The following is a 50,573-nucleotide window of genomic DNA, read 5'->3' as shown; positions in this document are numbered from 1 at the left end:
AATTTTAAAACAAGAATTTATCCCTATTAGAGAAGGAATAACAATTTCAAAAATGAAGAAAATAGTTTCTGAAAGCGTTAATATTTATAACAATTTCAGGCCGCATCACGCATGCTTTATGAATACACCCAAATTTATGCATAGGCAAAGCAAAATTAAAATCAGAACTTATGGACAAAAAAATAGCAGCCAGAATGAACTAGCTGCTACCTAAAATTGTAACTTTATTTATTATTAATCCTGTATCAAAATTTCAGGACTAGTCATTTTAATTTTATACAGAGAAACTCTCTCCACAACCGCAGGTACGACTTGCATTTGGATTTACAAAATTGAAACCCTTTCCGTTCAAACCATCGGTAAAATCTAATTCAGTTCCGGCCAGGTAGAGGAAAGATTTCATATCTAAAGCAATTTTAATTCCTTTATCTTCAAAAAACTGATCCCCTTTTTGTTCCTCGTTATCGAAATCTAAATTGTATGATAAACCAGAGCAACCGCCACCTTTTACTGAAACACGTAAAAAGTAATCAGAACCCATTTCCGAATCCTGCATTAAGTGCTCAATTTTGTCTTTTGCTTTATCTGTTATCGTAATCATAGTAATAAAGATTTGTGATTTGAGAGATGAGATTTGAGAAGTATTTGCGCCTAAGTTAGGTGCCTCACATCTCAAATCTATTGTCTCATATCTAGTCTAGTGGTGTGATTTTTCCAGCGCAATCGCTTCTAAACCATTTTTAACACGGTAATCGTTAATGGCAGATTTAATTGCATCTTCTGCCAATACTGAGCAGTGGATTTTTACTGGTGGTAAAGCCAATTCTTCCACAATGTCCATGTTATCAATAGCCAATGCCTCATCAATTGTTTTTCCTTTTAACCATTCTGTTGCTAAAGATGAAGAAGCAATAGCCGAACCGCAACCGAATGTTTTAAATTTAGCATCGGTAATGACGTTGTCTTCTCCAACCTCAATTTGCAAGCGCATTACGTCGCCACACTCAGGTGCACCAACTAACCCGGTGCCTACAAATTTACTGTCTTTATTTAGAGTACCTACATTACGCGGGTTATTGTAATGATCAATTACTTTTTCTGAATATGCCATGATTTTATTTTTTTAATCTCCTTACGGAGCAATTTTTTAATTAGTTTTCAATGATCAGTTTTCAATTGCCAGTTCGCGTTCTCCAAACTGTTAACTGCCAACTCCAAACTGACTTAGTGTTCTGCCCACTCAATTTTGCTCAAATCGATTCCTTCCTTGAACATTTCCCAAAGTGGAGAAAGTTCTCTCAGGTGATTAACCGCTTTTTGAGTTACTTCAATGGCCTGGTCTATCTCTTCTTCAGTAGTAAACCTTCCTAAACCGTAACGGATAGAAGAATGTGCCAGATCATCAGATAAACCTAAGCTTTTCAACACATATGATGGTTCTAAAGATGCTGAAGTACAAGCTGATCCTGAAGATACTGCCAAATCACTCATCGCCATCATTAAACCTTCACCCTCAACATATTTGAAAGAAATATTAGCTACATGTGGCAAACGGTGTTGTGTGTTACCATTAACATAGCTTTCTTCCATTTGGCTTAAAGTTGATTCTAATTTATCGCGTAAAGCTGATAAACGGATGGCCTCGCTTTCCATTTCTAACCGGCAAAGTTCACAAGCTTTACCTAAACCTACAATACCCGGAACGTTTAAGGTACCTGAACGCATACCGCGCTCGTGGCCACCGCCATCCATTTGTGCAGTAACTTTAACCCTTGGGTTTTTACGGCGAACATAAAGTGCACCAACACCTTTCGGACCGTACATTTTGTGTGCAGAGAAAGCCATTAAATCAATGCCATCAGCATTTACATCAACCGGAATTTTACCGACTGCCTGTGTAGCATCAGTCATAAATAGAGCGCCATGTTTGTGGGCAATGGCTGCAATTTCTTTAACGGGCTGAATTACACCAATTTCATTGTTGCCATACATAATTGAAACTAAAATCGTTTCAGGAGTCATGGCCGCTTCCAGTTCAGCCAGATCAATTAAACCGTCTTCTTTAACACCTAAATAAGTAACGCGTGCGCCATTTTTTTCTAAGTGTTTACAGGTATCTAAAACTGCTTTATGTTCAGTAACCGCAGTAATTATGTGGTTACCTTTTTCTTTATACATTTCAAATACACCTTTAATCGCCAGGTTATCGGCTTCAGTAGCACCTGATGTAAAAATAATTTCTTTTTCAGTACAGCCGATTAATTTGGCTACCTCCTCGCGGGCATAATCTACGCCCTCTTCAGCCACCCATCCAAAAGCATGGTTACGGCTTGCGGCGTTTCCAAATTTTTCAGTAAAGTAAGGTAGCATGGCTTCCAGCACACGTGGATCTAACGGTGTTGTAGCATTATTATCTAAATATATCGGCTGTTTCATCTCTATTCTGTTAATTATAATACAAAGATACGAAAAAACTTATTTAACAATTATAAATAATAGCTATGAGCTTATAGAGAAAAGCTGCATTTTTACATTAACATAACCTTATACCCTATGAAAAAGATAGAACACATCGGTATCGCGGTAAAAGACCTTAACCGTTCCATAGCCATATACGAGAAACTGCTCAATACCGATTGTTATAAAACCGAACAGGTGGCATCCGAACTGGTCAATACCGCTTTCTTTAAAACTGGCGAGAATAAAGTAGAGTTGCTTCAAGCTACTGCACCAGATAGCGCTATCGCTAAATTTATCGAGAAAAAGGGGGAGGGAATTCATCATATCGCTTTCCTGGTTGATGATATCCTGGCAGAAATGGAAAGACTGCATAAAGAAGGTTTTGTGTTGCTCAATGATTCTCCAAAAAAGGGTGCAGACAATAAAATGGTTTGTTTTGTTCATCCAAAAGATACCAATGGTGTGTTGATTGAAATTTGCCAGGAAATTAAGTGGATTTAATTCGTGCGTCACCCTGAATTTATTTCAGGGTCTTTTGAAAACGAACGGTCTCTTGTTCCGTAGCATCTAAAGTCCTGCTAACCGTAATAGTCCCGCCGAAACCTGTGAAACAAGCAAGCACACCACAAGTATAAGGCGAAATAGTGTTTAAATCAAGAGTTGACGCTTTTACCAAATTTATTTAATTTTCGACTGTGCTTCTTCGGGCAGTGTAAATTGCCTAAGCCCAATATGAACAACTTCTATGCTAACAAACTTTAATCTTGGAATCCTGCAATCTTAAAATCCTGTTCCATGTCACTCATTAACATCATCAGCAAAGATTTCGATATTGAAAATAATCTTTCCGAAAGTCAGTTGCGCGCTGCAATGGTTGATGCTTTTGCTTATCTCATTGATAACGATTTTCCTAAACTGATCCAGATTTTATATAAAGCCGATGTAGACCAGTATAAATTAAAGGAGCTGTTGGAGACAGTGGAAGGTTCAAGTTCAGCTGAAGTAATTGCTGATGCCTATATCGCGCGGCAGATGGCCAAAATAGAAACCTGGAAAAAATATAGTCCTAAGAAAGATTAGGTGGCTTCTTCCTGTACAGGATTAAAGCGGTTATACATATCCATATCAAAAAACGAAACTGAGTTGATCTTATCTGCTTTCAGCACGAGATCGGTTTTCAGTTCATCGGTATTTGCTACAGAGCCATCCTCAATATAGCTGGCATAAACGGTTAAATACTGCGTGGTGAAAACCAGTTCCTTGTCATCAGTTCTGCGGTAACCACTAAATGCAGGGGTAATGCGTATATAACTGGTGGTAAAGGGTTTTGGTAATTCTTTTACCCATCCGATGTAGAATTTCCCGCTGTCCATAGTGAACTGTAAAAGATGGGCATCGAAAAAAGATGAACTTAATAGTAATTCAAATTCGTTTCCTGAAGTAGCTATCGCCCTTTTTATGGCTTTAAGGCGATTAATGAAGAGATTAGCAATTTCTGTTGCCGCAACCGCAACAAACAACGAGAGGCTGGTCGTGCCGAAATAAGGAGTGTGTATCGGAAGTGATTTGCTAAGGTATTCAATCATTTCCGGCCAGATGGCAATGAAGATTGCCCTTAATATAAAACATGCACCAAGCAGTAAAATACCTGCAAAGGCGGCATTCAGTAATATTCGCTGGCTTTCCAGCCGGTATTGTACATACCGCAGGTATCTGAACCGGATTAATATATAGTAGCCGCCTACCAGAGGGAATAAAAGTAGGTTAAATGGCATTTATAAGGTTATTTTTTGCTTTTATCCTTTTCTATTTTTTTAAAGATATTTGATTGCATCAACGCGCTTACCATCTCAATTACCCTTGGCTGTGCAAAAAAATCAGGACTTTTAATATAGAGCTTCCCGCTGCTGTTGGCATGGATAATGCCATCTAATTCGCCGTGTTTTCTCATATATCAAACTTACATAAAATTTTAAACATCTGGAAAACAATATTCAGCTTAAAAAGTTTAGTTTTGCTAAACCGGGCCATCGGTATGTTTTCACACTTCCGCAAGCAGAAGAAAGATATAATTTAAAATTCTTTATTTAGGCTTGTAAATCAAAAATAAAATTAGGATATTTGCATCCTCTAAAATAGAGGTAGAAAGACTAATAGGAAATGTCATAAGCGTTGTTGCCAGCAAATTGCAAGAATGTTCTTGATGCTTTCACACAAATAACTAAAAATAATATTCAAATGAAAAAAGATTTGCACCCAACAAGCTACAGACCAGTTGTTTTTAAAGATATGTCTAACGAATATGCTTTCTTAACAAAATCTTGTGTAGATACTAAAGAAACAATTAAATGGGAAGATGGCAACGAGTATCCGCTTTATAAATTAGAGATTTCTCACACTTCACACCCTTTTTATACTGGTAAAATGAAATTGGTTGATACAGCAGGACGTATCGATAAATTTAAAAACCGTTACGCTAAGAAATAATTCTAGCAACAAAAAGCATTTTTTGAAGTCCCTTTGCCAAAAGCATCGGGACTTTTTTTATTTTTGCTGCTTATGACAATCAATCTATTTGATGATGCTTCCTGGATGTTCTTACGTCCACTTACGTTTACCAGGCCTGTGGCCGATTTACGCATTGGTATTTTAACCATTGCTGAGAAATGGGCAAAACATTTAAAAGCTGATTTTGGCTTTCACACCCAGGATTACCTTTCTGTAAAATTTGCACCAAAGCCTAATGCCGATTTATGTATAAATGGTTCTGTTTGTCCTGACGAAGCCTTGCTTGATGCTATATCCGGCCTTAAAGCGGGAGAAGCACTTTATCAAAACGATGTTGTTATAGCCTACATTGCTGATCAGCACGCTCTTGAAAGGATTAAGTCGCTCAAGCAAATTGAATACTCCGGAGACTTTACACGTATCGTTTATCCGGAGCATATTTTTGGAAATAACCCATCAGAGATCAGAAAAGATTTTAAATTATTAACCGAAGGACGCAGCTCTGCAAAACTAAGTAGTACCAACCAGTTACTGGGCGATGATATTTTCCTGGAGGAAGGTGCAAAAGCAGAGTGCAGCGTGTTTAATACTACTTATGGACCAATTTACATCGGTAAAAATGCCGAGGTTTGGGAAGGCTCTTTAATCAGGGGATCTTTTGCACTTTGTGAAAATTCATCCATAAAAATGGGTGCGAAGATCTATTCGGGTACCACAATTGGTCCCAATAGCCGTGCAGGTGGCGAAATTAACAACGCCGTAATCTGGGGTAACTCCGCAAAGGGCCACGAAGGATATCTGGGTAATTCGGTAATGGGCGAGTGGTGTAATATCGGCGCAGATACCAATAATTCGAATTTAAAAAATAATTATGCACAGGTAAAACTTTATGATTACGAAACTCGGAAAATGCGCAACACCAGCCTCCAATTTTGTGGACTGATCATGGCCGACCACGCTAAAGCAGGTATTAATACCATGTTCAATACCGGTAGTGTGGTAGGGGTTGGAGCCAATGTTTTCGGAGGTGGTTTTCCGCCAAATCACATACCCGATTTTAGCTGGGGCGGTGCGGCTGGTTTCGACATTTATAAGCTGCATAAAATGTTCGAAACTACCGAAAAGGTATTTGCAAGAAAAAATATGGCTTTTGATGAAGTAGAAAAGGACATTATTACTAAAGTATTTGAATTAACAGAATCGTATAGAAGGGTTTAATAATGAGGCATTATAAAGCTAATATTAAAAAAAGAATCTATGCATCTATTTTAGATTATGGGCTTTTTGGGGCTTGCTTTATGGTATACCTGATTTTTTTCGGAGAATATGTTGAAGAAAGGGCTTATACAATATCAGGAGGTGGTATTTTGCCCATTTTGCTTTTTTGGCTACTCTATTTTGTGATAGCTGAAGGCGTGTATGGCGCTACATTAGGGCATCAATCTTTTAATTTAAAAGTTGTAACCTTGCATGGCGAAAAAATTGGAATTACCCAGGCACTTAAGCGACGCTTTTTTGATCCTATTGATTTTTTTTGCTTCGGCCTTGTCGCATTTCTCCTTGTTAGAAATTCAGAAAAAAATCAACGGGTAGGTGATGCATATGCAAAAACGCTTGTAATTGATACAACAGACCCTGGCCAGAATTTGGGACCAATAAGACCCTTTAATTAAAATATAAAACTAATACAAAATGAGAAAAAAGATTGTTGCCGGTAACTGGAAAATGAACCTGGATTATAACGAAGGCGTTTCGTTGTTCAGCGAAATCGTAAATATGGTTAAAGATGAGCGAAAAGGCGATCAACTGGCCATCATTTGTTCGCCATTTATTCATTTAAACAGCCTGGCAAAATTGGGTGGTAACGATGTTAAAATTGGTGCTCAAAATATCAGCGATAAGGAAAGTGGAGCCTATACGGGTGAAACTTCGGCCAAAATGGTGAAATCTGTAGGTGCAGAATATGTGATTTTGGGTCACTCAGAACGCAGACAATATTTTGCTGAAAGCGATGCTTTACTGGCAGAAAAAACTAAAATTGCTTTAGCCAACGGCTTAACGCCGATTTTCTGCATTGGCGAAACTTTGGATGAGCGTAACAACGGTAGTTATTATGAAGTATTGAAAAAGCAACTGGTAGAGGGGCTTTTTAGTTTAACCGAAGAAGATTTTAAAAAAATCGTGATCGCTTACGAACCTGTTTGGGCTATTGGAACGGGGTTGACTGCATCACCAGAACAGGCACAGGATATCCACGCTTTTATCCGCAGTGAGATTGAAGCGAATTATGGTTTTAATATAGCCGATGATACCACTATCTTATATGGTGGCAGTTGTAATCCGGGTAATGCCGCGAGCTTATTTGCGCAAAAAGATATTGATGGTGGCCTGATTGGTGGCGCATCGTTAAAATCACGCGATTTTACAGATATTATTAAAGCATTAAATAGCTAGATGCAATACATAAAAGCAATATTTACTTTCAAAAGTATCGAAGATTATCAACAGGATCTGCTTATCAGCGATCTTGCTGACCTGGGCTTCGATACTTTTGAAGATAGTGAGGCTGGTTTTACGGCTTTCGTTATTAAAGATAATTTTAACGAGCAGGAATTAAAAGATCTATTGGGCAATTACAGTGAGGAATTTGCAGCAGAATACACTTTAGAAGATGTTGCCGACGAAAACTGGAATGCAGAATGGGAGAAGAATTTTAGCCCGCTGATTATTGATGATGTGTGTTACGTGAGAGCGACGTTTCATGAGCCACAACCTTCATACCCTTACGAAATCGTAATTGATCCTAAAATGGCTTTCGGCACCGGCCATCATCAAACTACCACCATGATGATGCAGTATATCCTGGCTGCAGATTTGAAGGATAAATACATTCTGGATATGGGGTGCGGAACCGGAATTTTAGCTATTCTGGCTGCAAAATTAGGGGCTAAAAGTTTAATGGCCATCGATTACGATGATATCTGTTATGATAGTACGGTAGAAAATGCTGCGCTTAATGATGTAAATAATTTACAGGCACTTTGTGGTAGTAAAGAAGTCATTCCGGATGATGAATATGATGTTATTTTTGCCAACATTAACAGGAATATATTATTAGATCAAATCCACCGTTATGCTGAGGTTTTAAAACCTGAAGGCAAAATTTTCTTCAGTGGCTTTTATCTGGATCCTGATTTGGCAATGATTACTGCCGAATGTGCTAAGTATGGCATTAAATACGTTGATCATAAACAAAACGGTGATTGGGTAGCGGCACAGTTTGAGAAGAAGGTTGAAGGGTAGAAGGTAGAAGGTAGAAGGTGGAAGGGGGAAGGGGGAAGACTGAGCGGTTAAGGTATTTAAGTGCTTGTTCTTCATTTTGTATCTTACATCTTTTGTCTCATATCTCATTTTTTGTCTAACATCTCATATCTAGCGTCTCAAATCTCACATTTAGCATCTCAGATCTAAAACAAAAAATATGCGTATACATTTTATAGCAATTGGTGGGAGTGCCATGCACAACCTGGCCATTGCCCTACATAAAAAAGGTTATCAGATTTCAGGTTCAGACGATGTGATTTACGAACCTGCAAAATCGCGTTTGGATAAATATGGTTTACTGCCAGCTGAAATGGGATGGAATGAAAATCGCATTTCCAACGAGCTGGATGCTGTAATATTGGGTATGCACGCCCGTATTGATAATCCGGAATTATTGAAGGCACAGGAATTGGGTGTTAAAATCTATTCTTATCCTGAATATATTTACGAGCAGAGCAAGAATAAACTGCGTGTAGTAATTGGTGGCAGTCATGGTAAAACAACCATCACTAGTATGATTTTACACGTACTAAATTACTATAAACGTGATTTTGATTATCTGGTCGGCGCGCAGCTTGCCGGTTTCGAAACCATGGTTAAAGTAACGGAAGAAGCTCCGGTAATGATTATTGAAGGCGATGAATACTTATCTTCTCCGATCGATAGACGACCAAAATTTCACCTGTATAAAGCAAATGTTGCGGTAATCAGCGGAATTGCCTGGGATCACATTAATGTTTTTCCAACCTATGCCGATTATACGTTGCAGTTTGAAAAGTTTATTGATTCAATAGAAACAAAGGGTACGTTGGTTTACTGTAAGGCAGATGCAGATTTGAATGAGATTGTGTCAAAATCAAAAGCTGATGTGACCAGGATCGGTTATGCTATCCCTGAACATGAAATCAGGAACGGAGTCACTTATCTGCTCCCGGAAGAGACGGCATTGAAGATTTTTGGTGATCATAACCTCATGAACCTGAATGCCGCCAAATTGGTATGTAAACAATTAGCTATCAGTGAAAACGATTTTGATACGGCCATTGCATCATTTACCGGGGCTGCTAAACGTTTAGAGGTCATTTCAGCTGATGTATCAACCAATGTTTATAAAGACTTTGCACATTCACCATCAAAACTGAAAGCGACTATTGATGCTGTTAAAGCCCAATTTAACAGCCGTAAATTAGTAGCTTGTATAGAATTGCATACTTTTAGCAGTTTAAACAAAGATTTCCTGAAAGAATATAAAGGTGCGATGGATAAAGCCGATGAGGCCATTGTATTTATTGACATTAAATCTTTCGAACAAAAGCGAATGGAGCCTTTTTCTGAAGACGATGTGCAAAAGGCCTTCGCCAATCCAAAATTGAAGTTTTTTAATGACGCATCAAAGCTTAAAGATTATTTGTTGAGGTTAAATTACAAAGATGCCAATTTATTAATGATGAGCTCTGGCAATTATGCAGGTTTCGATTTGCCGGAACTTGCGGCCGCTATAAAGAAGTGAGATTCTAGACATGAGATTTGAGAGGGATATTTTCTCAAATCTCACTTCTCAAATCCCATATCTAATTAAATTATGAAAAGTATCGGAGATCACATCAAACAAATTAGATTGTTACTGGGGCTAAGCCAGGCCGATGCGGCTAAAAAATTGAACATTTCCACTCCTGCTTTTTGTAAAATCGAAACGGGCCAGACCGATCTCAATATCTCGCGTTTACTCCAGATTTCGAAAATATTCAAAGTTCCGGTAATACAATTGATTACCGGGCAATCAGCATCATCAGAATCCGACTCCTCAAAAGAACTCATTGCGCTTAAAAAAGAACTAATCGAAAAAGAAGAGGAAATTAATAAACTCCGCAAAAAGGTGATTGATTTATACGATAAGCTTGGGATTTAAATATTGCTTAATTGCCATAATGATGTTCGGCACAATAGAATATAGTCCTCTTTTGCAATGAGGATTAGAGAATATGCATTTATAATTCGAATAAAATGGCTTAATGCTAACGGCGATACAATCGCCATTCTCTATCATCCACGTTACAAACGCGGACGATGAAATGAATGAGTGTCAATTATAAAAAAGGCTCGTGGAGACACGAACCTTGTCAGGTATCGAATCTGTAAGGTTAAAATATCTTCCGCATTGTTAAGTGCTTTTTGCCAAATGTTGCGCCTGTAGCTTTATGGATGGCAATCATCTGTTCGTTAAAATCGCCTACCCAACTCAATTCAAGCTCTTTGTACTGGTTTTTAGGTAATACATATTCGCCTAAACGGATAAAAAGTACCGATTCTAAGCCGTGTTTCTGGAATTTAGGTTTAGTGCCCATTACAATTGCCCTCATGCGCGTAACGCCCACCCAACGGCGGTAAGCAAACTTTAATTTTTCAATTAAACCCAGTTTCCCGTTAAAACCTTTGATCATTTGGTTTGCATCAGGAATCAACACGACAAATGATGCCGGTTCGCCGTTGAAGTAAGCAAACTGAATCAGGTGTTCATCCATAATGGGTTCCATACTTTTAAAACTCTCCTCGAGGGTTTCTCTTTTAATGGGCACAAAGTTTTCAAAATTCTGCCAGCCATCATTGTAAATTTCCATTAAATCATTGATGTATTTGCTTGAATTGGATTTGCTGAAATATTCGAAGGTATAACCTGGTTTATTTCTTACCCAGTTGGCAATTTTTGTAAAACGTTCCGGAAAAGGTATGGTCAGGTTAATATGATTGGTCAATTGCTCATATTCGGTAACAAAACCATATTTCTCGAAAAATTTATGATAATAGGGGAAATTATAGTTCATGCCGAAAGATGGGGGGGTAAAGCCTTCGACCAATAGTCCCCAGAAACTATCGTTTTCACTAAAATTAATCGGACCATCCATCGCTTTCATTCCATTTTCGGTTAACCAGTTTTTGGCGGTATCGAATAAAAGAAAGGCAGCTTTTTCATCATCAATACATTCGAAAAAACCCATTCCACCTGTTGGCTGGTCATAATGGTATGCTTTTTTCTCATTTATAAAAGCTGCTACACGTCCAATCAGTTTTCCTGCATCATCCTTTAATACCCAGCGCGTACATTTTCCATGTGCAAAAAAGGTGTTTTTTTCAGGGTTAAAAACATTTTCAACTTCGCTATCCAGGGGACAGATCCAGTTTTTATCGTTTTTATATAAGATTTTAGGTGTGTTTAGAAAGTCTTTTTTTAATGATGAATTGCTTACGGATATAACTTGCATGGGCAGATTTTAAAATTAAAAAGCATCCTACCAAGCGGGCGGATGCTTTTTCAAATATATGTTTTTTAAATATTAATAATCGTCGTCGTCATCGTCAAAATTGTCGAAGTTGTCCAGATCATCTAATGGCAAGTCGAAATCATCATCGTCATCATCCTGAGGCTTCTTTTTTGTTGTTTGAATATCGTCATCTTCAAAATCATCATCTTCGTCTGCCTGTTTTTTGGCAGTCGGTTTAGTTGGGAGTTTCTTTGGCGCTGTCATAACACAAAAATAAAAATTGCTTTTATAGTTTAAAAATACAAAAAAACTTTTTTTAATAACAATCTGTGAATAAATAAATTAATTTATTTGCTCTACATTTTCTCCTACAGAATTTTCCTCTTTAACGATATCTTTTAACTGTGGAAGCTGGTTTAAGCTGTTTAAGCCAAAGTAATCCATAAACAATGTACTGGTACGATAGAGGATAGGTCGGCCAGGGGTTTCCGCTTTTCCATCAATACTGATCAGTTCTTTCTCAAGCAGGCGTTGTACCGAATAATCAGAGTTTACGCCTCTTATTTGTTCAATTTCCAACTTGGTTATGGGCTGCCGGTAGGCAATAATGGCTAGTGTTTCCATCGCAGCCTGACTTAATTTTTTTTTGGAGCGATGTAACTGCAGTTGATTTACCGTTTCATGATAATCTTTTTTGGTTAAAAACTGGTAGCCATTGTTTAAAAATACCAATTCGATTGCCAAATCATCCTGGCTATACTTTTCCTTAATCTGCTCTATGCTTTCGAAAACCTGTTCTTCAATAAACTCTTCATTAAAAACTGCATTTAAGGCAAGTATGATTTCTTGCGTACTGATGCTTTGGCTGGAAGAAAATATAAGCGCTTCAATGTGTCTGGTGATATTATGATTGGGCATATACAAAAATAAAATTTTCGACATAAAAAAAGCGGTCTCGCTTTTAAAAACAAGACCGCTTTCAACACACAAATGAAACCTGAATTAAGATATAGTTTTAGGTTAGGTTATTAAATATCTATATCAATTCTATAAGAACGTCTTTGATAAACACTATCGTTTATTTCTAACACAAGTTTAAGGCTAAACCAGGTTCGATCAAGATTCTATTTAGTAAGTGGTATTAATAATTGAGTAAACGGTAAATTGTCTATTTTAACGGTATAGAAATGGAGACGGTTGTACCATTTGTGGTATTTTGTCGTACGTTTAGGTGTATAGGTTTTGCTCCAATCTGACCTAAAAGATGTAACCTTTCTTTGGTAAGCTGCATACCTTTACTAATATGTGTCTCCTTTTTGTCTTTTAAGGAGTTTTCAATCCCAATGCCATCGTCTATAATTTCAATATTAAGATAAAATTCATCCATCAGTTTAATATTGATCATGATTTTACCACCAGTTTCTTTTGGCATAATGCCATGCCATATGGCATTTTCTACATATGGTTGCAACAACATAGACGGAATAAACGTTTCCTCTCTGTCTATATCATCATCCACATTAAAAATATAGTCTAATTTGTCACCAAACCGGTTCTTCTCCAGTTTTAGGTACAGATTTAAGTATTCTAATTCTTCTTCCAGTGAGATATAACTCTTTGTACAGATCTCCAGGTTTTTTCTGATCAGTCTGGCAAATCCCGTTAAAACCTTATTGGCAGACGCTGTATTCTGCGTGTTAATATAATGCTGGATGGAGTTCATTACATTAAATACAAAATGGGGATTCATCATTGCCTGCAGTGCCTGTTGTTCTAACATCAGCACTTTGTTTTTTAACAACAATTGGGCTTGTTCCTTATCCTTTTGCTTGCGGGTGATATAAACAGCCACTTTATAAAAAATATAAGCCACAAGCAATATTAAAATGGATAAAAACCATAGGCTTTGCCAAAAGTGACTTTTAATGGTAAAGGCAATTTTTGCAGATTCACCCCAACTACCGTTCTGGCTTTTTGCACTTACTTCAAACACATAATCGCCTGATTGCAGTGATGAAAAATCCAAACGCCTCGTTCGGGTTTCTATCCAGGCCGAATTTTCATTTAAACGGTACCGGTAGGTGATATCACTGGTGGTAAAATCAACGGCGCTAAAGGTAAAGAGTATGGTATTATTACCCGTTTCGAAAGTAAAATTATCCTGATCAACAGGTAAACGTTCGTTATCTTTAATGATAGAAGTAACATATACCTTAGGAAGGTTTTTAATAATGTTTTTATTGTTGTATTTAAATAGAATCAGCCCTTTGTTTGTAGCAAAATAAGCCGTGCTGTCATCAATATACAAACTGTTTATATCATCACTTAAAAGGTCTTTTCCATAGTCGAAATTTGCTACATTAAGTTCATTCGGGTAATTGGCTATTTTGTTAACGCCTTTGTTGGTTAATACCCATATTTCGTTGTTTTTGATGAATATTTTTGTGCAGATGTTATTGGTTAAGCCGTCTTTTTGAGTAATTTGTCTGGTAATCTGTTTATTCTTATAAAAAATTAAACCATAACCATCGGTAGCCAGAATCAATGTTCCGTCGGCAAGCTGCTGGATATCATTGATCCTTTTGGTTAGCAGGGGATGGTTCTCATAGTGTTTAACCAGTTTTCCTTTCGAAAATTGAGAAAGTCCGTTAACATTTGAAAACCACAAATTGCCTTCACGATCGTAAAAAACGTGATAGGATCTGTCTTTAAAAAAATCCTCCTTTTCGCGATATTTTGCTGCATTAAACTCAAGTTTACTGGTTCTGTCTGATAGGAAAACAACACCTGATGATAGCGCCAGGGCAAGATGATTGTTGTTTTCAGCAACGCTAAAGTGTTTGATCACAAACATCGAATTATTTGATTCCTTCAAATAACTTACATCGCTACTGCTGTTGTAAATATTTTTGAAAACCCCCATTCCATAATCAGAAGCGAAATAGATGGCTTGGTCTTTAGGGTCGAAAGTTAGCTGTTTAATGGTTTTGTATTTTTTAAAATCATCTAACCCAATTTCATCAACCTGATAATTGTTGATGCTCAGTACATCGATTACCGCATCATCAGTACCCAACCACAGTCTGTTTTTCCCGTCTTTGGTGATGCTTTTAATTACATTGCTGCTCAAGCCAGATTCTGCATCAATAATCGATAAGCGGTTATTCATGTTCGGCAGCATGTATATGCCCTGATTGGTAGCAAACCACATGTTCTGGTTATTATCTTTAATCACCTGGTTAACCGGAATATCCTGCAGGTACTGCACCGTTTTTCCGCTTTTATCAAGCGCAAAAGCGCCATTAGCGTTTGATAGCCAAACCTCTTTGCTGCTAACATCGTAATAAAAATATCCCGACATGTTTTTGATCAGGTTTTGCGGGATGGAGATAATCTCGTTGATGATTCCGTGCCTGTATTGTTTTAATCCACCATTATCAAGATAAAATAAAGATCTGTTGCTGCTATTGGCAGCCGTCATATAAGAAATGGGTTGTACTTTTGACTTGGTCAGGGTAAATGTTCTTCCATTAAATTGTTGTACACTTAAATCGCTATATGCAAATATGTTACCTTGTTCATCTTCATGGATAAAAGCATTGATAAATTTGTCCTTTTGATTTGGAGAGATATATTTTCTAATGATCTTTCCATCCCAGCACACAATCAGGTTGGCGTTTGTTCCGAGCCAGATCCGCCCTGATTGATCAATTAAAAAGGAAACAATTACGGTATTAAAGTTGAGTTTTTTAAGGAGTTCATCGTTGCTCTGGTTGTAAAACTTTCCTTCTTTTAAGTAGCTGAGCTGACCATTCAGTGCAAAAAACCATAAACGGCCTTCTTTATCTTCTTTCATCTGCAGGATCTGCGTATCTGGCAAGCCATCTTCTATCGTGAAATTCTGAAAGTTTGTTCCGTCAAAACGGCTCAATCCATTATCGGTGGCAATCCATATAAAACCTTTTTTATCCTGTAAAATGTAATAACAGTTATTGCTGGCAAGCCCGTTTTTAGTGTTATAATGGGGGAGATAAGTAGTTTGAGAAAAAAGTTTTTGAGGTACGATAAAACCCAGGATCAGCAATAAAAAAGCAATAAAAAAACTGCTGAAGCTAAACTTCAGAGTAGCTTTTTGAGCCAGTTGTTTTCTTTTTATATGCGGACTAATGATCACTATTTGCTTTGGTAAATAACTTTATTTTTTCAAAAAAATCGCTCGCTCTTCTCCTCGAAATGTTAATGCTTTCACCGTTTTTTAGGAAAACCTGCAGTCCGTTTTTAGAATTATATTCCTTTAAGTGATTAAGGTTGATAATGCTTGATTTGTGTATCCTGACAAACTGATCAGTTGGCAATAATTCTTCGAACTCCCTTAAAACCTTAGAAACAGTGATTTTTTCGTGGTTGTTTAGGTGTACAATAGAATAGTTACTGTCGGCTTCAATATAAATGATATCATCAATATCAATCATCTTAAAACCCTGTCCGTAAGGAAGGGTAAGTTTCCTGATCTCTGATCTCGAACTTAAACTGGAAGCCAGATTGTTTATTCGTTCATCATTCTCGTTCTGGCTTTTAAATAATTTGATGTGTTGTGAAACTTTGTCTACCGCTGTTTTAAGTTCATCAATATCAATTGGTTTTAACAGGTAATCGAGCGCATTTGCCTTTATTGCTTTTAATGCATATTGATCGTAGGCGGTAGTAAATATTATGGCAGCATTGTGTTTTTGTGCATCGGCCACCAATTCAAAACCATTTCCGCCAGGCATGGCAATATCCAAAAAGATCAGGTCAATAGGGTGATGGTCCAAAATGTCTTTTGCCTCGTTTACAGATCTTGCTATACCGGTAATTTCTACCTGCTGACAATTCTGTTGCAGTAAAAAAAATAATGACGATCGTGCAAACTCCTCATCATCAACAATAATGGCCTTTAGTGTAGTCATAGCTATAGGTTGGTGAATGTATTAAAATGGTCTTATAAAAAAAAATGCAAATCGAAAAAACCAGTATCCAAATTGTCACGTATGTATCATCAAACGTATTCAAAACCACTAAAACATAGATGACTATGAAAAACAATGAACTAGAAACAAAAAGCGAGCTTCAGGAGAAAAGTTTGTTTGACAAAGCTGTGGGCAGAAGATCTTTTCTGCAGTATGCAGGTGCAGGTGCTGCCGGTATTGCTTTAGTAGCTGCTGGCTGTAGTAAAGATCGCGGTTATGATAACCCAACGATGAATGGTGCAACACTGGATTTTAAAACTGATATAGGTGTATTAAACTATGCTTATGCTTTGGAACAATTAGAAGCTGCGTTTTACATTAAAGTTGCTTCTGCACCACCTGCGGCATTTACAGCTGCGCAGAAGGCATATTTTCAAGATGTTCAGTTTCATGAAATTGCCCACAGAGAATTCTTTAAAAAAGCATTAAGTACTGCAGCAATCGGCAGTTTGGAGGTAGATTTTTCAAGTATTGATTTTACAAGTGCTTCAGGTGTTTTAGCTGCTGCTCAATCATTTGAAGATTTAGGCGTGTCCGCTTATAATGGTGCTGGTGTACGTATTACTACTACTGATTATCTTGTTTTAGCAGGTAAAATCGTCTCAGTAGAAGCGCGCCATGCGGCATGGGTTAGAGATCAGATTTCTAATGGAAGTTTTGCTGATTTAAACAGTTTAACAGCATTAGGTGCGAACAACTCAGCTGGTTTGGATGGAGCCTTAACACCAGATAAAGTTTTGGCAATTGCCGGAAAATATGTGAAAACCAAAATTAATGTAATCAACCTTTAATCTTTAAAACTCGACAATCATGAATATCTTAAATATATTAGACGAAATAGAAAAAGTGGACGGTGAGATCTATGAAAGATTAAGTCCGCGTAGATCAGCAATGAAAGATTTTTTCAATGTTGGTAAAAAAATATCGATGGCAGCATTGCCGCTTGCTTTGGGTTCAATGTTCCAAAAAGCTTATGGACAAACTAACCCAAGTACAGTTAATGACGTATTAAACTTTGCATTGGCGTTAGAGTATCTGGAATATAATTATTACAATCACGCTTTAACAAATTCAACCATCACTTTCCCTACTACGGCTTCAAATGCAGCGATCACTACGATTAGAGCACATGAAAGAGCTCACGTTGATTTATTAAAAAGTGCTTTACAGATTAGTGGTGCTGATGGTTACGTGGATGCTGATTTTGATTTTACAGCTGGAGGAGCATTTGGCGATGTTTTTAGCAACTATCAAACTTTCTTAAAAGTTGCTTTAGCTTTTGAAGATACTGGTGTACGTGCCTATAAAGGACAAGCGCCGATTTTAAAAGGAAATGCAGTTTTAACCACTGCTTTACAGATACATTCAGTAGAAGCCCGTCATGCATCACATATCCGTCAAATGGTTGCTGCTTCTTTGGGTGTTGCTTTAAAACCCTGGATAAGTTATGCAGCTAATGGTAACGATACAGGAATTTCAGCAGTTGATGCCGTTTATGCAGGGGAGCAAAATACTGTACAAGCTGGTGTTGAGATTAATGGATTGGGTGGCGCTTCGCAAACTCAGGCAGCTGAAAGTTTTGACGAATTTTTAACCGGCGCGGCTGTTAAAACAATTGCAAACCAATTTATTAAGACTGGTAAAAAATTAGCTTAAAAATATTGACATTATTAATTAGGTAATGTTTCGTTTAAGGTAGGGGAGGTAGCGTTTAGGCTGCTTCCCTTTTTTATTGATTAAAAAAGTATTTTTAGTTTTTATTTAATTGTATTATTTAAAACTTTTAGTTGTATTTTTTATATGTATTTCTTTCCGTGTTTGTGACTATTGTTGTTATTTTACTGAAATGAATCATTCAATTCAATATCATGAAAAATAAAATCTTATTAACGTTATCCATTATCGTGTTTGCGCTGACGTTCTCCTGTAAAAAACAAAATAATATAGAAAGTGCTACCGAAAACAGAATTGATAAGAAATCAAATGTTCCAGACAGTTTACAATATCTTGTTCGTTTTCTAAGTGCAACGAGAGGTGTTAAAGAATCAGACATTACATTTTCAGATACATCATTTGTTATACAAAACGATGTATTTATTTATAAAGCAGATGTGAAACTTGCCTTGGAAATTGAATCAGGAAAAAAAGCCTTAAATCAAAACCATTTAACTTTAGCAGAATTATTTTCATCCAGAAAGATGTTGGGTAGACCAGATTTAATTCAACAACGTCAATACATAGACATTCAGAATCAAAATCCATGGATTGTCGATAATCAATTTATAACTAATTTAAAGGTAAAAATTAATGCGACATCACCAGAATGGATTAATGCTGCTCAGGAGGCTGTACGCAACTTTAACATTAACAGTTTAACCACTATTAGCAAAATACAAATAAAAGTTGTAACAGAAGGTCAAAATATCACGATTAGTGAAACAGGTACAACTAATCCGAATTCATCCGTAGTTGCTGATGCTCAAATCCCACGTTATGCATTTATGCCTCCAGGGAATTTTGTAGTTGTGCCTGGTCCGCAGATCAGGATTTATAATAATCACGGTAGTTTGCCGCTTGCTCAAAAAGTTGTGGCAATTACTCATGAATTGGCTCATACTATAGGAATAGCTCATACAGATGGTACTGATTCGGATGAAATACAAATCGCAGGCACCGCAGCCTTTGATGCATCATCTTATATGAACGGCAGCTTATCTTTAAATTCTTTTGAAGGCTTTACAAATAATGACCTAATTGCTCTTAGGACAATGTATCCTAAGTCAGTTGGAACTTGGGAAGTTATGTCTAGCGTAAGTGCCGAATCATTTTCTGCAGGCGGATCTGAAAGTATTTTTTACTTTGTTTCATTTGGTGAAGGCCTAAATGGTTATTTAGTTTGGTACAACTCTTACTATAATACTTCAACCTCTTATAATTATTTTGGGACAAAAATTGCTAACTCAACTGATGGTCTTTTTTATATCAATGCTGATCATGAAATTTTTAGAGGTTATACTAATGGAAGTACTCCTGTACAATTACCTGGGAACGCTTTGGAAATTGCGCAAAGTAATGCTGGAGTTTTTATCTTAAGTACCACGCCTGCTACATCTGGTGGTAACCTAATAAAGAGATGGAACGGTACAAATTGGATTGATGAGACTTTTATTGGAGCAGTTAAATTTGGTATGGGCAAAGACTATAATATGGCTATTATTGATAATACTGGAAATTTTAAAATTCGTAGGAATGGCAATACCTATTTTGATACACCTTCACAAAATATCGTTTTCAAAGAATTGGCAATTGGACATTTAAATAATGTTGATAATATATTTTTACTTGGTGGTGCAGCAGATGCAGATGGAAACTACCAACTATTTCGCTGGACTGGATATGATTTTTATGATATGGGCTATAGAGGTTATAAGGTTGGTGTGGACGGAATAGGTCATCCATGGGTAGCAAAAAAGAATGGGGCTATCTATAGAAATTTATCTCTATAAAGCAATGCAGTTAAGGTAGGGGAGGTAGAACTTTGGTTTTACTTCCCTTTGTTGTTTAGATTTTTAGGATTGTGAGATTTTAAAATGGATAAAGCGGGGCCCATCTTGTATTTCTACCGAATTATGAACTGGCAATTTATCAGACCTCTTGTCACTATTGATTATTGAAAATTAGCACTGCTCCTCCATTATTCATCCCCATCTTACCGCTTACACTTTTTTAATAGGTAATCACCTGCTCTTCCAAATGCTCTGGCAAATCCCTGTAATTATACTTTTGACCACGTAATTGTGGCTCAAAACCTGCAGCCTTAATGGATTGCTGGATACCATTCGCTGTAAAACGATGTGGTGCACCAGCTGCTGATACTACGTTTTCTTCAATCATGATCGATCCAAAATCATTTGCTCCTGCATGAAGGCATAATTGGGCAGTCGTTTTGCCAACGGTTAACCAACTGGCCTGGATGTTTTTAATATTTGGCAGCATAATGCGGCTCAGGGCAATCATCCGGATATATTCATCGGCAGTTACTGTATTGCTGATACCACGCAGTCGTTTTAATAAAGTGCCGTCATCCTGAAAAGGCCATGGAATAAAGGCCAGAAATCCATTGGCATCGGCTGGTTTTTCACTTTGTACCTGACGGATCCATACCAAATGTTCGAAACGCTCTTCGATGGTTTCTACATGGCCGAACATCATGGTTGCTGAAGTGGTGATATCCAACTGGTGACAGGCACGCATTACATCTAGCCATTCTTGCCCGCCGCATTTACCTTTGGAAATTAACCGTCTTACCCGATCGTTTAAAATTTCAGCACCGGCCCCAGGTAGTGAATCCATCCCGGCTTCTTTGAGTGTTTTTAATACTTCGGTATGCGTGATGCCTTCCAGCTTGGCTACGTGGGCAATTTCTGGCGGACCTAAAGCATGAAGTTTTAAATCGGGGTATAACTCCTTTAACTTTTTGAATAGATCGGCATAAAAAGCCAGGCCCAGATCAGGGTGATGACCGCCCTGCAATAATAACTGATCTCCGCCTAAACGGAAAGTTTCTTCAATTTTAACTTTATAGGTCTCAATGTCGGTAATATAACTTTCTTCGTGACCAGGCCTGCGGAAGAAATTGCAAAATTTACAGTTTGCAATACAAACATTGGTGGTATTTACATTACGGTCGATCTGCCAGGTTACTTTACCGCTAGGGACTTGAATTTTTCTTAGCTCATTAGCTACAAACATCAATGATGCAGTATCGGCATGGTGGTATAGGTATACACCTTCTTCTTGCGTTAAAAAATCAAAATGTAGCGCCCGCTGCAGTAAATCGGCTGTATTCATAAAGCAAAAATACTCGAAATAAGCATCACTATAATCACAGTTTTATAAAAAAACAGTGCATTGTTAATTATTTTTAGTGGTATCAGCCTTACGTTTAAACAGGTTTAGCAAATCATTTCCCTGTTTTTTTATTTCCTCTAAACGCTTTTTAGTACTGTCATTAACCTTTTTTAAGCCTTCGTTAGCTTTTACAATATTATTTTTAACTGTAGTTTGACCAACCGCAACTGCATCTGAAACTTGTTTAACCTTACTTTCACCAGTTGCAATGGCGCCTATTACCTGTTTCACCTTTTTATCAGCATTTACCCTGGTACTATCTATAAACTTTCCGGCCGTAGTGGCCACAGTGGTTGTGTCATTAACGGGTTTACCCAAAGAAGTATTTGCTTTGGCAAGCAATTGATCATCTTCTGCTTTTACAATGCCCCCATTTGCAGTGTAATAGGTTTTACTGTTTAAATAATTTGTTTTGGCGGTTTCCAACTGTATTTTTGCAGCTGCTATTCTTGCGGTATCCTTACTTGCTACTGCTGCATCATAATTCAATTGTGCATCGGTTAATGCGAGCGCCGCTGTTTCATATGATTTAGTAAAATCAATTTTTTCTTCCTTTTTTGTAGCTGTGCTGCAGGCAGCTAAACCCAAGGTTAACAAACAGATTATAATGATATTTTTCATGTTATTTCGACGTAGTAAATTGGTCAACTATTTTCTTTAAAGAAGTGGTTTCCTGTTCTTCAGTAATGTTCCCACCGAGCCTTTCCACTTCTAAATTGTTAATACTTTTAGCAAATTCTAAATATTTTAAATACCGGTTAAGAATCTCAATTTTCGTTCCATTGTTGTTCTGTTCGGTATTGCTTAGGTTTTTAACAAAGGTTTCCATATTGTCGATACAAACAATATAAGCTTGAAAAGCATTTGGTGTAAAGTAGTCGTTAACCAAACTATTTGTTGCGAGTTGGGGATATAACTTAGGTAGTTCAACAGGCGTTTTCTTTAGGGTTTCGGTTAGATTCAGTCCGGCATTGGAAGTATTTAAATACATTCCTTTCGTTTTCATCTGGCAGTTTTCTATTGCCAGATTAGTGGTGTTCAACAATTTAATTAAGTTGTTTTTTTTGTCGATGTTATCCAGAAAAGTATTAACCGCCAGGGCAATAAACAATCCTGTAAAGGTGGATATTAGTGAGATAACAAAACTAAACGTATCATTATTGTTTTTGCGCCAATTGCTTTCCCTCCTAAAATTGAGTAAAAAAAGACTTGTTGCCACTAAAACGAGCGCGATTATAGCATAGGTGAGCATATTTCTTCTGGTTTTATTTTTGTAAAATTATATAATTACAGGTAATAAAAAAATTACAAATTTGTTTGCAGAATTTTAAGAAAAAAATTATGTCGTGTTTGCCAGATTAATTGATTAAACAATTTAGCAATTCAACAATTCGATTATCTTTGTCACCTATGGTAGATTTTAATCGTTTTACACTGGCCAATGGGTTAAAAGTTTTGGTGCATGAAGATGCAACAACGCCAATGGCAGTTTTAAATATTTTATATGATGTTGGTGCCCGGGATGAGGACCCCGAAAAAACGGGTTTTGCTCATCTGTTCGAGCACCTCATGTTTGGTGGATCGATAAACATTCCCAGTTATGACGAACCTTTACAACGGGTAGGGGGAGAGAACAACGCTTTTACGAGTAACGATATTACCAATTATTACATCACTTTGCCAGCAGAAAATATCGAAACTGCTTTTTGGTTAGAAAGCGATCGGATGCTGAGCCTGGCTTTCTCTGAAAAGAGCCTGGATACCCAGCGAAATGTGGTAAGTGAGGAATTTAAACAGCGTTATCTTAACCAGCCTTATGGCGATGTTTGGTTAAAATTACGTCCGCTGGCTTATCAGAAGCATGCTTACCGTTGGGCAACGATAGGTAAAGAGCTTTCGCACATCGAAAATGCCACAATGGATGATGTAAAATCATTTTTTAAGAAACATTATACGCCGCAAAACGCAATTTTAGTTGTTGGCGGAAATGTGAAAACAGCCGATGTAAAAAAACTGGCCGAAAAATGGTTCGAACCGATCCCTGCGGGTGAGAAATATAACCGGAATTTAGTTCAGGAAGATCCGCAAACCGAAGCCAGAAAAGAAACAGTTAAGGCTAACGTCCCTTTAAATGCGATTTACATGGCTTTTAAAATGCCCGGACGATTAAGCGGGGATTATTACGCTTTTGATTTATTGTCAGATATTTTATCGCGTGGCCAGTCTTCGCGGTTATACAATAGCCTGTTAAAGGAACAGCAACTTTTTAGTGATATCAATGCTTATATTTCAAGCAGTTTGGATCCGGGACTTTTCATTATAGAGGGTAAACTGGTGAAAGGTATAACAGTCGAAGCGGCAGAAAAAGCCATCTGGGCTGAACTTGAGAAGTTAAAAACTGAACTTGTTTCAGAAACGGAGTTAACTAAAGTGAAAAATAAGGTAGAATCGGTACTTGTTTTTTCTGAGATGAACCTGCTGGATAAAGCAATGAATCTGGCTTACTATGAGCTGTTGGGCGATGCCGCCATATTGAACAGTGAAACCGAAGAGTTCCTAAAAGTAAACGCAGAAGATATCAAAAGGATATCTGACGAAACTTTTAATCCTAAATCATCATCTACTTTATATTATTTAACCGAAGAAAATGCTTAACAGACAACAAGCACCTGATTTTAAGCAGGTGTCTAACATAAAATTTATCCATCCGCAAAAACAGGTATTGGATAATGGTGTACCCGTTTATACCATTTATTCCGGAGAACAGGATCTGGTACGGATTGAATTTATTTTTGATAATGTAAACTGGAACCTGGAAAAACCATTGCAGGCCATTGCGGTAAGCGCATTAATCAACAATGGAACAAATCAATTATCCGCAAGGGAAATAGCCGAAAAAATTGATTTTTACGGTGCATTTTTTCAAACAGAATATGTACAGGATCAATCTTCGGTAACATTGTACACGTTGAATAAACATTTGCATTCGGTATTACCGGTTGTGAAAGATGTTTTAGCAGAAAGCCAGTTTCCACAGCATGAACTTGATATTTATATCCAGAACCAGAAGCAGAAGTTACAGGTTAACCTGAAAAAGAATGATATTCTTTCGAGAAAGGAATTTGCCAATGCTTTGTTTGGCGATACCGCTTATGGTGTCAATATCAAAGCAGCCCATTACGATGCCTTACAACGTGAAGATCTGCTTGATTATTTTAAAGCTGCTTATGCTCCCAACAACTGCACCATAGTGATATCAGGTAAGTTCGATGATGCGGGATTTAAGCTTTTAAATGATTTTTTTGGCCGCGATTGGGAAAAAAGTGATGCCATAAAAAATAACTTTAGTTTTACGCCCACTGAAAAAAAAGTGCTTTATACCGAAAAGCCAGATGCATTACAATCAGCTATCCGTATAGGCCAGTTGGCTATAAACCGCAAACATGAGGATTTTTGCGGGCTTCAGGTGCTAAACACAATTTTAGGCGGGTATTTTGGTTCGCGTTTAATGAACAACATCCGCGAAGATAAAGGTTATACTTACGGAATCGGTTCTGGTATTTCTTCCCTACAGCAGGCAGGTTATCTGTTTATCGCAACCGAAGTGGGTGCAGATGTATGTTCAGCCGCACTAACAGAAATCTACAAAGAGATCGAGTTATTGAAAAATGAACCCGTTGGAGCAGAAGAATTGGATCTGGTTCGGAACTACATGCTGGGATCGATGTTGGGCAGCCTGGAGAACGTTTTTTCACATGCCGACAAATTCAAGAATATTTATTTTGCAGGACTGGATTATGATTATTATACCAGATACATCGAAAAAGTGAAGACAATCACTGCTGAAGAGCTGTTGGTAATGGCTAATAAATACCTTACTACAGAAAATTTTATAGAGGTCGTGATCGGGAAGAAGTAAGTGGAAATTAAGCCTATGGAGGCCGTCGTTTCGAGCGAAGTGCAACGAAGTCGAGAACCACGAAGTGTTCAGCGAAGCTAAATCTATCGATATAGATCTTTCAAATCCACTGTGTTTCGGTCGAAAGGACGGCTTTTTTAAATTATCTATATTGGCAAAGATAAGCGGTTTGCACAGCCGCTTTTACTTTAAATGATGAATTTGCAGGAACCTCGAATTGGTTTCCTGCAGCAATATTTATCCATTCGGTGGCATCTGGTAATAGCGCCTGCAGTTGGCCCTCTATCACATGCATCACTTCTTTTTGGGCAGTACCGAAGGTATATTCTCCCGGATTGATCACACCAATGGTCGATTTTCCTTCGGTAGTTTCATAGCCTAACGATTTAACGTTGCCATTAAAATATTGGTTTTCAGTAATCATTGCAATTTATAAAGTTTTAGTCAAGATAGCTTTTTGTTTATCAGCCTGGTAAATCTTTTTATAAAAATCTACGTATTCGCCATATTTTTCTGGCGGATACTTCTTATTGTTCATGGTTTGCGTGCGGCTGTAAACGATCATATTATCCTTAATACTAAATTTCGCATTGTACGATCCAAATTCAGAGTTGATCGTGATGTCTTTCGGAATAAATTCTACCTGGTATCCTTTTGGTAAGATGTAATTAATTTCGTCATCATCATGATAACTGAATGGAACCGCGAAGTATGTTTTTCTTCCTTCTACTTTAAGCGGAACGCTTTCGCGGCGGTTAATCTGGTTAACCAACAAAAACAACTTATCTCCACCTTTGGTTAATAAGGGGTTGGTTTTAAAGTTAATTTCTTCAGTAAGTACCGGAACCGTTTTATCTGGCTGCATATACTTGTAGCTAATAAGTTCTGCTACCGGAATAGAACTGTTTTCAATTATTTTTTTGCGGAGATCAACAGGTTCCATCAATGTCATCGAAAAATTTTCTTCAAACTGTGCATTACCATAGGTAGCCTTAATTTCAGAGGTAGCTGTACCGTCTTCTGCCAGCGTAATTTTGGTTTTTCGGTTCTGATAATTTTCTTTGGCATGGTAAGCCGGGGTATGCACAATCTTTCCTCCATCCTCGGTCACCATCAGTACATTCCTGTCAGAGTTGCCATAGCCGATAAATCCCATGGGTTTAAATTGACTGGTGCATTCTAAAAATGTCGTGTCTTTTTCAAGTGGAACGCATAAAATCATATGGTTTGCCTGCCCCATGCTGGAGTAATTCAGATTTAAACTAGGCATATCGTTTCCAATCACAATTAAATTGGAGGCGATTCCTGCTTCGTTTAACAAAGCCTTCATATAATTGGAAAGCGCTTTACAATCGCCGTAATTTACCTGCGCAACCTTTTCGGCTAAAATTGGTCTGAATCCACCGATTCCTAATTGCACACTAACATAACGGGTATTTTGCTGCAGGTGGTTGTATAAAATTTTGATCTTTTCTTTTGGCGTTTTGGCATCTTTGATCAGGTTCTGCACCATCAATCTGGTTGCTTCGGGAAGTTTATTTCCTCCCTGATTTAAATTGAAAATCCATGAACCAAAATTTTTCCAGTTATCAAAATTTCCCGTTGAGCCATCGAATTCAAACTCATTAGGGGAAGCTTTAACCCATGAAGAAACATTATCAAGGCCTGTACTCAGCGGCTCCTCAGTAACTGCAGCAACATTGGTACTTTTCCATCTGTACTGTAATTTTTCGCCGTTAATTACCGAGTCTGTCGGTAAATTTGAGCTGGTAATGTACTTCATCTTGTAATTTTTTGCCTTTTGAATCGTGTAGGCAGATTTTTCAACCGATATGCCAAAACCTTTAAGGTCGCGCCATGACGGAAAAGAAAGCAATCCGTTATAGTCCTGACTGAAGCTATATTCTATAGTATAAGGATAGGTTATACTGACAAATTTTAAAAGCTTAAGCCTGTTGTCTTCGAAAATCGAAAAGTTCGAAATCAGGCTTTGGTCTTTAATGTCTGAACTTCTATAGTCTTTTACTTTTTTTCCTGCAGCATCGTAAAGCGCAGCCTTAATGTTATATATGTTGCTGAATTTATCGTAAACTTCAGCCATTTCACCATATGGTTCACCGGCTTTATTCAAAATGGTTATGGCTACTTTATAATCCATTCTTGCCGCGCCCAGTCCTTTAACATCGAAAAAGGATTCTTCGTTTCTTACTACGGCTACAGCGTCATGTTTCAGGCTTTCAGAAATTTTCGCCACATCGTAATCCGTCTGCGCAAATGTGGTATTAATAGACGCAACAGCGAATAGCAAACTAAAATAATACTTCATTATACTTTCTTTTTAAATACGATTTGTTCGGCCTGCTTTTCAACCACCGCTTTAAATAATGCTTGTAGATCGAAATATTCTTCTGATGTGTAAAGCGATTTATTCAGGCTAATGGCACTTTTTACCATCAGGGTTTTACCTTCTATTACATAGTTAATGGCAAAGGTACCCTTGTCTTCCTGAAGTTTATAAATGCCTCCTTTAGGAAGTTTATCTATTTCATAATCATCAGGGAATTTTACCGTAATGCGGTAGTTTTCTTTAAATGGATAGGCAAAATCAACTGGAAATTTGCGTTGCTCCAGCTTAAATAAATTCTCTTTTGTTCTTTCAAACAGCAGGGGGGTAAAATACACCAGATTGCCAGCTTCTTCAACGTTATCTTCGATCACAACGTCCATGCTTTCGGTTAATAATTCATCCGGATTATCCAGATTATCGATCTTATATGCCGATATTTCGAGCCCGGTTTTATCTTTTTTGAAGTCTTTAATAAACTCAGCCTCGTTATTTGTTTTTCTATATCTATTTCGAAGACTTAGTGCTGCATAACCTTTTGAATATTGGCTGATCTGTCCGATTAACTTATGGTCTTTGTCTAAAACCATACTGTATACAAATATTTTTTCGCTAGAAACACTTGGCTCGGTGGAAAGCCAGTTGCCTGATGTATTTTTTAAATCGATATAAAATCCCTGGTGACTCAAATTTTCGTAGTCTAACATCCCAGCGGGCAGATCCTTGTCTGTCGCATCCAGAAAATACAGGCTATTCTGTATCTGCGTAACCGCTATTACGTTATTGAATGCCGATACCAATGGATAACCCGGATGTTCGCCGTTTTCTCTTGTACTGAGGAGGACAGGGAAGGCCTCAATCCTGGCTTCTTTTAATAAACTTAACAGGGCAAGGTTGATATCTGCAGATGAGCCTGTTTTCTTTTCGAAAATACTTTTTGGGTTGGTTTCGCTGGCATATTTTGAGTATTGCTTATCCCATTTTAAATTATTTTTAACATAATTCAGAATGAGTTTAACTGCGGTAAGGGTATCTTTTTCACCTTTCAGGATACCCGGCAGTACTGATTTGGCATAACCGTTTTTGTTAATAAAGCCACCAAAATTTTCATCTTCAGCTAAGCCTTTAATGATTTTTGGCCAGGAGCCGTTAAAATCCTGATACATTTGACCCGGAAATTGGGTGCCACGAAGTTCAAACTCTATTTTGGGTGTATAATCATCCATTGTGGTTACATATGGTTCCTCTTTTAGGGCCGGTACATTTGCAGCACAATATTTATCGTAAGCGGCATTCGAAGTTAAACCCGGGATATAGGAGGTGTTTATGGTTTCATGCACCGGATGATCGATTTGGTAGTATCCGCTCACATTGTTTTTGTATACAAAGTATTCTGGTATTCTAACATTGTACTCAGACCACAGTGTAGGAACAGTGGATTGGAATTTCCATCCGCGTAAAGTAAATGTGAAGTCGGATTTGATTTTATACTTGAACTCAATAATCGATCCTTCCTTGACATTGGGCAACGCAAATTTTTTGATTATATAGTTTTTGTTGAATGCCTCGGTAAACTTGGCATCTTTATTTAGTTTGCTGGTCATTATTTTGCCGTCAACCATATTATAGGTCGCAGCATCCATAAAACTGAGGTCTTCTTTTGCAGAATTACTGCTTTTATAAAGTTCAACATTGAAGTTAGCCAGATCATAGCCGTTTTTATTTAAAATTTTATAACGGATGTGTCGTTCAAAAACATAAATAAAACCGCCGTTATTGCTATATTCGAAATAGCAATCGCCAACATCAAACAGCTTTATTGCGGAGGCTGAAGAGTCCTGCCCCGAAGCTTTTACTTCGAATTCTGCCGGTGCAATTTTACCAAACCTGAATTCTCTTTTTACGGGTGGATTGTTTTGGGCATAAAGGGTACTCACTCCAAAGCATAGCATTAGAGTCAGAAATCTGAGAGCATTTTTCTGCATGTATAAAATTAGTTTTTTGGTTTGTGCAATTATATCATAATTATCCGAATTATTTAAAATTTTTTCGGTGCCAATCAGACTAAATCAGCCGCATCATTCTCGCTAATCTGATTGATGGTAATTGTCAGAAGAACTCAATATTTAAGCATTTTTAACTTTACGCTTTAATTTCCGTTCGATTTTCGTATCTTTGCCTGGCAAATAATAAATCCTAATTTATTTGCTATGCAACTCGATTCCACAAAGTTTATTGCCACAGGTTTAACGTATGATGATGTACTATTAGTACCCGCATACTCTGAAATTCTGCCCCGTGAAGTAAATACAACCACTTTTCTAACAAAAAAAATTAAACTTAATGTTCCATTGATTTCTGCTGCGATGGATACCGTAACCGAAGCTGAACTGGCGATTGCCATTGCGCAGAATGGCGGGATAGGCATGTTACACAAAAACATGACGATCGATAGACAGGCTGCCGAAGTACGCAAGGTTAAGCGTTCGGAAAGCGGTATGATCAAAGATCCCGTAACTTTATTGGAAACAGCTGTGGTTGCTGATGCCTTCAAGATCATGAAGGAGCATAAAATAGGTGGTATTCCGGTGGTAAGTAGCGATAATAAACTGGTTGGCATTATCACAAACAGGGACTTACGTTTCCAAAAGGATATGAAGCGGCCAATTTCTGAAGTAATGACCAAAGAAAATTTAATCATTGCTCCGGAAGGAACTACCTTGGTTCAGGCAGAGGAAATTCTTCAGAACCATAAAATTGAGAAACTGCCAGTTGTGAGCAAAGATGGTTACTTAAGCGGGTTAATTACCTTTAAAGATATTTCAAAAGTTAAAAATTACCCGGTAGCCTGTAAAGATGAGCATGGCCGTTTGAGAGTAGGCGCTGCGGTAGGAGTAACTGCTGATACTTTACAACGGGTTGATGCTTTGGTGCATGCTGGTGTTGATGTCATTACGATCGATACAGCTCATGGCCATACCAAAGGGGTTGTAGATAAATTAAAAGAAGTTAAAGCAAAGTATCCTGACTTACAGGTGATCGTCGGCAATATTGCTACAGGTGCAGCTGCCAAGTTTTTAGCAGATGCCGGTGCAGATGCCGTTAAGGTTGGTATTGGTCCCGGTTCTATCTGTACCACCAGGATCATTGCCGGAGTTGGTGTTCCTCAATTATATGCTGTTTACGAATGTGCCAAAGCGCTAAAAGGTACAGGGGTACCTGTTATTGCAGATGGTGGAATTAAACATACAGGAGATATTGCAAAAGCAATTGCTTCAGGTGCAAGCACCGTGATGGCAGGTTCTTTATTTGCAGGAGTAGAAGAATCGCCAGGTGAAACCATTATTTACGAAGGACGTAAATTTAAATCATATCGTGGAATGGGTTCGATTGAAGCGATGGAGCAAGGTTCTAAAGACCGTTATTTCCAGGATGTGGAAGATGACATTAAAAAACTGGTTCCTGAGGGTATTGTTGGTCGCGTGCCGTTTAAAGGTACCCTTGCTGAAGTAATGTACCAATATATTGGTGGTTTAAGGGCAAGTATGGGCTATTGTGGAGCAGCCAATATTGAAGCCTTACAGGAAGCGCAGTTTGTACAGATTACCGCTGCAGGCATGCGCGAAAGTCACCCGCATGATATCACCATTACCAAAGAAGCACCAAATTATACTAGATAAGGTTTGGGGTATGGGGATTAGGGTATAAGGTCAATAAATACTCAAATATTTTAAGAATAAAATAACGGGGCATCGGTTTACGATCGCCCCGTTTTTTTTTGTTGCTAATCGTCATCCTGATCCGATAGGTAGCTATCGGATTTATTTCAGGATCTTTCATGATAAACCTATAGATCTATTTTATAAAATCACGAAATAAAATTTGGCAGTTGATATTTTTTAATATATTTGCCTACTAAATCTATAGATTTTATATAATAATATGAAAATCAATCAAAAAACGTGTTCGCATAGCTGTTGTAGCCTTCCGGAATTAGTAGTCACACATTCGCAAGTACCTCATTAATCAATAATGCTTAAACCAACCATTCACACCATTATGAACAAAACTTTACTTTTTTTATTTTCATTTTTAATCTCCGCGGGATTTGCTTTTGCCCAAAGTCCGGTTACAGGAATTATTAAAACAACCAACGGTACTACTATCGCCAACGCAACGATAAAGGTAAGGGGAACCAACCAGGCTGTGGTAGCCGATGAAAACGGCGCTTTTAGCATCAATGTAAAACAGGAAACACCTTTCTACCTTCAGGTCAGCGCTGTAGGCTATAAACCACAGGATTTTCAGATACTAAAAGTTGACAATACGCCAATAGAATTGGTTTTGGTGGAAAATGCATTGCTTGATGAAATTGTGGTAACTTCCAGAAGGCGTTCGGAGGTTTTACAGGATGTACCGATCCCAATTACTGTTATTGGTGGACGTTCAGCCGAAAATGCAGGTGCTTTTAACGTAAACCGTTTAAAGGAATTGGTCCCTTCGGTACAGTTGTACGCCTCGAATGCGAGGAACACTACCTTAAACATCAGGGGGTTAGGTTCTACCTTTGGTTTAACCAATGATGGTATCGATCCTGGTGTAGGTTTTTATGTAGACGGCGTTTATCATGCCCGCCCGGCCGCTACTTCTACCGATTTTCTTGATATTGATCAGATCGAAATTTTACGTGGTCCTCAAGGTACCTTATTTGGCAAAAATACCACGGCTGGTGCTTTTAACATCACCACGAGCAAACCCACTTTAACGCCGAGCGCAAAAATAGAATTGAGTGTCGGGAATTATAATTTTATTCAGGCCAAAACATCAGTTTCTGGTGCACTGGCAAAAGATGTTGCTGCAAAAATTTCAATTTCGGGTACGCAACGTGATGGTACCATCTGGAATACCAGGGAAGAACGCAGGTATAGCGGACAGAACAACCTCGGACTGAAAAGTCAGTTATATTATACCCCTTCCGAAAAATTGCAGGTGTTGTTAAGTGGCGATGTAAGCATTCAGCATCCGGCTGGTTACCCATTGGTAATTGCCGGCGTTACCACAACCGAAAGAAGTGCGTACCGCCAATATGCCAGAATTATTTCTGATTTAGGCTATCAACAACCTAAAATAGATCCTTTTTCAAGAGAAATCAATACCAATACGCCTTGGAGACATAACCAATCCATCGGCGGGATCTCGTTAAATGTTGATTATAAAATTGGGAATGGAACACTTACTTCAACTACGGCCTGGCGATTCTGGAACTGGGATCCCACCAACGACAGGGATTTTTCTGAGGTGGCAGCATTGACCAAATCGCAGGGCAATTCACGCCACGATCAATACTCTCAGGAAGTCAGGTACGCAGGCAATATTACCGAGAAATTAAGTGGGGTAGTGGGCGTTTATTTTTTGGGTCAGAATTTAAAAGGTTTGGCACAAACAGAAGAAGTAGGTAAAGATCAATGGCGTTTTGTACAAACCAGCAATACCGGTAGTCAGGCTTTATACTCCACACCGGGTTTATTGGACGGTTTTGGTATTAAAACCAACTCTGTTATTAAATCGTTAAGTGCGGCAGTTTTTGCGCAGGTTGACTGGGAAGTTTTAAAAAACCTGCATGTATTGCCAGGTTTAAGGTATACCTATGATAAAAAAGATGTTGATTATGATCGGGTAACGTATGGCGGTTTACAAACCACTGATGCGACATTATTAGTACTCAAAGCAGCCGTATATGCCAATCAGCAGTTCTCTACTAAGGTAGATAACAACAATTTATCTGGTAACTTCACCGTTTCTTATCGCCCAAGCCATAACTTAAATGTTTACGGAACTTTTTCTACCGCTTACAAACCGGTGGGTGTTAATGTAGGCGGTTTGCCAACTACCTCAACGGGAGCAGCAGATTTATCTGTAGCTGTTGTTAAACCTGAGTACGTTCAGCATTATGAGCTCGGTGCGAAAACGAAGCCGCTCAAAGGTGCCGTTGTCAATATCAGTTTATTTAATACGGACATTAAAGATTATCAGACCAATGTGCAATCGCCACAGCTGGGCGTAAACAGAGGTTATTTATCAAATGCCGAAAAGGTGAGGGTAAAAGGCCTGGAAATAGACGGTACTTATCAACTGGAACGTTTTTTAACTTTAAATGCTGCCCTGGCCTATCTTGATGGTAAATACGTAAGATTTACCAATGCACCGCTACCATTAGAAGAAACCGGACATACCGAGGTGATCAACGGCTTGGCTACCCAGGTTGCCTTTAAAGATGCTTCCGGCGGTAGGTTGCCTGGTATCTCTAAATGGAATATTTCAGGCGGTTCAGAGCTGAGTACACCTGGTAATCTGTCCACCAGAGCGGGACGCTATTTCATCGCAGGTGATGCGAGTTACCGTTCAGAATATTCTTCAAATCCTACCCCATCAAGCGTACTGGTTGTTAAAGGTTACGCTCTATTTAATGCCAGGCTGGGCTTCAAATCCGATAAGTTTTCGTTGTTTGTTTGGAGCAGAAACATCGCCAATAAAAATTATTATGAGCAGTTACAGGCTGCAGCAGGAAACTCCGGTTTATACGCCGGTGTATTGGGCGATCCGAGAACTTACGGTGGAACAATCCGTTATGCATTCTAATTAATTTTTTCTCTCTTATATTTGGTTAGCAGGGAGTGGTGTAATGCCACTCCTTTTTTATTGGAATAAATAACTGCTTAACTATTTGAGTGCTCAATGTGGTTTGAAAAGCGATGGCAGTATTTCATGTTAAAGTCGGTCCTGCTTTCCGTTTCGAGTTCTCGCTGCTGTAAGGGTTTTCTCTCCAAACAGCTTTATTTAGCAAAACCAATGGTCTTTAAAAAAAATCTGATAGCAACTTAATATTTTACATGCTGCTAAAAGTTGTGCAGAATAAAAATTTATGGAAAGCAGATAAAATCTTAACTTCGGTAAATTTTTTAATGAATGAATAAGCTTAATTCCGTTTGTGTGTACTGCGGCTCAAACTTTAATGGGGATGCAACTTTGCGTGATGCAATAAAGCAGTTGGCAGAAACACTGGTAAAACAACAGATCAGATTGGTTTATGGAGGAGGAAGTGTTGGTGTAATGGGACTAATAGCCAATGATGTGCTGGAATTGGGCGGCCTGGTTACAGGGGTAATTCCTCAATTTTTAATGGATAAGGAAGTTGGACACCAGGGTTTGACAGAAATGCTGGTTACCGAAAATATGCATCAGCGAAAACAGAAGATGGCTGATTTGAGCGATGGTTTTATAATATTACCTGGCGGATTTGGTACATTGGAGGAGTTTTTTGAAGTATTAACCTGGTTACAGCTCGGTCTGCACCATAAACCGATCGGTGTATTGAATGTGGATGGTTTTTACGATCCCTTGTTTGCCCAAATGGATATAATGGTGAAAAGTAAATTTCTGAAGCCAGCCAATCGGGATTTAGTATTTAATGAAGCCGAAGCCGAAACTTTAATTCATAAAATGGATGATTTTTCAGCTATTCCAGATGAGGTCTGGTTCAGGGAAAGAAATTTGAGTTAGGAGAAGTATCGAGAAGAAGTATCAATTAGGGAGCATCAAGTAAGACTAAGAAATTATCAATCTGCCATACGCAAAACGCCTGGCGCCAAACATACATAATAAATGCAAATTATCACTTCGCACGCAGAATTTGAACAATACCTGGGCAAAGAATTAGGAGTTTCTTCGTGGCATACCATTACGCAAGATCAAATTAACAAGTTTGCCGATGCCACATTAGATCATCAGTGGATTCATGTTGATGAGGAAAGAGCACAAAATGAAGGCCCTTTTAAGGCAACTATAGCGCACGGTTATTTAACGCTGTCGTTAATCCCGTATCTATGGAAAGAAATTGTTGATATCCAGAACTTAAAAATGGAGATCAATTATGGGATAGAAAGTTTAAGGTTTGCACAGGCCGTAACCGTAAACAGTAAGGTAAGATTAAAAGCTAAACTGGCTTCAATTATCAATCTCCGTGGTGTAACCAAAGTTAATATGGCTATCGAAATGGAAATTGAAGACCAGAAAAAACCTGCATTTAGCGGAGAGGTCGTTTTCTTATATCATTTTATAAGCTAATTATTGATTGCGGGGCGTATTGTTTATATTTAATGGTAAATTAAGAAACAGATTCGCTTATGATCCAAAGCAAGAAATCCCTGGGCTACATTTTTATTAGCCTGATTATCCTGTCCTGTCAAACCAATAAAGAGCAGCAATTGGCAGCTGATTCCTATTTACCGATGCAGATTGGTAATTTATGGTACATGAATGCGCAATCCTATACCGAAATTCAGGATAGCGTTCGGATTAATAACAAGCTTTTTTATAAGTTCTATTCTTTGGTAGGAGGCGATGCAGTCAGCACCGTCTACTTAAGGATAGATGAGCATAACAGATTGATCGAGGGCTATCCCGATAGTCCTTTGAAAACATACACCAGAGCAGATTTTTCTGCTAGCAAAGGCGACAAATTTTTCACTACCGGCGAAAAAGATGAAAACGATAATGAAGTAACGGTGGTTCAAAAATCAGATCATGAAATCACTTTCTCGTTTGATCCGATTTATCATCCGAATTTAAAAGGCCACCCCACACAGGTAAAATATATAAAAGGTAAAGGCTGGGCCGAACAATACCAGAAAATCAAGATTAATGGTGTGGTTTATCAAGAATAAACAAGACAATTCACCACAGAGCACACGGAGTTTTACACAAAGTGGTCCGAGCCATAATAGCTTTTTTATTCTTAGGGTCTTTTCTAGTAATCTCTGTGATTAAAACTTAGCGTTTCAAAATATACATATATACCCTTTTGCTCTTTGTGCTCTCTTTGTTAAAACACTTAATACACTTTGCGGTTAAAAAAGCCAGGGAAGTATGGAAAACACGGAGATGCTAAACTCAACTTTTTGACCTCTGTGCTTTTTCTCTTTGATCTCTGTGTTTAAAACACTTCACGTATTCTTTGCAGTTAAACCAGGTGCTAGACCAGAAACCATTTTGGTCAATACCATTTTTCTAAAATTAAATTTAAATTGCCTCCATGAATATCGAATTCAATAAAAATGAGGATGTAAATAAGCAGTTGGTGTACGAACTGAAAACCAGACTTAAAAAAGTATACCAGGGCGGTGGCGAAAAAAATGCTGCAAAACAAAAAGAAAAGGGTAAGCTGCTGGCGCGTGAGCGGATTGCCTATTTAATTGATAAAGATTCTGATTTTTTAGAAGTCGGAGCCTTTACTGCTGATGGTATGTACGCCGAGCAGGGGGGATGCCCTTCGGCTGGCGTGGTGTGTGGCATTGGTTATGTGAGTGGCCGGCAATGTATGATTGTGGCTAATGATGCGACCGTAAAAGCAGGTGCCTGGTTCCCGATGACAGCCAAGAAGAACCTGCGTGCACAAGAAATTGCCATGGAAAACCGCTTGCCGGTAATTTATTTGGTTGACAGTGCTGGTGTTTACCTGCCCATGCAAGATGAAATTTTTCCCGATAAAGAGCATTTCGGCAGGATGTTCCGCAACAATGCCATCATGTCTTCGGAAGGTATTGTACAGATTTCGGCCATTATGGGGGCTTGTGTTGCAGGAGGTGCCTATTTACCCATTATGAGCGATGAAGCCATGATTGTAGATAAAACTGGCTCGGTATTTTTAGCGGGATCTTATCTCGTTAAATCGGCCATAGGCGAGGAAGTAGATAACGAAACGTTAGGCGGTGCAACTACACATTGCGAAATTTCAGGTGTTACCGATTACAAACATCCTAATGATCAGGCCTGTTTAGATAGCATTAAAAACATCATGAGTATGCTGGGTGCTCCTCAAATTGCTGGTTTCGATCGTATTACCTCAGTTAAACCAAAAGAAAAAGAAGAGGAATTGTACGGCATTTTCCCCGAAAACCGAGATAAACCTTACGAAATGATGGATATTATTAACCGCTTGGTTGATGGATCCGAATTCGAAGAATATAAGAAAGGCTACGGACAAAGTATTGTTTGTGGTTTAGGCCGTATTGATGGCTGGGCCGTAGGTATTGTGGCCAATCAGCGTAAAGTGGTGAAATCGAAAAAAGGGGAGATGCAGTTCGGCGGGGTAATCTATTCGGATAGTGCCGATAAGGCAAGCCGTTTTATCATGAATTGTAATCAGAAAAAAATCCCTTTGGTTTTTCTGCAGGATGTGACTGGTTTTATGGTAGGCAGTCGCTCTGAACATGGCGGTATCATTAAAGACGGGGCCAAAATGGTTAATGCTGTTGCCAATTCGGTAGTGCCTAAATTTACAATCGTGTTGGGCAATTCTTATGGTGCCGGTAACTATGCCATGTGTGGTAAAGCCTATGATCCGCGTTTAATTTACGCATGGCCTACCGCAAAAATTGCCGTGATGGGAGGCTCACAGGCCGCTAAAACCCTTTTGCAAATTCAGGAAGCATCTTTAAAAGCTAAAGGCGAAGTAATTACGCCAGAAAAACAAGCTGAGCTGTTGAAAGAGATAACCGATAAATATGATAGCCAGACTACGCCTTACTATGCTGCTTCGCGACTTTGGGTTGACGGCATTATCGATCCACTTGAAACCAGAAAGGTCATTTCGATGGGCATTGAAGCAGCCAATCAATCACCGATTACCAAAAAATTTAGTGTTGGGGTAATTCAGACTTAAACTGCGATAACTGCTTTGAAGATGATAGCAGTAAGAAGAATCACTGCTACAAGTATGATTAGAATTTTATTAGTATCTTTGTACACACCATTTTAATGAAGAATATTAAAAATGAATTACAAAATATCATTATTGGAGATGGATCAATTGGCTCAACAAGCCAACTCAAAAAAGTGCAAAATTTCCTTAGAAGAAATGAGAAAACAGGCCTCAGATCTAAAGAACAAAAGCATTTCAAAAGTGAAGAAAAAGTCAATCTGATTAACTTTGCCATAAAAGAAGATCTATTTTATTCGGCCGAAATTTCTGAAGATAAATTTATTAGCGCCGGAGCAGAGCAAAGAGTCTATTATTATGATGATTTTCATGTAATTAAAATTAATGATTCAATATTTTATGAATCTTGGTTTGATTACTTTAATAGTTTGCTTATTCACAATTATTTTTTTAAATCTTCCGCTTACGAATTATTGGGTTTTAAAGTTATTAACGAAATACTCTATGCCGTAATTAAGCAAGAATTTATTAAATCAACAGAAGTTGCTGATTTGAATGTAGTCAAACAATTTTTATCTTATAATTTATTCGAGAATAACCGAAATCATGACTATGTAAACCGCAGTTTGGGTATTCTTTTAGAAGATTTACATGATGAAAACGTATTGTCAAAAGATGGAATTTTATATTTTATTGATACTATATTTTATTTAACTCCAGAATTTTTTGCTGAAAGCAATTAGTCTAACAACAGCACGTGGAATTATTTAAATGTTTAGATCTTATTTAACAACTTGGTATTTGGTTTGAAGCCGTTGGCTTTGCCTATCGAACAACATGTTAATAAGTAAACTATGTTGACAATGTTCGCTTGTTAACAATTATTTAAAGCATTAAATTTGCGCTACGATTAATGAATTTCAAACATATTATATAATGTCACAAGAAAACGAACACGTTCAGTGTTTAATTATAGGTTCAGGTCCTGCAGGTTATACTGCTGCAATTTATGCTGCCAGAGCTGATTTAAAACCAATCATGTATACTGGTATGCAAGCTGGCGGACAGCTTACTCAAACTACAGATGTAGAAAATTTCCCTGGCTACCCGCAAGGAATTATGGGGCCCGAAATGATGGAAGATTTCCGTAAGCAAGCCGAACGTTTCGGAACCGATATCCGTTTCGGTTATGTAAGCTCGGTAGATTTCTCTTCAACCCCTCATAAAGTGGTAGTTGACGAAATTAAAACCATTACTGCTGATACTGTAATTATTGCAACAGGTGCTACCGCAAAATGGTTGGGTTTACCGAGCGAGCAACAATACAATGGCTTCGGTGTTTCTGCCTGTGCCGTTTGCGATGGTTTCTTCTTCAAAGGTCAGGATGTAGCCATTGTAGGTGCCGGTGATACCGCTGCAGAAGAAGCAACTTACTTAGCCAAACTTTGTAAAACCGTGCATTTGCTGGTTCGCCGCGATGAATTCAGGGCGTCAAAAGCAATGGTTAGCCGCGTGTTAGCTACTCCTAACATTATTGTACACTACAATACCGAAACGCAAGAAATTTTGGGTAACGGTAAAAATGTAACAGCAGTAAAAGTAATCAATAACAAAACAGGTGTTGAATCTGATATTGCTGTTGAAGGTTTCTTCGTGGCTATTGGCCATAAACCGAACACAGATATTTTTAAAGGACAACTTGATATGGATGAAACCGGTTATTTGACCACTAAACCAGGTTCTACTTTAACCAATATCGAAGGTGTTTTTGCTTGTGGTGATGTGCAGGACATGTATTACAGACAAGCAGTAACCGCTGCAGGTTCTGGTTGTATGGCTGCACTTGATGCCGAAAGGTATTTGGCTGCTAAAGAGCATCCCGTAGAAGCTTAAGCATAATTTTAAAATATTTTAATAAAGAGAAATCAGCAATGGCTTCTCTTTTTTTATAATGGCTGCCTCAAAATAGTTCAGCTGGCCATATTACCTAAATCTAAGATAAAATCGTCATCTAGACTGGAACGCAGTGAAATGGAAAGATCTATCGGTAAAGTTATCTTTTTTAATGTTTTTGGAAAGCAATTGCAGTAGTGCTTTTTAAAGTTCGTCCTGCTTTTTATTACAACTCCGCACTCGTACCTCGTTTGCGTGTTTCCATTACATCCGATAGCGATCGGATCAGGTTTAAGTACTAAGGTTCCTGCTGCTATTCATGTTTAATAGCGAGGTTTTTAATCAGTTCTCCTACGTTTGACAAAAAAGTAGTCATTATCTACGAAAATTCAGCGAAATGAAGAGATCTGTCCCTTGGCAATATCACTACATAAATTTGGCTTTGCTAAGCAATCCAGGTTTCCGGCTTTCTTAAAATCCATATAACAACTTCTTCATGCTAAGAATTTATGTTCTTTTGCAGTGCAGTCAAACGGTTGATCTGGATTGTAACAAGAATGTGGGATTTGTAATTTCTCCATAATCTCTATCTTGGTTCAAATAATTAGTTTAAGCTATAAATCAATACAAAAAATGAACAAAGCATTATCGGTTTTTATTGGAGTATTAATCAGTACAGGTGCATTTGCGCAGCGCGATCCTAATATGGGCATTATACCTGCACCGGTAACCATTACGAGGGCAAGTGGAAGTTTTGAATTGGATAAAACCACAGTTTTAGTCAATCAAAGCATTGATGGAGCAAAGATGGCTGATTTATTAAATGCTTTTGTGGTAAACAAGGCAGGCTTCGCCCTGCGCGAAACTAAAATTACCCAACCTAACCAAAAGGCCATTATTTTAACATCTGTAGGTGCGGATCAATTGCCAGCTGAAGGGTATACCATTAAAGTTACCCCGAAACAGATTGTTTTAACCGGAAAAGGTGCGGGGTTGTTTTATGCCGTTCAATCGGCTATGCAGATGATGCCAGATAAAGCTGCCGATAAAATTACCATTCCCGCGGTTAGTATCAATGACTATCCACGTTTTGCCTATCGTGGAACAATGCTCGACGTAAGTCGTCATTTTTTTCCGGTTTCTTTTATCAAAAAGTATATTGATCAGCTGGCTTATTATAAAATCAATACTTTTCACTGGCATTTAACTGATGATCAGGGCTGGAGATTGGAAATAAAAAAATACCCTAAACTCACCGAAATCGGTTCATCGCGTAATGGTACCATCATAGGCAATTATCCGGGTAATGGAAATTACCTGACGCCGGTTAAAGGTTTCTACACACAGGAAGAAGCCAAAGAAATTGTTAAATACGCTGCTGCTAAATACATCACCGTAATCCCAGAAATTGAATTGCCCGGTCACGCATCTGCCGCTATTGCTTCATACCCGGAATTGAGCTGTTTCCCTGATCGCGATACTTTTATCAGCGATAAAACGCCTTGGGCAGGTAGTCGAAAAGGCAAGCAAGTACAGCAAACCTGGGGTGTTTTTGATGATATTTTCGTCCCATCGGCCAATACTTTTACCATGCTGAATAACATCCTTGATGAAGTAATCGATATTTTTCCTTCAAAATATATCCATATCGGTGGCGATGAAGCGCCAAAAACCTATTGGAAAGAATCGCCGTTTTGCCAGGCTTTAATGAAAGAAAAAGGCTTGAAGGACGAGCATGAATTACAAAGCTATTTTATCCAGACAATAGAGAAACATGTAAATGGCAGAGGCCGTTCTATTATTGGCTGGGATGAGATTTTAGAAGGTGGTTTGGCACCAAATGCTACAGTAATGAGCTGGAGGGGTGAAGACGGCGGTATTGCTGCGGCACAACAAAATCATGATGTAATCATGACACCTGGTTCAATGGGCTTATATATCGATCACAAACAATCTAATTCTCCTGATGAGCCGGTTACCATTGGTGGTTTTGCGCCGTACCAAAAAATATATGCTTATGATCCGATTCCAAAAGTGCTTACTGCCGATCAGCGAAAATATATTAAAGGCGTACAGGCCAATATGTGGACAGAGTATATTAAAACTACTGCAAAAGCTGAAAATCATGCTTTCCCACGCCTATTGGCTTTAGCAGAAATTGCGTGGTCGCCGCTTGAGCGCAAAGATTTAAAAAACTTTAGCGAAGAGCGCTTACCGGTGCATTTGGCCCGCCTGGATAAAATGGGGATCAACTTTTGGGTACCAACTCAAATTGGCCTAAGTGATCAACCTTTAACGGGCGGTGAATTTACCATTGATTTAAAAGCACCGGTTTTAGGAAGCAAGATTTATTATTCAATTGATCTATCGCGCCCTTCGGAAAACGCTTTTTTATACAACGGTCCTGTAAAAATTACGGTTCCGAAAGGCGAGAAGAGGGTTTTAAAAACCATTGTTATTGCCCCAAGCGGTAGAAGAAGTGTAACTACCGAAACGGTTTTAAATAACGGTGCCCCTGAAGTTAAAGCAGAGGCGAAGAAATAAAAATAAATTGCTTTGATAGGCTAAAATCCTTAATTTGGGACAACCAAAATATCCCAAACTAAAATGAAATTACAGAAATATACATTACAGCATCTCCTGTGCATTACGGGGATGCTGTTTTGTTTAGCATGCAGCGAAGAGAAGCCTAAAGAAATCAGAACTGAAACCGTAAAAGTGCAAAATCCTTTTCGTTTTTATAAGGATATTGAAGTAAAACCCGGATTAAATTTTGAAATCTTAAGCTGGGGTAAAGGTGTCGATTCTATTGGCGGTTACCAGATGTTAATGTCTGATTCGATCCATAATCATTACCGGTCGGCAGCTGTTGATCGCAAAGGTATTATTACCGACGCCTGGAATATGGATTTGGATAATGATGGAAATCCGGAATTATATATACAGCTGTTGAGTAAAAAAACAGTTTCCGATCTCAATGTATTTGAATATGCGGGCGGCGATTTTAATAAAATCAGTTTTCCTTCGTTAAACGCAAATCAAAAGAAAGGTTATAGAGGTGATGATAAATTTTTTATCAAAAATGGCGACCTTTTTCGTTCGTTTCCTGTAAAGGATAGCGGAGATAGTACTAAAACCATCACCAAAACTTACCAGTACAGGTTAAGCGGTAACAGTTTTTCGACGAGCGAGGTGAAGTAAGGGTATCGATGTATCCGTCATTTCGAGCGAAGTGCAGCGTAGTTGAGAAATCTTCCTTGACTTAGATCTCTCCACTCCGCTATGCTAAGGAGATGACACATCATGCACTATATCCTCTTGAAGAATAATTTATTGTATAAAATCAATGTGATTGACAGATAAATTTTAAGTAGATAGTGTCCCTCTAGAGATCGTCATTCCAACTTGATTGGGAATCTTAATGCAAGTGTTTTTAAGATTCCCGCATGCGCGAGATCGGATAGCTATCGGATGACGAACACTATAATAATTGTCATGCTGAACTTGTTTCAGCATCTATTATATCATCGGATCCTGAACTGAATTCAGGATGACGGATTTTAATAAAAAATGAACAACGAAAAATTTTCCATTATCAATCGACTTAAAAGTTTTAAATATGCTTTTCAGGGCTTAAAACTCTTTTTTGTTAATGATCATAATGGGAGGATTCATCTTTTTGCAGCAGTTATTGCTATAGGCCTTTCTTTTTACCTTAAACTTTCTGCTTTAGAATGGATCTCCATTTTGGGGGGTATCTCGGCCGTTATTGTTGCCGAAATTTTAAATGCTGCCATTGAAAAGCTTGCTGATGTGGTTTCGCCGGGTTTTCATCCTAAAATTAAAATCGTAAAAGACCTGGCCGCTGCTGCGGTTTTGGTTGCTGCATGTTTAGCTTTAGTCGTTGGGGCCATTATATTTATCCCGAAATTATTATTTCTGCAGCGCTAATGTAGCCGTTCTCGATTCCTCCATTTTATCCTCAATAATCCGGTCCCAGCGGGCCTGCATTTTGTGGTTGCTGCCATGTTCGGTTTCCTCATCGTAATTACGTTGCATGGTGTCGAAATAACTGCTGATCTGGTTGGCCAGTTCGGCTATCTGGGCTTTGTAGTTGCTAACGGAATAATTCCGGTTTTTTAGCACCCTTTCAGCTTCAGAGAGCAAAATGTATTGAATATTTACATGTCCCTGTTCGTGGTGCAATAAGCTTGCCCTTACTTCAGGATCTTTAATCTTATCCCACTTTACCCAGGAACGGTTTTTATCAATCCGCACTTCATTTTTAAGCTTAATCACTACACGATTTCGATATAGAGTACTGTTGTAACTATATTCCCAGGTCATTGCCGTTAAGGCAATAAACGGCGAACGTTCATCAGCTTTGCCTTTAAAATAAGTTTCCCAGTTCAGTTGTACGGGCTGGGTAAAATCCTGTTTAAAAGCAAAAGAGAGAGACAGCAACAGCAATAATAATATCGGAATGATCAGTTTTTTCAATGCCATAATTTTTTCAACGGTATCGTAGCCTGATTTTTAATTGCCATTCAGGCCGGTCAAATCATCAGGATTTGTGTGTCAAATTTTACTACGAAAAAACCGTGCCTAAAATTATTCGGGAGTAGAAATCTGGCCGCTAATCCGCTCGAATTTTTCGATTAGCAAGGCAATCCGCTCTTTTTCTCTTTTTATTACAGCTTTGCGTAAAATGGTTGAGCAGAAAATAATCCACAATGCTGTTAAACCAATGGCAACCACCCTCTGTATGGTGCTAAAGTATGCCAGTATTTCTACAAAATAAAATATTAAACCCAAGGAAAGGGCTATAGCATAAAACCAGTAAAGTGAGTTGTATAGTTTGTAACGATTTAACTGATAGGTTTTTAAGGTGTTTAAAAATTCATTCGGATGGGCGGTGAAATCATTTTTGGCAATTAAACGGTAGTCCCGGTAAAGGATTAAGGTATACACACCAATGGCAATAATGGTAATGCTGATCCCTACGTGCGTGGTCCACGATTCGAAATGGAAAAATATCCATAGGGCAGCAATGGCGATGAAAGACAGCAGCATACCCCCAATATTTAAGGCCGATTTCAGCTTTAATCCATTTACTTCTTTCTTCGCTTGTTGCAACATTTCGTCAGCAGAAACCTTAACTTCTACCTCGTGTTTTTGCCACAACTCCTGTATTTGATCAAACGCTTGCATACTGGCTATATAATTCTGTTAATTTTTGTTTAATACGATGAATTTTTACCCTTAAGTTGCCTTCACTAATACCTGAAATGTCGGCAATTTCGTGATATGGCAGTTCATCCAGTACCATGGTGATAATTAAACGGTCATTCTCCTCAAGTTTAGAAATACATTTATAAAGCAAGGCTACCTGTTCGTTTTTCTCCGAAAATTCTTCAACCTTATTTTCGATAATGTTATCCGTTAACTCATCTTTTGCCTGTCTCTTTTCCGATCTCAGGTAAGTTAAACAGGTATTTACCGCGATACGATAAATCCACGTTGAAATCAAAGATTTATTGCGGAATTTATCGAGATTTTGCCAGACCTTTAAAAAAGTTTCCTGTAGAAGATCATTTGCGGCGTCGGTATCGCCGGTATAACCATAACATAAATGGAATATTTTTTTGGAATTCGAATCGAAGATCTGCTTGAATAACTTGTCTTTTTGTTCCATTTAGGGGCTGTCGTTGCGTTTTAGATGTTGATACACATTTTTTGTTACACAGGAATTCCAAAATAATATATTTTTGAGCCTCCAGATATCAAAATTGGTTACAAGCCGTAAATATCGTAGTTTTACCGAATTAAGTTGCCACAAACTTTTTTATTCATGAAGAAAAACAGACTCACGCTTTTTATTTTTATAGCGCTGATTGCAGGAATTGCATTGGGGTATTTTTTAAACGTAAATGCTATTAATGTTTACAACCAGAACATCCTGAATGCTGACGCCAGGGTTAAAAGCATAGAAGTTAATATTGCAAAATCAACTGATACCACGAGCGTGGTTTATACCCAGCTTAAAGCAGATAAAAAGGCTGCCGCTAAGATCAAAAAAGAAAACGAGACCATCAGGGAGAAAAAACTGGAGTTTTTCACCCTGTTAAGTGATATTTTTCTACGCCTGATTAAAATGATTGTTGCCCCGTTAGTATTTACTACACTGGTTGTTGGAGTAGCAAAAGTAGGCGATATCAAAGCTGTTGGCCGTATAGGAGGTAAAACATTGGGTTGGTTTTTAACCATGTCGTTAATGTCGCTTGTGTTAGGGATGATCCTGGTAAATTTGTTTGAACCTGGTAAGCACATGAAGTTATCATTGCCCGATCATCTGGTTGATACCGGGATCCAGAAGGCAGCCATGAGTGTTAAGGATTTTATAGCGCATGTATTTCCGAAAAGTATTGCCGAATCAATGGCTACCAATGAGATTTTACAGATTGTAGTATTCTCTTTGTTTTTTGGGGTGGCTACAGCAGCTATTGGTGATATGGGACAGATTGTAATCAAAGCGTTTGATGCCATTGCGCACGTGATCCTGAAGATGACAGGCTATGTAATGAACTTTGCCCCGCTTGCCGTATTTGGAGCCATGACGGCTATTATTGCCAAACAGGGTTTAAGTGTGCTGAATACTTATGCCATTTTTATTGGCGAATTTTACTTTGGTTTAATCATTTTGTGGGGAGTATTGATTTTTCTGGGGTTCCTGATATTGAAAAAACGGATTTTCCGTTTGGTAAACGATATGAAAGAGCCTGCCCTTTTAGCTTTTAGTACGGCTAGCAGCGAAGCAGCCTATCCCAAAACAATGATGCTTTTGGAGCGTTTCGGCTGCAAGGATAAGATTGTAAGTTTCGTGCTGCCTTTGGGTTATTCATTCAATTTAGATGGATCGATGATGTATATGACCTTTGCTTCGTTATTTATAGCCCAGGCTTATGGCATTCATTTAAGTTTTGAACAACAAATTTCGATGCTTTTGATTTTGATGTTAACCAGTAAAGGAATTGCAGGCGTACCAAGAGCATCTCTGGTTGTAATCGCTGGTACCATTGCCAGTTTTAATATTCCTGAAGCAGGTTTGGCATTGTTAATCGGTATTGATCCGCTATTGGATATGGGGCGTTCGGCAACCAATGTGGTGGGGAACAGTATTGCAACGGCTGTAGTAAGTAAATGGGAAGGGGAGTTGAAGGAGTAGGTAGTCTGGAGTCCAGAGTCTTTTTAAGCTTTCAGTTATTTAATAATGCGCTAATTCAAAATTCAATCATTCAATTCAATAAAAAGTGTCAAGTAGAGGAAAAAAAATATTCTTAGCCATTACGATTATCGTTCCGATGATCATTTACTGTTACATTTATTATAAACCGATTATCCAGAATGCACCCTTCCGGAAAAAGGATTTTATATCAATGGAATACAAATGGGGCATTAAAGATAACTTAGAAAATCACTATAACTCAGCCACTGGCGAGTATCAGTATGTAACCGGGGCCGATTCGGTAATTAAGAAAAAAATCTTTTTAAAAAACGACGATATTCTTTACATGCACAGTAAAGCTAATGAAATCGGACTTTGGAATTTTCCGGATACCATAGGTAGGAAAAGTGAAAAATCCATGGCAGTGCCACGTTACGATATTTTGTTCAAATACAAGGAAAAAACAAAACATGTAGTGATTTACGGCGATTTTGATGGTAATCCCAAATTGTTGGATGCTGCCGTACAAATGCGAAAAGTTATAGATCAAACATTGTTACAGGCCGAAAAAAGAAGCGCTAAGTAATATTTAGTCGGGAGTCAGAAGTCCTGAGTCGGTAGTCGAAAATCGAAGAAGGCAATATTCAATTGTTATCATAAATAAAGACCTTGATCTAAGCAGATTAAGGTCTTTATTATTTAAGATGTTTTCGTATATTTACGATATATTCGTAAGTATGGAAAAATTAACATTGCAGGAAGAAGAAGCGATGCTGGCTGTTTGGCAGGTTGGAAAAGGCTTTATTAAAGATTTTATGGATGTGCTGCCCGAACCTAAACCACCATATACCACTTTGGCATCGACTATCAAAAATCTTGAACGTAAAGGATATCTGGTAAGCGAACGGTTTGCAAATGCGAACCGCTACAGTGCAAAGGTTAAGGAAATAGAGTATAAAAAGCGTTTTATGAGCGGTTTTGTTAATAATTATTTTCAAAGTTCGTACAAAGAGCTGGTTGCTTTTTTTGCTAAGGATAAAAAGATCAGTGCCGAAGAACTTAAAGAGATCATCAATTTAATTGAGCACCCTGAAAAGTAGAGGCTATGCCACATTTCTTTCTCATTTTGTTTAAGATTAACCTCGTGCTGATTTTGTTTTCGGCCACTTATTACCTGGTGTTGCGGAGGTTAACATTCTATTCTCTCAACAGGACATTTCTTTTGTTTGGGATTATTTTTTCTTCTGCTTATCCTTTTATTAACCTGACTGATTTTTTGGCCGGACATCAATCTGTGCCTGCCTTTGTTCCCGGGCTGAACCAACAGGTAAGCCAGCTGGTAAAACAGGATGCCGTTCCTCTATTGTGGCAGGTGCTTACGATATGCTTTTATGTTGGCCTGTTGCTTATGGCATTGCGGTTAACGGTGCAGTTTATTTCGCTGTACCGCATGCATCAAAATTCTTCGCCCGATAAGTTAAATCAGTATCAGGTAAGGATTTTAGCGGATGAGGTAAGTCCTTTTAGTTTCTGGCAAACCATTTATATCAATCCGGGACTTCATAAGGAGGAAGATATTCCCAATATATTGGCCCACGAGAAAGTCCATGTGGAGCAATGGCATACAGTTGATATTATTCTGGCCGAAATTTGCGTGGTTTTTTACTGGTTCAATCCCGGCGTTTGGCTGATGAAAAAGGCCGTGCGCGAAAACCTTGAGTTTATTACCGATGCCCGCATTCTAAAAAAAGGAATAGATAAAAAAGCTTATCAGTATAGTTTGCTGGATGTAGGTAACTTACAGGCTTCAGTTGCCATTGTGAATAATTTCAGCTTGTCTGATCTTAAAAAGAGGATCATGATGATGAATGCCAAACGGTCATCAAAATTAAATTTAACACGCTATATGCTTGCTTTACCGGTTTTGCTGTGCATTTCACTTGCCTTTACCATTGATAAAAAAGCGGTAGAGAAAAGTTTATCCCCTTTAACCAAAGCAGTAGTTAATGTGATACCGCGTCAGCAGCCTGAAGCTGTTGTGGAAGCCGGAATAACATCAAAAATTAATAAAAAAAGGCAGGTTATGTCGCGGGTGGTGCTTAAAACAGATACCGCTGCCAGATTTACCTTTGTTCTGAAACAGAATAGTAATGGTGTGGATTCCTTACAGCAAGATGTAGTGGCCGCGATTCAAAAAAAGGTTGACAATTTTAAATTCCATTTTAAAACAGACGGTAGCTCAAACAAACGAATTTTGGTCAAACAGTTCAACTTTACAGACTCAGTTCCAGTTAATGAAAGAATTGAACAGATTATGCTCGCTGAACAGGCAAAAGGTGGCTTTGGAAATGTTGCAGGTACCAAAGGAAAAAAAGTTACGGCCATTTTTATCATGAAATCTACTGTCAATACCAAAGAGAACAGCGAAGCATTAAAAGATAAACCTGGTGCAAAAGAATCTTCGGTCACCAGTATGGGTTATTACCTGAACGGAAATAAAGTGGGCAAAGAAGCGATTGATCAATTAAATCCCGATATGATTATGGATCTGAAAATGGATCAGAAAGGGCAGTTTATCCAGATTAATACGAAGCATTAGTCGATTTTTTTTCGCGGATCAAACGGATAAAGACAGTTCGTAAACAAAGATATGTGTTAATCATCTCAAATCAGCGGGAGATCATGCGCTGCAGCAAAAAAGCATTCGTAACAGTTATTTTCCCGCAGATCAAACGGATTTTGCAGATCAGGAAAGTTCTTACAACAATCTTTGTTAGTCATCCTAAATCAGCGGGAGATCATGCGCTGTAGCAAAAAAGCATTCGTAACAGTTATTTTTTCCGCAGATCAACGGGAGTTTGCAGATCAGGAAAATTCTTACAACAACAGTCTGTGCTAATCATCTCAAATCAGCGGGAGATCATGTGCTGCAGCAAAAAAGCTTTCGTAGCAGTTATTTTCTCGCAGATCAAAGGGAGTTTGCAGATCAGAAAAGTTATTACA

Annotated in this window: 48 protein-coding genes and 1 pseudogene; 30 read left to right on the top strand and 19 right to left on the bottom strand. The window is 38.2% G+C overall.

Annotation, left to right across the window (positions count from 1 at the left end; all coding sequences use genetic code 11):
- Nucleotides 1–214 (top strand): annotated as a pseudogene (locus BM107_RS24970) (IS3 family transposase); the annotation flags it as partial.
- Between the two features lie 60 nt (nucleotides 215–274).
- Here the strand turns inward: BM107_RS24970 and BM107_RS22200 are convergent.
- The 3 genes from BM107_RS22200 to BM107_RS22190 form a co-directional block, all read right to left on the bottom strand.
- Complete coding sequence (locus BM107_RS22200) at nucleotides 275–601, bottom strand: HesB/IscA family protein (protein WP_090987437.1); 327 nt, start codon at nucleotides 599–601, stop codon at nucleotides 275–277.
- 96 nt (nucleotides 602–697) lie between these two features.
- Entirely contained in the window at nucleotides 698–1,111 is a 414-nt protein-coding gene (gene iscU, locus BM107_RS22195) for a Fe-S cluster assembly scaffold IscU (protein WP_039476200.1), read from the bottom strand.
- Nucleotides 1,112–1,224: 113 nt separating this feature from the next.
- Entirely contained in the window at nucleotides 1,225–2,436 is a 1,212-nt protein-coding gene (locus BM107_RS22190; RefSeq protein ID WP_090987435.1) for an IscS subfamily cysteine desulfurase, read from the bottom strand.
- A gap of 117 nt (nucleotides 2,437–2,553) precedes the next feature.
- On the opposite strand from BM107_RS22190, the gene mce reads away from it, so the two are divergent.
- A complete protein-coding gene (gene mce / locus BM107_RS22185; RefSeq protein WP_090987433.1) occupies nucleotides 2,554–2,961 on the top strand; it encodes a methylmalonyl-CoA epimerase in 408 nt (135 codons plus the stop codon).
- 294 nt (nucleotides 2,962–3,255) lie between these two features.
- Nucleotides 3,256–3,540 carry a hypothetical protein gene (locus BM107_RS22180; RefSeq protein ID WP_090987431.1) on the top strand — a complete coding sequence of 95 codons (285 nt, stop codon included), beginning with the start codon at nucleotides 3,256–3,258 and terminating at the stop codon, nucleotides 3,538–3,540.
- Here the strand turns inward: BM107_RS22180 and BM107_RS22175 are convergent.
- Together BM107_RS22175 and BM107_RS24815 are read right to left on the bottom strand one after the other, a co-directional pair.
- Nucleotides 3,537–4,235: a hypothetical protein gene (locus tag BM107_RS22175; protein WP_090987429.1), complete on the bottom strand. Its 699-nt coding sequence runs from the start codon at nucleotides 4,233–4,235 to the stop codon at nucleotides 3,537–3,539. The genes BM107_RS22180 and BM107_RS22175 overlap by 4 nt on opposite strands.
- Before the next feature lie 8 nt (nucleotides 4,236–4,243).
- Nucleotides 4,244–4,411, bottom strand: coding sequence for a hypothetical protein (locus BM107_RS24815; protein ID WP_159435299.1), 168 nt, complete (start codon nucleotides 4,409–4,411; stop codon nucleotides 4,244–4,246).
- Between the two features lie 287 nt (nucleotides 4,412–4,698).
- Here BM107_RS24815 and BM107_RS22170 point away from each other — a divergent pair, with 287 nt between their 5' ends.
- The 7 genes from BM107_RS22170 to BM107_RS22140 all read left to right on the top strand — a co-directional run bounded on the left by BM107_RS22170 (nucleotide 4,699) and on the right by BM107_RS22140 (nucleotide 10,201).
- Nucleotides 4,699–4,947: a type B 50S ribosomal protein L31 gene (locus BM107_RS22170; protein ID WP_025142617.1), complete on the top strand. Its 249-nt coding sequence runs from the start codon at nucleotides 4,699–4,701 to the stop codon at nucleotides 4,945–4,947.
- A 72-nt stretch (nucleotides 4,948–5,019) separates the two neighbouring features.
- Nucleotides 5,020–6,186 carry a putative sugar nucleotidyl transferase gene (locus BM107_RS22165; RefSeq protein WP_090987427.1) on the top strand — a complete coding sequence of 389 codons (1,167 nt, stop codon included), beginning with the start codon at nucleotides 5,020–5,022 and terminating at the stop codon, nucleotides 6,184–6,186.
- A gap of 2 nt (nucleotides 6,187–6,188) precedes the next feature.
- Entirely contained in the window at nucleotides 6,189–6,641 is a 453-nt protein-coding gene (locus tag BM107_RS22160) for an RDD family protein (RefSeq protein ID WP_090987426.1), read from the top strand.
- 19 nt (nucleotides 6,642–6,660) lie between these two features.
- Nucleotides 6,661–7,422 (top strand): triose-phosphate isomerase, encoded by a 762-nt coding sequence (gene tpiA, locus BM107_RS22155; protein WP_090987424.1) that lies wholly within the window; start codon nucleotides 6,661–6,663, stop codon nucleotides 7,420–7,422.
- Nucleotides 7,423–8,271, top strand: a complete 849-nt coding sequence (gene prmA / locus BM107_RS22150) for a 50S ribosomal protein L11 methyltransferase (protein WP_090987422.1) — start codon at nucleotides 7,423–7,425, stop codon at nucleotides 8,269–8,271.
- 178 nt (nucleotides 8,272–8,449) lie between these two features.
- Nucleotides 8,450–9,802: a UDP-N-acetylmuramate--L-alanine ligase gene (locus BM107_RS22145; RefSeq protein ID WP_090987420.1), complete on the top strand. Its 1,353-nt coding sequence runs from the start codon at nucleotides 8,450–8,452 to the stop codon at nucleotides 9,800–9,802.
- A gap of 72 nt (nucleotides 9,803–9,874) precedes the next feature.
- Nucleotides 9,875–10,201, top strand: a complete 327-nt coding sequence (locus tag BM107_RS22140; RefSeq protein WP_090987418.1) for a helix-turn-helix domain-containing protein — start codon at nucleotides 9,875–9,877, stop codon at nucleotides 10,199–10,201.
- A gap of 232 nt (nucleotides 10,202–10,433) precedes the next feature.
- Here the strand turns inward: BM107_RS22140 and BM107_RS22135 are convergent, their stop codons facing one another.
- From BM107_RS22135 to BM107_RS22115, 5 genes are all read right to left on the bottom strand, one after another.
- Nucleotides 10,434–11,552: an N-acetyltransferase gene (locus BM107_RS22135; protein ID WP_090987416.1), complete on the bottom strand. Its 1,119-nt coding sequence runs from the start codon at nucleotides 11,550–11,552 to the stop codon at nucleotides 10,434–10,436.
- A gap of 72 nt (nucleotides 11,553–11,624) precedes the next feature.
- A complete protein-coding gene (locus BM107_RS22130) occupies nucleotides 11,625–11,816 on the bottom strand; it encodes a hypothetical protein (RefSeq protein WP_090987414.1) in 192 nt (63 codons plus the stop codon).
- Between the two features lie 78 nt (nucleotides 11,817–11,894).
- The gene (gene scpB / locus BM107_RS22125; RefSeq protein WP_244278886.1) at nucleotides 11,895–12,494 is read right to left on the bottom strand and encodes an SMC-Scp complex subunit ScpB; all 600 of its coding nucleotides are present in this window, start codon (nucleotides 12,492–12,494) and stop codon (nucleotides 11,895–11,897) included.
- Nucleotides 12,495–12,720: 226 nt separating this feature from the next.
- Nucleotides 12,721–15,726, bottom strand: coding sequence for a ligand-binding sensor domain-containing protein (locus BM107_RS22120; protein WP_244278885.1), 3,006 nt, complete (start codon nucleotides 15,724–15,726; stop codon nucleotides 12,721–12,723).
- Nucleotides 15,716–16,501, bottom strand: a complete 786-nt coding sequence (locus tag BM107_RS22115) for a LytR/AlgR family response regulator transcription factor (protein ID WP_090987412.1) — start codon at nucleotides 16,499–16,501, stop codon at nucleotides 15,716–15,718. Before BM107_RS22115 ends, BM107_RS22120 begins: the two co-directional genes overlap by 11 nt.
- 125 nt (nucleotides 16,502–16,626) lie before the next feature.
- Between BM107_RS22115 and BM107_RS22110 the strand changes: the two genes are divergently transcribed.
- The 3 genes from BM107_RS22110 to BM107_RS22100 all read left to right on the top strand — a co-directional run bounded on the left by BM107_RS22110 (nucleotide 16,627) and on the right by BM107_RS22100 (nucleotide 20,067).
- Nucleotides 16,627–17,352 carry a ferritin-like domain-containing protein gene (locus BM107_RS22110; RefSeq protein ID WP_090987410.1) on the top strand — a complete coding sequence of 242 codons (726 nt, stop codon included), beginning with the start codon at nucleotides 16,627–16,629 and terminating at the stop codon, nucleotides 17,350–17,352.
- Between the two features lie 19 nt (nucleotides 17,353–17,371).
- Nucleotides 17,372–18,217 carry a ferritin-like domain-containing protein gene (locus tag BM107_RS22105; RefSeq protein ID WP_090987408.1) on the top strand — a complete coding sequence of 282 codons (846 nt, stop codon included), beginning with the start codon at nucleotides 17,372–17,374 and terminating at the stop codon, nucleotides 18,215–18,217.
- 212 nt (nucleotides 18,218–18,429) lie between these two features.
- A complete protein-coding gene (locus BM107_RS22100; RefSeq protein WP_090987406.1) occupies nucleotides 18,430–20,067 on the top strand; it encodes a M57 family metalloprotease in 1,638 nt (545 codons plus the stop codon).
- Between the two features lie 220 nt (nucleotides 20,068–20,287).
- Here BM107_RS22100 and BM107_RS22095 read toward each other — a convergent pair whose 3' ends face one another.
- The 3 genes from BM107_RS22095 to BM107_RS22085 all read right to left on the bottom strand — a co-directional run bounded on the left by BM107_RS22095 (nucleotide 20,288) and on the right by BM107_RS22085 (nucleotide 22,724).
- Entirely contained in the window at nucleotides 20,288–21,412 is a 1,125-nt protein-coding gene (locus tag BM107_RS22095) for a CofH family radical SAM protein (protein WP_090987404.1), read from the bottom strand.
- Between the two features lie 63 nt (nucleotides 21,413–21,475).
- On the bottom strand, nucleotides 21,476–22,093 hold the full coding sequence (locus BM107_RS22090; RefSeq protein WP_090987402.1) for a hypothetical protein: 618 nt from the start codon (nucleotides 22,091–22,093) through the stop codon (nucleotides 21,476–21,478).
- Between the two features lies 1 nt (nucleotide 22,094).
- Entirely contained in the window at nucleotides 22,095–22,724 is a 630-nt protein-coding gene (locus BM107_RS22085) for a hypothetical protein (protein ID WP_090987400.1), read from the bottom strand.
- 158 nt (nucleotides 22,725–22,882) lie between these two features.
- Between BM107_RS22085 and BM107_RS22080 the strand changes: the two genes are divergently transcribed.
- A complete protein-coding gene (locus tag BM107_RS22080) occupies nucleotides 22,883–24,127 on the top strand; it encodes a M16 family metallopeptidase (RefSeq protein ID WP_090987398.1) in 1,245 nt (414 codons plus the stop codon).
- A complete protein-coding gene (locus BM107_RS22075; RefSeq protein ID WP_090987395.1) occupies nucleotides 24,120–25,391 on the top strand; it encodes a M16 family metallopeptidase in 1,272 nt (423 codons plus the stop codon). The genes BM107_RS22080 and BM107_RS22075 overlap by 8 nt, the downstream gene beginning before the upstream one ends.
- A 142-nt stretch (nucleotides 25,392–25,533) precedes the next feature.
- Here BM107_RS22075 and ppnP read toward each other — a convergent pair whose 3' ends face one another.
- The 3 genes from ppnP to BM107_RS22060 are packed head-to-tail and all read right to left on the bottom strand — an operon-like array spanning nucleotide 25,534 to nucleotide 29,720.
- The gene (gene ppnP / locus BM107_RS22070) at nucleotides 25,534–25,815 is read right to left on the bottom strand and encodes a pyrimidine/purine nucleoside phosphorylase (protein WP_090987393.1); all 282 of its coding nucleotides are present in this window, start codon (nucleotides 25,813–25,815) and stop codon (nucleotides 25,534–25,536) included.
- A gap of 6 nt (nucleotides 25,816–25,821) precedes the next feature.
- Nucleotides 25,822–27,717, bottom strand: coding sequence for a DUF3857 domain-containing protein (locus tag BM107_RS22065; RefSeq protein ID WP_244278884.1), 1,896 nt, complete (start codon nucleotides 27,715–27,717; stop codon nucleotides 25,822–25,824).
- On the bottom strand, nucleotides 27,717–29,720 hold the full coding sequence (locus BM107_RS22060) for a DUF3857 domain-containing protein (RefSeq protein WP_090987388.1): 2,004 nt from the start codon (nucleotides 29,718–29,720) through the stop codon (nucleotides 27,717–27,719). Before BM107_RS22060 ends, BM107_RS22065 begins: the two co-directional genes overlap by 1 nt.
- Before the next feature lie 225 nt (nucleotides 29,721–29,945).
- Here BM107_RS22060 and guaB point away from each other — a divergent pair, with 225 nt between their 5' ends.
- From guaB to BM107_RS22005, 11 genes are all read left to right on the top strand, one after another.
- Nucleotides 29,946–31,415, top strand: coding sequence for an IMP dehydrogenase (gene guaB / locus BM107_RS22055; protein ID WP_090987386.1), 1,470 nt, complete (start codon nucleotides 29,946–29,948; stop codon nucleotides 31,413–31,415).
- A gap of 379 nt (nucleotides 31,416–31,794) precedes the next feature.
- A complete protein-coding gene (locus BM107_RS22050; RefSeq protein ID WP_090987449.1) occupies nucleotides 31,795–34,374 on the top strand; it encodes a TonB-dependent receptor in 2,580 nt (859 codons plus the stop codon).
- A gap of 327 nt (nucleotides 34,375–34,701) precedes the next feature.
- On the top strand, nucleotides 34,702–35,295 hold the full coding sequence (locus BM107_RS22045) for an LOG family protein (protein WP_090987384.1): 594 nt from the start codon (nucleotides 34,702–34,704) through the stop codon (nucleotides 35,293–35,295).
- A 102-nt stretch (nucleotides 35,296–35,397) separates the two neighbouring features.
- The gene (locus BM107_RS22040) at nucleotides 35,398–35,859 is read left to right on the top strand and encodes a MaoC family dehydratase (protein ID WP_090987382.1); all 462 of its coding nucleotides are present in this window, start codon (nucleotides 35,398–35,400) and stop codon (nucleotides 35,857–35,859) included.
- Nucleotides 35,860–35,918: 59 nt separating this feature from the next.
- Nucleotides 35,919–36,458, top strand: coding sequence for a hypothetical protein (locus tag BM107_RS22035; RefSeq protein ID WP_090987380.1), 540 nt, complete (start codon nucleotides 35,919–35,921; stop codon nucleotides 36,456–36,458).
- Nucleotides 36,459–36,826: 368 nt separating this feature from the next.
- Complete coding sequence (locus BM107_RS22030) at nucleotides 36,827–38,455, top strand: acyl-CoA carboxylase subunit beta (protein WP_090987378.1); 1,629 nt, start codon at nucleotides 36,827–36,829, stop codon at nucleotides 38,453–38,455.
- A 95-nt stretch (nucleotides 38,456–38,550) separates the two neighbouring features.
- Nucleotides 38,551–39,195, top strand: coding sequence for a putative polyvalent protein kinase domain-containing protein (locus BM107_RS22025; protein WP_208864443.1), 645 nt, complete (start codon nucleotides 38,551–38,553; stop codon nucleotides 39,193–39,195).
- Nucleotides 39,196–39,388: 193 nt separating this feature from the next.
- Nucleotides 39,389–40,345 (top strand): thioredoxin-disulfide reductase, encoded by a 957-nt coding sequence (gene trxB / locus BM107_RS22020; protein WP_090987376.1) that lies wholly within the window; start codon nucleotides 39,389–39,391, stop codon nucleotides 40,343–40,345.
- Nucleotides 40,346–40,978: 633 nt separating this feature from the next.
- Complete coding sequence (locus BM107_RS22015; protein WP_090987373.1) at nucleotides 40,979–42,889, top strand: beta-N-acetylhexosaminidase; 1,911 nt, start codon at nucleotides 40,979–40,981, stop codon at nucleotides 42,887–42,889.
- A 63-nt stretch (nucleotides 42,890–42,952) separates the two neighbouring features.
- A complete protein-coding gene (locus BM107_RS22010) occupies nucleotides 42,953–43,546 on the top strand; it encodes a hypothetical protein (protein ID WP_090987371.1) in 594 nt (197 codons plus the stop codon).
- Between the two features lie 369 nt (nucleotides 43,547–43,915).
- The gene (locus BM107_RS22005; RefSeq protein WP_090987369.1) at nucleotides 43,916–44,296 is read left to right on the top strand and encodes a diacylglycerol kinase family protein; all 381 of its coding nucleotides are present in this window, start codon (nucleotides 43,916–43,918) and stop codon (nucleotides 44,294–44,296) included.
- On the opposite strand, the gene BM107_RS22000 is transcribed toward BM107_RS22005, so the two are convergent.
- From BM107_RS22000 to BM107_RS21990, 3 genes are all read right to left on the bottom strand, one after another.
- Nucleotides 44,279–44,851 (bottom strand): DUF922 domain-containing protein, encoded by a 573-nt coding sequence (locus BM107_RS22000; protein WP_090987367.1) that lies wholly within the window; start codon nucleotides 44,849–44,851, stop codon nucleotides 44,279–44,281. The two genes, BM107_RS22005 and BM107_RS22000, sit on opposite strands and share 18 nt — an antisense overlap.
- 105 nt (nucleotides 44,852–44,956) lie before the next feature.
- Entirely contained in the window at nucleotides 44,957–45,556 is a 600-nt protein-coding gene (locus tag BM107_RS21995; RefSeq protein WP_090987365.1) for a hypothetical protein, read from the bottom strand.
- Nucleotides 45,543–46,040 (bottom strand): RNA polymerase sigma factor, encoded by a 498-nt coding sequence (locus BM107_RS21990; RefSeq protein WP_039476083.1) that lies wholly within the window; start codon nucleotides 46,038–46,040, stop codon nucleotides 45,543–45,545. The genes BM107_RS21995 and BM107_RS21990 overlap by 14 nt, the downstream gene beginning before the upstream one ends.
- Before the next feature lie 156 nt (nucleotides 46,041–46,196).
- Between BM107_RS21990 and BM107_RS21985 the strand changes: the two genes are divergently transcribed.
- The 4 genes from BM107_RS21985 (at nucleotide 46,197) to BM107_RS21970 (ending at nucleotide 50,169) form a co-directional block, all read left to right on the top strand.
- Nucleotides 46,197–47,570: a dicarboxylate/amino acid:cation symporter gene (locus tag BM107_RS21985; protein ID WP_090987361.1), complete on the top strand. Its 1,374-nt coding sequence runs from the start codon at nucleotides 46,197–46,199 to the stop codon at nucleotides 47,568–47,570.
- A gap of 85 nt (nucleotides 47,571–47,655) precedes the next feature.
- On the top strand, nucleotides 47,656–48,156 hold the full coding sequence (locus BM107_RS21980; RefSeq protein WP_090987359.1) for a hypothetical protein: 501 nt from the start codon (nucleotides 47,656–47,658) through the stop codon (nucleotides 48,154–48,156).
- Between the two features lie 151 nt (nucleotides 48,157–48,307).
- Complete coding sequence (locus BM107_RS21975) at nucleotides 48,308–48,670, top strand: BlaI/MecI/CopY family transcriptional regulator (RefSeq protein ID WP_090987357.1); 363 nt, start codon at nucleotides 48,308–48,310, stop codon at nucleotides 48,668–48,670.
- 5 nt (nucleotides 48,671–48,675) lie between these two features.
- Nucleotides 48,676–50,169: a M56 family metallopeptidase gene (locus BM107_RS21970; RefSeq protein WP_090987355.1), complete on the top strand. Its 1,494-nt coding sequence runs from the start codon at nucleotides 48,676–48,678 to the stop codon at nucleotides 50,167–50,169.
- Nucleotides 50,170–50,573 lie beyond the last annotated feature (404 nt).

This window comes from Pedobacter suwonensis (genome assembly GCF_900111825.1).
Lineage (GTDB): Bacteria > Bacteroidota > Bacteroidia > Sphingobacteriales > Sphingobacteriaceae > Pedobacter > Pedobacter suwonensis.
The sequence above is the reverse complement of the archived record's forward strand: the minus strand, read 5'-3'. Positions and strand labels throughout refer to the sequence as shown.

What these genes read in the sequence shown, in the direction of transcription:
- BM107_RS22200 (WP_090987437.1), bottom strand. Translation starts at nt 601, where the DNA reads ATGATTACGATAACAGATAAAGCAAAAGACAAAATTGAGCACTTAATG.
- iscU (WP_039476200.1), bottom strand. Translation starts at nt 1,111, where the DNA reads ATGGCATATTCAGAAAAAGTAATTGATCATTACAATAACCCGCGTAAT.
- BM107_RS22190 (WP_090987435.1), bottom strand. Translation starts at nt 2,436, where the DNA reads ATGAAACAGCCGATATATTTAGATAATAATGCTACAACACCGTTAGAT.
- mce (WP_090987433.1), top strand. Translation starts at nt 2,554, where the DNA reads ATGAAAAAGATAGAACACATCGGTATCGCGGTAAAAGACCTTAACCGT.
- BM107_RS22180 (WP_090987431.1), top strand. Translation starts at nt 3,256, where the DNA reads ATGTCACTCATTAACATCATCAGCAAAGATTTCGATATTGAAAATAAT.
- BM107_RS22175 (WP_090987429.1), bottom strand. Translation starts at nt 4,235, where the DNA reads ATGCCATTTAACCTACTTTTATTCCCTCTGGTAGGCGGCTACTATATA.
- BM107_RS24815 (WP_159435299.1), bottom strand. Translation starts at nt 4,411, where the DNA reads ATGAGAAAACACGGCGAATTAGATGGCATTATCCATGCCAACAGCAGC.
- BM107_RS22170 (WP_025142617.1), top strand. Translation starts at nt 4,699, where the DNA reads ATGAAAAAAGATTTGCACCCAACAAGCTACAGACCAGTTGTTTTTAAA.
- BM107_RS22165 (WP_090987427.1), top strand. Translation starts at nt 5,020, where the DNA reads ATGACAATCAATCTATTTGATGATGCTTCCTGGATGTTCTTACGTCCA.
- BM107_RS22160 (WP_090987426.1), top strand. Translation starts at nt 6,189, where the DNA reads ATGAGGCATTATAAAGCTAATATTAAAAAAAGAATCTATGCATCTATT.
- tpiA (WP_090987424.1), top strand. Translation starts at nt 6,661, where the DNA reads ATGAGAAAAAAGATTGTTGCCGGTAACTGGAAAATGAACCTGGATTAT.
- prmA (WP_090987422.1), top strand. Translation starts at nt 7,423, where the DNA reads ATGCAATACATAAAAGCAATATTTACTTTCAAAAGTATCGAAGATTAT.
- BM107_RS22145 (WP_090987420.1), top strand. Translation starts at nt 8,450, where the DNA reads ATGCGTATACATTTTATAGCAATTGGTGGGAGTGCCATGCACAACCTG.
- BM107_RS22140 (WP_090987418.1), top strand. Translation starts at nt 9,875, where the DNA reads ATGAAAAGTATCGGAGATCACATCAAACAAATTAGATTGTTACTGGGG.
- BM107_RS22135 (WP_090987416.1), bottom strand. Translation starts at nt 11,552, where the DNA reads ATGCAAGTTATATCCGTAAGCAATTCATCATTAAAAAAAGACTTTCTA.
- BM107_RS22130 (WP_090987414.1), bottom strand. Translation starts at nt 11,816, where the DNA reads ATGACAGCGCCAAAGAAACTCCCAACTAAACCGACTGCCAAAAAACAG.
- scpB (WP_244278886.1), bottom strand. Translation starts at nt 12,494, where the DNA reads ATGTCGAAAATTTTATTTTTGTATATGCCCAATCATAATATCACCAGA.
- BM107_RS22115 (WP_090987412.1), bottom strand. Translation starts at nt 16,501, where the DNA reads ATGACTACACTAAAGGCCATTATTGTTGATGATGAGGAGTTTGCACGA.
- BM107_RS22110 (WP_090987410.1), top strand. Translation starts at nt 16,627, where the DNA reads ATGAAAAACAATGAACTAGAAACAAAAAGCGAGCTTCAGGAGAAAAGT.
- BM107_RS22105 (WP_090987408.1), top strand. Translation starts at nt 17,372, where the DNA reads ATGAATATCTTAAATATATTAGACGAAATAGAAAAAGTGGACGGTGAG.
- BM107_RS22100 (WP_090987406.1), top strand. Translation starts at nt 18,430, where the DNA reads ATGAAAAATAAAATCTTATTAACGTTATCCATTATCGTGTTTGCGCTG.
- BM107_RS22095 (WP_090987404.1), bottom strand. Translation starts at nt 21,412, where the DNA reads ATGAATACAGCCGATTTACTGCAGCGGGCGCTACATTTTGATTTTTTA.
- BM107_RS22090 (WP_090987402.1), bottom strand. Translation starts at nt 22,093, where the DNA reads ATGAAAAATATCATTATAATCTGTTTGTTAACCTTGGGTTTAGCTGCC.
- BM107_RS22085 (WP_090987400.1), bottom strand. Translation starts at nt 22,724, where the DNA reads ATGCTCACCTATGCTATAATCGCGCTCGTTTTAGTGGCAACAAGTCTT.
- BM107_RS22080 (WP_090987398.1), top strand. Translation starts at nt 22,883, where the DNA reads ATGGTAGATTTTAATCGTTTTACACTGGCCAATGGGTTAAAAGTTTTG.
- BM107_RS22075 (WP_090987395.1), top strand. Translation starts at nt 24,120, where the DNA reads ATGCTTAACAGACAACAAGCACCTGATTTTAAGCAGGTGTCTAACATA.
- ppnP (WP_090987393.1), bottom strand. Translation starts at nt 25,815, where the DNA reads ATGATTACTGAAAACCAATATTTTAATGGCAACGTTAAATCGTTAGGC.
- BM107_RS22065 (WP_244278884.1), bottom strand. Translation starts at nt 27,717, where the DNA reads ATGAAGTATTATTTTAGTTTGCTATTCGCTGTTGCGTCTATTAATACC.
- BM107_RS22060 (WP_090987388.1), bottom strand. Translation starts at nt 29,720, where the DNA reads ATGCAGAAAAATGCTCTCAGATTTCTGACTCTAATGCTATGCTTTGGA.
- guaB (WP_090987386.1), top strand. Translation starts at nt 29,946, where the DNA reads ATGCAACTCGATTCCACAAAGTTTATTGCCACAGGTTTAACGTATGAT.
- BM107_RS22050 (WP_090987449.1), top strand. Translation starts at nt 31,795, where the DNA reads ATGAACAAAACTTTACTTTTTTTATTTTCATTTTTAATCTCCGCGGGA.
- BM107_RS22045 (WP_090987384.1), top strand. Translation starts at nt 34,702, where the DNA reads ATGAATAAGCTTAATTCCGTTTGTGTGTACTGCGGCTCAAACTTTAAT.
- BM107_RS22040 (WP_090987382.1), top strand. Translation starts at nt 35,398, where the DNA reads ATGCAAATTATCACTTCGCACGCAGAATTTGAACAATACCTGGGCAAA.
- BM107_RS22035 (WP_090987380.1), top strand. Translation starts at nt 35,919, where the DNA reads ATGATCCAAAGCAAGAAATCCCTGGGCTACATTTTTATTAGCCTGATT.
- BM107_RS22030 (WP_090987378.1), top strand. Translation starts at nt 36,827, where the DNA reads ATGAATATCGAATTCAATAAAAATGAGGATGTAAATAAGCAGTTGGTG.
- BM107_RS22025 (WP_208864443.1), top strand. Translation starts at nt 38,551, where the DNA reads ATGAAGAATATTAAAAATGAATTACAAAATATCATTATTGGAGATGGA.
- trxB (WP_090987376.1), top strand. Translation starts at nt 39,389, where the DNA reads ATGTCACAAGAAAACGAACACGTTCAGTGTTTAATTATAGGTTCAGGT.
- BM107_RS22015 (WP_090987373.1), top strand. Translation starts at nt 40,979, where the DNA reads ATGAACAAAGCATTATCGGTTTTTATTGGAGTATTAATCAGTACAGGT.
- BM107_RS22010 (WP_090987371.1), top strand. Translation starts at nt 42,953, where the DNA reads ATGAAATTACAGAAATATACATTACAGCATCTCCTGTGCATTACGGGG.
- BM107_RS22005 (WP_090987369.1), top strand. Translation starts at nt 43,916, where the DNA reads ATGAACAACGAAAAATTTTCCATTATCAATCGACTTAAAAGTTTTAAA.
- BM107_RS22000 (WP_090987367.1), bottom strand. Translation starts at nt 44,851, where the DNA reads ATGGCATTGAAAAAACTGATCATTCCGATATTATTATTGCTGTTGCTG.
- BM107_RS21995 (WP_090987365.1), bottom strand. Translation starts at nt 45,556, where the DNA reads ATGCAAGCGTTTGATCAAATACAGGAGTTGTGGCAAAAACACGAGGTA.
- BM107_RS21990 (WP_039476083.1), bottom strand. Translation starts at nt 46,040, where the DNA reads ATGGAACAAAAAGACAAGTTATTCAAGCAGATCTTCGATTCGAATTCC.
- BM107_RS21985 (WP_090987361.1), top strand. Translation starts at nt 46,197, where the DNA reads ATGAAGAAAAACAGACTCACGCTTTTTATTTTTATAGCGCTGATTGCA.
- BM107_RS21975 (WP_090987357.1), top strand. Translation starts at nt 48,308, where the DNA reads ATGGAAAAATTAACATTGCAGGAAGAAGAAGCGATGCTGGCTGTTTGG.
- BM107_RS21970 (WP_090987355.1), top strand. Translation starts at nt 48,676, where the DNA reads ATGCCACATTTCTTTCTCATTTTGTTTAAGATTAACCTCGTGCTGATT.